The sequence below is a fragment of the Pirellulales bacterium genome (assembly GCA_019636345.1).
GTDB lineage: Bacteria > Planctomycetota > Planctomycetia > Pirellulales > Lacipirellulaceae.
In genome coordinates, this window is record JAHBXQ010000003.1 from 1 (window position 1) to 57,243 (window position 57,243).

A 57,243-nucleotide genomic window follows, 5' to 3' on the forward strand; every position below is an offset into this window, starting at 1 on the left:
CATGTTGAGCGTCGTCGCTTCGCTCAAGTTGACGGCGCCGTTGAACTGCATCGTCCCCGCCCCTGCAAACTGACCCGTGCTGGCGATTCCGACCGGCTCGAAGTTGACGGTGTTGTTAAAGTCGAGAATCGCCCCGGCCGCCACGTTCACCGCCGCGTCGGAGCGGAACCGCACGATGGAACCGAATCGCGACACGCCCGTGCCCGTGACGGTGAGCTGCGCGCTTCCGATCAGGTCGTTGCCGATGTCGATCGGCTGGCCGCTCCAGACGGTGACGTGACCGGGGATGTCGGACAACATGTTCAGCACGCCGTTCATGACGAAGCGCGCGTCGCCGGTCTGAACCGTGGCGTCGCCGTTGTTGAGGTTGATCACGCCGTCGAAGCCGTTGGCGCCTGCGTCCAGGTCGTAGTCGTTGGAATTGACCACCAGTTGCCCGAAGGCTTCGACGTTGACGGTCGTGATGCCGCCGTTGGGACCGTCGAAATCGAAGTTGGTCTGGTTGATCGCGAGCGAGGCGTTCGGGCCGACGGTGAACCCGGCGGCCGGCGAGGTGAGACTGAAGTTGGCGCCGGCGGCGATCGTCGCCGCGCCGTTGAACACGACCCGGCCATGGTTGATCAGCGACCCGCCGTTCATCGTGAAATTCGAGTCCATGTTCAGCACGCCATCCGTATCGACGACCGTGATCGTCCCGCCTGTCTGAGTCAGGGTTCCCCCGGCGATCGTCGACGGCCCGGCGGCGATTCCGGGAAATCCGCCCACCATCCCGTTGTCGACGACGATCTGCCCTCCTGCTCCCAATGTCCACGCTGCCGACATGTTGAGCGCCGTATTCTGGGCCATATTCATCGTGCCGTTGAACGCGTCGGAAAGCGTCGCATTGATGGCCAGAGTCTGGTTGCGGTTGACGTTCACGACCCCCGATTCCCCAGAGCCGTCCAGGTCGATCCGTACGTTGGCGTTGCCGGCGTTGATCGTCAGCGTGCCGACCGGCGGCGGCAGCAGGATGTTCGAGGACCGCGACAGGGCGGTGATCGTGCCGTTGTTGTTGAGCAGCGTGCTCACGACCAAGGACGAGTCCAAATTGACGACGCCGTTGCCCGAAAGCAGGCCTCCCGAATTGATCGTCGCTGATCCGTTCACGACGAACGACGGATCCGCCACGTTGAGCGTGCCGCCGGAGAGCTCGACCGCGGCGCCGCTTCCGATCGTGAGGTTGTACGTATTCAAGTCCGACCCGACGCCGCCGATAAACAGGTTGGTGCTGGCGCCGGTCAACTGCGTAAAACCGTCGACCGTCAGGTCGAAGCCGTTGGTCGACAGGTCGATGCCCCCCGACATCGTCAGACCGTTGACGTGATTGTTCGACCCCAGATTGACCCCGTGGGAGGTGTTGAAGATCGCCTCGTCGTCGGGATCGGGTTCGTCGGCCGGGGTCCAAAACGCCGTGCTGCCGCCGTCGACCCAGTCGTTGTTGAGACCAATCCAGGTGCGCGGCGCCGCCCAGACGGTCGCCGCCATCAGGCACCATGTCGCCGTCAAAGACGCCCCCGGCAACGATCCGCGAATCAAAGTCCGAACGTTCATAGCCGTCTATTCCTGGTGAAGTTGTCCGGCGACCCGAGCGGCCGAAACGTTCCGGGCGATCCCATGTTACGGCACTCAGGGGAACGGCGCCGCGCTGCGCGCCGGCGACGACCGTCGATCCGGCAAGCGCAACACCTAGCGATTTGTAACACGCCCGCGGCGACGGCTCGCGGCGAACGGGCCAGCAGCGCCGCCTGTTCGTATGACTCTGTCCGCCGCAACGCAAACGCCGCAGCCTCGGCTCACAGCCAATCCGCGCCGACCCAACTTCCGGTGCAGAAACGGGGCGCACTTACGCAACCCTGGGAAGAGCTCATGTCCCCCCGACCCAGCAGGCAAACAGCCCGCAATATAAGCACGGGTTGCAGCCAGAGCAATGAATTCTCACCTGGCTGCTGGCAATCGACCGGCGGGGGGGAATCGCCCCAAGTCCGCCTCGGAACACGGCGCCGCATGGCGAGGTCACAGGAGCCAGTCGTCGTCCGCCTCGGCTGGCGGCTCGATCCGAACCGACTCGCGCGGGCTGGGGGGGGCCAGCGGCCGCAAATCCTCGGCCGAAAACCAGTTGGGAATCGCGCGGTCGTTGTCGCGAACCTGGTATCGCAGGCCCCGGGCGCGGTCGTCCCAGTGGATCTCGCAGACCACCCCGGTGCGCGGATCGTTGGCCCGCATGCGCGAAAGCACTTCGACCCAATCCCCCATCTCGAGCCCCTCGCTGGCGACCTCCTGCCACAGCGTCGGCTTAACCCGCAAGCACACGTCGCCGTAACGGAGCCGAGCGTAGGGCCCCGACTCTCCCTCGCGACGAAACACGCGCGGACTGGGAATGAGTCGCCGGGCCAGGGCGACGTCCTCGGGATGAACCCAATCGTCCCCGTTTTGCGGCCACCAGGGGTAATATCCGTAGCGCGGTTCGATCTTCATGGCGAGAGGCTCGGCATGGGACGAAAGAAGGCGGAGGTCGTTTCGCAGCAAGCCGCCCCCTTCACGCGATCATACTCGAAAAGTGAAACGCGTCCCGCCCCCCGGCATGCAGTCGCGTGTCAGGCGAGCAACGGGAAGAACGGCCCGGCGAGCGGTTCGCCGGGCGAAACGGCGGGGACGCCCGCAAGCAGCGGCTCGGGCGATGCGCTGCACGTGCCGTCAACAAAAAAGTTGACCACCGCCACCCGTCGCGGGCGATCGCTGCGATTGGCCGGCGAACCGTGCACCGTGAGCGGATGGTGAAAACACGCCTCCCCGCGACGCGCAATCACGGCGACCGGGTTTTCGAGCGCCTGGCATTGCTCGTCGGACAGCAACTGGCGAATCCCTTCCATGTCCCCCGCCAACTCGGTCCGCGGCAGCAAATCCCAGCGATGGCTGCCGACGACGTACTGGATCGAACCGTTCTCGGCGTCGCAGTCGTCCAGCGGCAACCAGCAGGTAAGGTGCCGCATCGGTTGGGTGCGGGTCCAATAGGAATAGTCCTGGTGCCAAGCGACCACGCCGCCGTGCCGGGCCGGCTTGCAGAAGAGCTGGTCGTGCCAGAACCGCGGCGGACCGCCCAAGAGCTGCCGCGCCGCCTCGACCAACGGCCGATGCCACACCAAGTCGTGAAACCCAGGTCGCAACCGCCACGCCCCCAAGGCATGAAACAGCGTCGTCTCCGGGGTCGTCGATTCGTTCGTGTGGTACTCGTACCACAACTCACGACCTTCGTGGTCGGGGAGAAAGAACTCGGCGAGCTCGGCGCACAGCGCATCGCACTGTTCAGGCGAAAGGAGCGGCACGTTCGTCACGAAGCCGTCGCGCTCGAACTGGGCAAGCTGCTCGGTCGACAACACAGGACCGGCGGTCTCGAACGAGTTCGCAAACAACGTACCGACCGGCCCATGAACCGTGGAGAGATCGCGCATGACGAGGTTCCCGAAGGTCCGACAGGGCGAGGAGCCGCTGCAAGGAAGCAGAGCGAGGAAACGCCGCGAGGAAACACAGTCGAGCGATCGCCGCGACGTCTGAGCATTGTAGCGAACTCCCAGGCCGTCGAACGCGCGCCCTCGTGGCGGCCAACTCCGGGAAGGGGTCCCCGAGCCGGTCCGACGCGAGGGGGGCGATTTTGCGGATTCAACCGGCAAAGCAGGGGGGGCCCAGGAGCCGCCCCCGAGCATCCTCCTCAAAAAGGGAGACTGGCTCGCGAGCCAAGACCAAACCCTCCTTGAAAGCGGCGCTCCGTGAGCGCGCCTGTCCCCTTTTTTCAACCGGCTGCGAGGGCGACCTATAATTGCAAGCTTCGCGCCCCGCCTTCCCCTCGCGCCTCGCGCCTCAAGATTTTCGACTCCCCCCATGAAACTTCACGACTTGCTCGCCCACCACGGCGTCGCGGCGAATCCGTTCGCCGACGAGGACGCCCAGACCGATCCGGTCTTCCAAAGCCGGTGCGGCGCGAGCACGTTCCATCCCAATTGGGACAAGGTCTACGGCGACCCCGCGACTCCCGCCACTTCGATCGTGTTCGGCGAGAAGGGAGCCGGCAAGACAGCGATTCGCCTGCAGATCGCTGCGCAGATTAAAGTACACAACGCCGCGCACCCCAACGAGCGGCTGTTCGTCATCGAGTACGACGACTTCAACCCCTTCCTCGATCGATTCGCCGATCGGCTTAGCGGCCGCAAACGCCGCCAAGCGGCGCGAATCCTCGACGAGTGGAAGTTGTGGGATCACATGGACGCGATCCTGTCGCTGGGAGTCACCAGCATCGTGGACCGCTTCCTCGGCGCCTCGCAACCGAGCGGCCCCGCGGCGAACGCGCTTCCCAGCGACGCCCGGCAACGGCTCGATCGGTTCCAACGGCGCGATCTGCTGCTGCTGGCCGCGTGCTACGACAACTCGCTCACCGAGACCTTTCAATCGCGCTGGTATCGCCTGCGGCGCAAGTTGCGTTATCACCCCTGGCAAAACTGGCTGCTGCGCGGCATCGGCCTGACGACCAAGGCGGCGGTCTTGGGATTCGTCGGATACACCCGCAACTACCACTGGCTGTGGACCGTGTGGCCGTGGCTGGCCATCGCTCTGGGCTGGGCCCCGTGGCTCGCCCAGGCCTGGAAGTGGTGGTTCCAAGCCCACGGAGTCGCCAAGAACCTGCGGGTCGTCACCCGCGACGTCCGGCCCTTGCGGCAAGTTCTCATGCAGTTCGCAGGCCGCGACATCAACGGCCAGCCGCTCCCCAACAAACGCCGCACCGACGACCGCTACGAACTGTTCAACAAGTTTCAGGGGGCGCTTCGGGCGCTGGGATTCACGGGGGTCGTCGTCCTGGTGGATCGCGTCGACGAGCCCCACCTGATGAACGGCAAAATGGAGAACATGAAGGCGCTGGTCTGGTCGATGCTCGACAACAAGTTCCTCAAGCAGCCGGGGCTGGGACTCAAACTGCTGCTCCCCATCGAGCTGGGACAGTACGTCGAACGCGAGGACCGCGACTTCTACCAACGGGCCCGGCTCGACAAGCAGAACATGGTCCCCTCGCTCGAGTGGACCGGCGAGTCGCTCTACGATCTGGCCGACGCCCGGGTCTCGGCCTGCGCCGCCGAGGGACGGTTTCCGAAGCTCCGCGACCTGTTCGCCGACGAGGTGACCGACGCGCGGCTCGTCGACGCCTTTGCCCAATTGCGCGTCCCGCGGCACCTGTTCAAATTCCTGTACCGGCTGCTCGTGACGCACTGCCAGCAGTACGTCGACAACGCACCCGTGTGGCAAATCGCCCTCGGGACGTTCGACACGCAACTGGCCATCTACCGCCGCGAGCAACAGGCGATCGACCACGGGCTGGCTAGCTAGCGTTCGCCGGGTCTCAGTTCTTGGGCGCGATCGACCCGTGCGACAAAGCACGGGGCTTCGCCGAAATCTCAAAATCTGGGCCGATCGCATTCGCCTTGACCCGATTCGGGACGTTTGACACACTCCCGCGCCGCTGCCTTCGGCCGAACCGGAGGCAGACGTCGTCGACTTTCCAGTCCGCTTGCGGGAGTTCGTTGTCATGCGTGTTCGTGCTATCGCCGTCCTGTGCGCCGTCTGCTCGCCGATGTTCGTCGCGGGGTGCAGCAAGAGCGGAGACAACGGGCCCGTCGCCAGCGGCGGATCTGCCAGTACAACCGCGACTGCCTCGAGCGACGCGACCGCAGCCCCGGTCGCCGTCGTGCAACAGTTCCTCGACGCGGTCAAGCGCGGCGACACGACCCGCGCCGCCGGCATGCTGACGCCGTTGGCCTTGAAGATGACCACCGAGAACGACCTCAGCTTCTCGCCCCCGGGGAGCGAGACCGCCCAGTTCGAGATCCTCGGCGCCGAAATGGTCGACGCCGACAAGGCGGTCGTCGAAACCGTCTGGAGCGACCTCGACGCCGACGGCCAACGGGCGGAGGAGATGATCGCCTGGGCCCTGCGGCTCGAGGGGGGCCAGTGGCGCGTCTCGGGGATGGCGGCCGACCTTGAAGAGAACGAAGCTCCGCTGGTGATCGACTTCGAGAATCCCCTGGAGCTCGTCGAGCGACCCGCTCAACAAGCGGCTCCCCAAACGCCCGGTGGAACGGCGCCGACGCCGACCAATCCGGGCGATCAGGTCGCTCGCGACCCCTTCCAGCAGCCCCAGACTCGCTGACCGCGAGCAAAAAAGGGGCGATTTCCATGCGGCCTGGCGACTCGCAGGAGACCGCCTGCGGCGACGCACCGGGACCAGGTCGACTGCGCACGGCGCAGAGGCGGCAGAGGGGACCCGGAGTTCTAGGCGCTGTCGCAACTCGCTTTGAGATCTGGGCTTAGAGCGTAATACCGGACTCCTCGAAGGCCTGTCCGCAGGCGTTTCTGGGCCGGTCGGACGGCCGAGCCGGCCGCTCGTGTCGCCCCGCATCGTGGGTGCTTTCTCCCCGGCGTCAGGTCGGGCCCCTTGACACTCTTAGGCAGCGCGTTACCCTGCCTGCATAGATTCGCTGATCGGCAAAATTGACCCAGACCACAGATCCCCGCGCAGCGGGTCCCGCCCTGCCGCTTCGACCTCTGCGGCGACCAAAGTTTCTGTGGTTCTGCGTCCCGCCCCCGTGGCGGGACATATGCTTGTCAGTGCGTCTTCGACCCCGATCGTAAGCCCCATCCGCTGTCTCCGCCGCGGCGGGCCGGGAAATTCCAGTCCGGCGGCTGGCACTGCCAGTTTCCTGTATTCCGCTTTCATAGTGGGAGGAAAAGAGATGAATCGTTCTGTGTTGTTGACCGTTGCGGCGTTGGCCGTGGCTGTCGGGTTCGCCCTCTGCGGCGAGGACCAAGAAGTGCAAGCTGGCTTGTTCAAGAACAAGTGCTGCAAGCCCGCTTGCTGCGAGCCGGCCCCGCCGACTTGCTGCGAAGAGAAGTGCGGCGGCCGTCAGGGCCTGTTCGCCCGCCTGAAGGCCCGCAAGTGCCACAAGGCCGACTGCTGTGCTCCTGAGCCGACCTGCTGCGCCCCGGCGCCGGTCTGCTGCCCCGAGCCCCAGCCTTGCTGTGCTCCGGCGCCGTCGTGCGGTTGCGAAGCCGCTCCGGCGTGCGGTTGCGCCGAGGCCGCTCCGGCCTGCGGTTGCGAAGCCGCGACTTGCGGTTGCGCCGCCCCGGTTGAAGGTTGCAGCGCTTGCGAAGCCGCTGCCGCCGCCCCGACCGAGGAAGCCGCTCCCGCTGCTCCCACCGCCCCCGAGGGCGACTCGACCACCTAAGTGGGTCGTGTCGGAGTATTGGATACGAAACCGGACCCCGTCTGTGCGGGGTCCGGTTTTTTCGTGCGCTCGCTTCGTCGCGGCGGCATGTTCGTCGCGGGCGGTTGATGACGCCCCCAACGCGGCCTACTCTGAAGCGATCTCGGCCGCTTCCACTCGACTGACTGACCCGCATGTCCGCTCGCGCCGCCAAGCAACCACTCCTGCCGTCTCCTCCGGCATGGCGCACCGCGGCGACCGTGGCCATCGTTCTCCACCTGTTTTGCCTTGCCCTGACGATCGTCTCGAACGCGGGGGGCGGCGTCTCGCGGGTCGGGTACGCCCTGCGAAAGATCCCCCTGGCGCCCCGATACCTCAAACTGTTGGGGATGGACGTCGGCTACGATTTCGATCTCGCGGGGACCGAACCGCAGCACGCGGCCCATCGGCTTGAGTTGCGCGAGCCCGGCGCCGCCGAACCGCTGGCGGTCCTCCCCCCGGCCGACATGGGCCCGGGGCCGCGCCGACAACGCTATCAGCGGCTTGCTTATCACGTCGCGGAGTTCGACAAGGCGTTCGCCGAGAACTCCGACTTGCGGACGATGATCCCGCTGGCGATCACGGAACAGTGGACCCGGGAGCTTGACCTGCCGCAGGAGTCGCTCGTGCTGTCGTGCCCGCGTCAGGGCGCCCCGCGGTGGGGCGCGGCGCCGGAGGCTCAGCGGGCCGGCGCCGCCAAGGCGACCGAAGGGAGCGGCGCTGCGGGCCAGGCGACTGCAGCCGAAGACGAGGCGATCGACGTCGATCTCGTCTGGAACCCGTGGTCGGGACATTACGAAGCGAGCCGTCGCCAACCGCGACTCCTGACGGCCAAGGCGATCGCCCCGGCCCGCACCGCCCCGGCGCCCAATCCGCCCCGCGCCGGCGACGACGACGCCCAGCAGGACACGCCTCCCCACTCTGCCGACGAAGCGACCGGCGACGAACCCAGCGACGAGGTCGCGCCATGAATCAAGCCGTTACGGGATACTTCGAGCGGCTGAACTCGGCGGCGGGCGAGGCGTGGAACCGCTTCTGGTTCGAACCGACGACCGCCGCGACCTTGGGTCGCGTGCGGGCCGCCGTCGGGCTGCTCGCCCTCGTCGGGATCGCCTCCTACGGCCCGGACCTCGCGCGCTGGTTCGGCCCCGAGGGAATGCTCCCCCTGCCGGTCGTCCGCGAGTTCTACCCCGAACAGTGGTCGTTGCTCGACTACGTCTCCGGCGGCGGGCTGTGGGTCGTGTACGGTCTGGGGATCGCCGCTGCCGCCGCGCTGGCCGCGGGGATCGGCGGCCGCTGGGCTGCCGGCGCCACGCTCGTGCTGACCTTGTCCTTCTCGCATCGGGCGCCGATGACCACCGGCGAGTTCGAGGCGGTGCTCGCGTTTCTGCTGGCCTACGTCTGCGTCGGCCGAGCGGGCGACGATTTCTCGTTGGCGGCGCGGCTCGGGGCGCAACCGGCGCCCGTCCCCGCGGCGGCCAACACCGTCGCGGTGCGGCTGATTCAGGTTCACGTCGCCGCGGTCCACGCGCTGATGGCCATGGCGATGTTCGCGGCCAAGGACGGCGTCTGGTTCAGCGGCGAGGGGCTGTGGCTGGCCGCCGCGCGGCCCGGGGGAGCGCTGGTCGACTTGGCGTGGCTGAACGATCACCCCAAGCCGGTCGCCTTGGCGAGTCACTTGGTCACGGCGTACTTCGTCGCGCTGCCGCTGCTGGTCTGGCGACCGCTGACGCGCCCGCTGGTCTTGGCCGCGGCGACGATCGTCTGGCCGCTGTTGGCCGTGACGACCGGATCGGTCCTGTTCTGTCTGGCGATGGCCGCGGGAACGCTGGCGTTCGTCGACCCGGCGGCATGGACCCGGTCTCGGACGTAGGCAAAGTTCTCTTAAACTCGCCTGCGCCCCTCAGCCGATTCGCAACAGCACAGCCGCGGCCAAGGCGAGCCCCGCGGCGCACAGCACGGCGACGATCACGTGTCGGCGGCGGCGCAGGGCTTGTCGTTCGCTGCGCGTCAGCGACGGCGGCGGGGCAGGGGAGGGCGCCGCGGACGACGGCGCGGCCCCGCCGGGCGATTCGCCGGGCGCCGGCGTCGACGACGAAATGGGCGATGAAACGGGCGCCGACGCGGGCGCCGCGGCCGGGGTCGCCTCGCCGCACCGCGGGCAGCGCACCATCTGTCCCAGATGAGCCTCGTCGACCTGCGAGGCCCCCCCGCATCGGGCGCACGTGATGACGATCATGCTCATGGCAAGCGCGGCGATGGCGGTGCAGGGGGGAGCGGGGCCGAACCCTCAACATACGCGACCGCCCCGGAAGTTTGAATTCGACCCGGCTCATCGCTCGTGATCCCATCTGCGCCCATGGCAGGGGCGCCTGGGGTCGCAGCGCAGCGGAGCCCCCAGAGAATCCGCTGGGGGCTCGCTTCGTTCGACCCCAGCCGCCCGTCAATTTGCAAATGGGATCGCAACCCAGCTCCCCGCTCGTCCCGTTGCACTGGCCCGGCAATCCGTTCGGTGCGAAAGCGACTCGCACCGGGGCGCACATGGGTCGCGACCGACCGGCGGCGACGCTGGACGAGCGAGGGCGGGGCGACTACCGTGGGCGGACGCGGCTGCGTGTGTCGGTCGTTTCTCGCCGTCCCCGGTTCTCTTGATCCCCCATGTCGAATCGCCCCCCGCGCAAACCCAACTCCGGCGGCCGTCGTCGCGGCGGCGGAGCGCGCAGCGGGGGAGCGCGCGGCGGGGTGACGCTCAAGCGGTCGGCCGACGGCCGCGGCTGGCTGCTGTCCCACCCGGCGGGGGTCCGCGAACGGGCCGACGACCTCGAGGAGGTCCGCGCGATGCTCGACGCCGGCGAGATCGACGTCGCCGTCGACGAACTGCGGTGGCTGCTGTCGGGGTGCGGCGAGATGATCGAGGCCCATTTTCTGCTCGGCAAGCTGGCGGTCGAGACCGACGGCGACGTGGAACTGGGCCGCGGTCACTTCGGGTTCGGGTTTCAACTGGGCGAACGGGCATGGCGCCGGGCCGGCGAGCCGCACCCCATGCCGGCGCTCCATCCCGCAAACCGGGCGTTCTTCGATTGCGGTCGCGGACTGGCGTGGTGCCTGCGCGAATTGGGAAAGCGGGAGCTGGCGCTCGAGGTGCTCGCCAAGCTGCGCGCCGCCGACCCGAGCGACCCGTTGGGGCTGGCCGGGTGGGTCGACGAGCTCGCCACGGCCGACACGCCGCTGGTGCCGCTCGCCACGCTGTTCACGCCGCGGGACGCGTAGGCGCCTCGCCCGCGCGCGGACGGCTCGGCATTTTTGCTCGCGAGCAATATTCACGCACTGCTTTGTGCAAAACTCCGGGCGGCGGCGCGGGGGCCGCGCGCCAACCCGTTTGCCGGCAACGACTTCCGCGCGACTCGCCCCGAACCGGGCCGGAATTTTGCCAGCAAAACTCGCGGGGGAGTTGCAAAACCCCCGGGCCTGTCGCCGTCGTCGCGGCTGTGATCGCCACATTCATCGCCACATTCATCGCCCCGGTCGTCGCCGCGGGCCGCGCTGCCGCCGGGGGGCGTCGATTCGCGGCGTCAACGCTTCGTTCTACGCGACGCGCTGGCCCATTTTCTAGAAGAAAGCGGGGACTTTGCCGAACTCGCCGGGCGGGTAGACGGGGCGACGACGCTTCGCGGTATTAGCGGTATTACCCCATGATTTGCAGCAGTGAGACAGGCGTTAGGGGCAATCAGGGGCGCTGCCGCCTTCCCCGATCTCGGCACGCTCTACGTTGCAGCGCCGACTTCGCTAAAAAGATTGCGGGGGCGTCTGGTCGGCGATAGGATGTTGCCCTAACAGGAGTCACGCCGTGGAGCGAAGCTGAGCGGCGGCAGGCATGTGATAGACGTCTGCGTACCACACCCCACCTTCCTGTTCGGCACTCTACGGCGCTGCGCCGTAGAATTCCTGTTAGGCTTCACTAGGAACACTCATGGCCTCCGGGAAGTCAATCTCCTTCTTTCTCATCGACGGCACTGTCGATGGCGTTATCGCTTGCGAACTCTTTAACTGGACGGGCAAGGGATACAAGATTCCGCGCACTCTTCTCAAGACCGTTGCCGCGCGGGACGACTTGAAGAAAGCAGGCGTCTACTTCTTGGTTGGACACGATCCGAACTCGGATCAACCAACCCTTTACATAGGTGAGGCAGAAGAGGTCTATAAACGTATCACCCAACACCAAGAGAAGGAGTTCTGGTCCGAAGCTCTGGCATTCGTATCGAAGGACGAAAACCTTAACAAGGCTCACATCAAGTACCTTGAGTACACCCTGCACAAGGACGCGACCGAAGCAGGACGATATGCCTTGTTTAATAGCAACACTCCAAACCGTCCCGCGATCTCTGAAGCCGAACAGGCCGTAATGCTGGAGTTCGCAGATAACCTACGCGTCATGGTGGGTACTCTCGGATTTAAGTTCTTCGAGCCACTAATCACCAAGAAGAAGACCGAGCGAAGTGAGACATACCATATCCAAGCACCGCGAGGCGCTAGTGCCAAGGGTCTTCCAACCAGCGAAGGCTTCGTTGTCCTAAAGGGCTCAACAATCGCCACTTCCGATGTGCCCTCCACTCCATTCGCAATCAAACGCAAGCGCGAGAGCATCGTCGCCGACGGATCGGTCGTCGAGAATACACTCACCAAGGACATCCTCTTTAGCAGTCCTTCTCTAGCCGCTGCAGTCGTCCTGGGACGCAGCGCTAACGGGAGAGTTGAGTGGAAGCTAAAGAACGGTGCAACGCTCAAAGACAATGAGGTTTCTCCGAATGAGGCGGTGGAATCCTAATCCCTCGCTCAAGCTTAGCGCCAACGACAGGCCAGTAGGCTCGATCTCGCGGTACGCGGTTCATATCTGCCAGACTGTGCTTGGCGCCATGCCACTTGGGCAGGCTTAGCTCTTTCGTCCGGCGGCAGGAGGTCGGTATGCGGGATCGACGGTTTGTTGCGTTGCATCGGGGCGGTCCTTTGGACGTGAACAAGCACCGGCTTCTGGCTGCGTGGGCGGCCGACTGTGCAGAGCATGTGCTGCCCCTGTTCGAGTCGTGCCGCTCCAACGACCGGCCGCGGCTCGCGGTCGAGACCGGTCGGGCGTGGGGCCGAGGCGAGGCGGCGGTCGGCGTCGCGATGAAGGCCGCCGTCGCGGCGCACGCGGCGGCCCGCGCGGCGACAAACACGGCGGCGACCGAGGCGGCGCGGGCCGCCGGGCATGCCGTAGCAACGGCCCACGCGGCCGATCATAGCTTGGGGGCGGCCATCTACGGGGTGAAGGCGGTCCGCAAGGCCGGCGGCGACGGCGAAGCGGAACGCGCTTGGCAAATAGGCCGACTCCCGGACGAACTCCGCGAGCTTGTCGTCTCCGCGCTCGCTCTGCGTCGAACCACACGCTGCCCCTGACCAGGGCGGCATGTCGGCTTTTCGCGACGCTTAACCCGCTGATGCCGCCCCGGCAGGTAATCTTGGACGTTAGCCATCATGAATGTTCAACAAGCCAAGCTGTCATTCGAACAATTACTTGCCAGCGGCGGTCACTCCGTCGAATCGCTGGGCGTTGAGCGGGGCGTTCGTCTGATGCTGGATTTCTACCGGAACCAACGCTGCGAAGGTTGTTCCATCGACAACGACGGCGACATGCTGCTGTATCAATGGGGAGTGACCGGTTCGGAGGGACTTTTTGAGATCGACTTAACTCGCCAGTTCATTGTGGGCGAGGATAGTGACGATGAAAATATCTGGCAGCTTTCCTTGACGTGTCAGTTTTCGCCAACGTCCGAGCTGCAAGCCATCTCATCGGGAAACAAATGGTGTTCCAAGCCAAAGCCACAAGCAGTCGACTATTTCGAGAAATTCATACGCGACAGCGCAACTTACCGGTCGGTAGTCGATCTTCAGCCGACTGCAGTGTTGTTGAATTTCGACAATGCCGGGTAACACGTCGCTGCCGCCGACGCGCCCAGAAAACGAGCGATTTGGCGATTCTCTTCCGCACCGGCTATACTGCCGGCATACCGCTCGCATGAGGGCGGGCCACTGAGATTTTTCGTCAGGCGGCAGCGGCAGGGGATCGCACGATGAACGAGCCGGAATTGACGCCGGGCGAAAGGCGTTTCCTGGAAGATCTGCGTAGACTGCCGACTTCGGTGCGTTCCCGGCTCGTGGGTTGGGGGTGCGAACTTGTCCCCAGCATCGCTTTATTCGTTTACGGCTTGATCGCTGATCGTCGCTTGTTTGTCGTCCTTGGCTTTCTCAGCTTGCTGTACTTTACTGTGTGGCGCATGTACGGGCAGCTTCGCGGGTTTCGGATGCTGCACAGCATCTACGAAAAGCAATTGTCTACGATCGAGATCAGGGACGCCTGACAAGGCGCGGCCGTAGACCCGCCGGCCCAACGGCCGGTTTGGGCGTTGCCCCTGCACCGCGGTTATGTTCGGACCATCTGCTGACGTGGAATTGCACCCACATGGCAAACGTCATTCTTCGCCCGCGCATCGAGGCGACATGCCGGGCGATCGGATGCGAGCCTCCCTTGATCTGTACGCCGCCCGAGTTGCCAGTTCCGGAGGAATCGCCGTGATCGAAGACGAAATCGTGCGCGAGGTTCGAGCGGCCCGCGAAACCTTCGCGGCGTCTCACGGCTATGACATTCGCGCCATGGTCGCCGCCCTGCACGAGTTGGGCGTCGCCAGCGGCAGAGAGTTGGTCCGGTTCGCGCCGCGTCCAGCAATCACAATGCCGAATAAGCCGCTGCAGCCGACCGGGGCCGCCATTCCGGCTCCTCCGGGTTCAACGTCGCCTGAGGCGGCCCCGGGGGCTGAGCTATAGCGTGCGGCGACAGAAGTCAGCGGGGTCGCAATGTGGAACGAACGATATTCTCAGCCTGGTTTTGCCTACGGAACCGAGCCGAACCAGTTCTTGGTTTCAACTGCGAATCGGATTCCGGCCGGTTCCGTGTTGACCCTCGGCGAGGGGGAGGGCCGCAACGCGGCGTACCTCGCCGGACTCGGGCGCCGAGTGGTCGCGGTCGATCAGTCGGAGGTCGGGCTTGCCAAGGCGCGGCGGCTGGCTGCTGAGCGCGGGCTGGCGATCGAGACGGTCTGCGCGGACCTTGCCGGATATCTCATTGAGCCGGGGGCCTGGGCCGGCATCGTGTCGATCTTTTGCCACCTTCCCCGGCGAATCCGGCTTCCCCTCTACGCAGCGATCGTTCGGGGTCTGAGGCCGGGAGGCATCCTCATTCTCGAGGCGTACACCCCGAATCAGATCGAACGCGGCACCGGCGGCCCTCAGGATCGGGACATGCTGCTGACGCTGGCCGGATTGCGCGAGGAGTTGGCCGGGCTGGAGTTCGTTCACGCCCGCGAACTGGACCGAGAGGTTCGCGAGGGGACGTACCACACTGGCGTCGCCTCCGTCGTGCAGGTGGTCGGGCTGCGGCAGCACGCCGAACCTGGCGCTGCAGCCGACGGCGGGGCATGATTGGTTTCCGCGACCGACATCGCCCGTGCTCAAGGTGGTCGCCAGCCCGGGGGAGGGAAAAGGGGACAGGTCCAGATTAACACAGCGGACAGGCGACGGCGGCTTTTCGAACATTCCCCCGCCCCGCACGGGTTGAGGAAGTGGAAGATGGAGTGGAGGAAATGGACCTGTCCCCTTTTCCACCCCCATCGATCCGGTTTCCCCAAGCATCGTCTCGTTTTCGGAGCACGACCATGGCACTGCCGCCCGGCATCATCGGCGACGCATTTCCGCGGGGTGACACGGTACATCGTCACTGGCTCTCTCGGACCTGGAATCCAACGGGCCGCGTTGCGCTGGTGATTGGTATCAATCCCAACACGGCGACCGAGGAAAATGACGACGGCATGACAGGGTTTCTCACTCGCCATCTGCGCAAGCTGAAGGGCGAGTTCGCCTGCGGCAGCTACATCCTGGTCAACTGCTGCGATCTGCGCGGGGGAGACCCCAAGAAGCTGAGGGACGCCAAGGAACCGTGTACCGCTGCAAATACCGAGCATGTTCAAGCCAAGTTGTGCGAATGCGACTTCGTCGTGGCCTCGTGGGGGACGACCGACTACGGCGACCTAGTTCAGCAAAAGCGAGTGGAGATCGCCAACCTCGTTCGAGAGAGTGGTCGGCAAGTGATCTGTTTCAGTCCCCGCGGCTTGCCGATCTACTGCAGCCAAACCAGTGCAAACAGTGTCGATGGTAGATGGAGCGATACGCCGGTTCCGTGGCAGGGCTAAGAACGAATTCACCTGGCCTGCGCTGCGGCCTTGGGGAGGGACAAGGGGGGAGGGACAAGGGCGATTTATCACGTGTGGTTCAAGGTTTTGAGTTTGCTGATTGCGGCGGCGTTATTGGCCAAGGCGGCCATCGCGTTGGCGGCGCCGCGGCGGTTTTACGCCGTGCGGCAGCGGCAGTATGCCACGGAGTCTCTGCCGCCTAGGCTGTTGGTCGCACCGGCCCTTGTCCTCGCGCTGACTGCCGTCGCCGTCTATGCCGCCGTCTTTCACTATCGTCCTTGGGGATGGATCGTCCTTGGATTCCTGATTCTTCTGTCGGCCGTGGCGCTTGATCATGCGTTCCGGTGGAAGACGCACCGGCTCGCCATGCTCAAGGTGGTCGCCAGCCCGAAGGTGCGGCAGGCGGACTGCGAGTTATTGGCGCTGGGCTCGGCGTTCGCAGCGCTGGCCCTGCTCGTCTATTGACTGCAACCGCCTGACCAGGCGCGGCCGCCGACGCGCCCAGAGAACGGGCGATTTGGCGATTCTCTTCCGCACCGGCTATATTGTCGGCATACCGCTCGCTTGCGGGCGGGCAACTGTGATTTTTCGTCAGGCGACTCGTTTTACTCCTTACTCCCATCGAAAACCAAAGCCGCGACAAGCTGCAATATGAACACGCCGCCCCTCAATTATCCGCCCATGAGTCCTTACCTCACTGTGAAGGACGCAAGCAAAGCCATCCAGTTTTACCAGGATGCGTTTGGCGCGACTGAGCTCTACCGGCTCACCGATGCGAGCACCGGAGGCGTCGGCCACGCCGAAATCATGATCAACGGCAGCCACCTCATGCTCGCCGACGAGAATCCAGCCTGGGGCAACAAATCGCCGCTGACCCTTGGCGGCTCCGCCGTGGACCTCTGCCTCATGGTGCAGAACGCCGACGACGCCGTGGAACGTGCAAGTGCCGCTGGCGCGACTGTCGAGAGGCCGCCAGCCGATATGTTCTACGGCTTCCGCTGCGCTGTGATCAGCGACCCCTTTGGCCACAAATGGTTGCTTCAGCATGAGATTGAAAAAGTCTCGCCCGCAGAAATGCAGAAACGCTGGGATGCGATGGTCGGTTCGGGAGCGACGGACGGCAACTGCACCGACAAATAACGGCGGCAATCCCGGCACCCGTCGCCTCGCCAGGCGCTGCAGCGAACCCGGCATGAGCGGCGCGGTTGCCATCGTTGCGTCCCGTGCGCCGGGTCGCTGAGCTTGGGTCATTCTGTCGCTTCGCGTTGAGTGCGGGTCGTGCCATGATTACCGACATCGAGGATTATTTTTCGAAAGGTTGCGGCCGTTGCGAACGATTTGCCACGCCCGATTGTTCAACACGGCAATGGAGCGGCGGTCTCGCTGAGCTCCGCAAAATTTGCCTTGATTCGGGGCTCGTCGAGACCGTCAAGTGGGGCCATCCGTGCTACATGCACGAGGATCGCAATCTGGTCATTTTTGGCGCCTTTCGGCACGACTTTCGTCTCAGTTTCTTCAACGCCGCGCTGATGAAGGACCCCGACGGCATCCTGGAAAAGCAGGGGCCGAATACCCGGCATCCCGACATGATCCGCTTTACGACGAACGCCCAAGTCGTGACGATGAAGCCCGTGATTGCGTCCTACTTGATGGAGGCAAAGGGCTATGCCGAGGCGGGCGTCAAGCCGCCCAAGCAGCAGGGCGAACTTGAACTGCCTGATGAGTTGTCGGAGGCGTTGGAATCCGATCCGGAACTTGCTGAAGCATTTCACGGTCTTACGCCCGGCCGCAAGAAGAGCTATGTGATAAACATCAATTCGGCAAAAAAGACCGACACCCGGATTTCTCGCATTGCCAAATTTCGCGACAAGATTCTCGCGGGGAAGGGCGCCACGGAGCGATGAACTGCGAGCCAACGCAACGCAGCGGCACGATGCACGCAACGCCGTCGACAGCGCGTGGTTTGAATGGAACGATCGCTGCGACGGCCCGGTGAACGCGGTCGTTCGGCCTCCTCGAGGGACAGGACTGCAATGGCGATACCCCAAGTCTGGGACGCGAGGACGTATGATTCCGCCCGGCGTCGGCTGGTGCCGGACTTCGACGCGTTCTACGACACCGCCGCGCTTGTCGTCGCCTCGACCGCGCCGGTGTCGCCGCGCATCCTCGATTTGGGCGCCGGAACCGGCCTGTTAAGCGAGGCGGTTGCCCGTCGGGCGACGACGCCGCGGTTGACTCTGCACGACGCGTCGGCGTCGATGTTGGACATGGCCCGCCTCCGGCTGGCTGCACATCAGCCGCACATCTTCGTCGGGCCGCTGCAGGATGTTCTTCCGCCGGGGCCGTTCGACGCGGTGATCTCGGCGCTAAGCATCCACCACCTTGAGGATGCCCAGAAGCGAGATCTCTTCGGCAAAGCTTTTTCCGTGCTGGCGCCGGGCGGCGTGTTCGTCAACGCCGATCAGGTTGCGGGACCGAGCCTGTGGCACGACCGAGTTTACCGGGAGATGCATAAGGCTCTGGCCCAGTTTCTGGGTTCGGACGACGCCGAATGGTCCGGCGCGGAGGAGCGGATGCGGATTGACGTCTACGCGACGGTTGAAGAGCAGTTGCGCTGGCTGGCGGAGGCGGGGTACGAACGAGGCGACTGTTTTTTCAAGCGGTTCGGATTCGCCGTGTTTGCGGCTTGGCGGCCGGACGGGGCCTAACAAGTCGTTGCACCCGACCGACACGACGTCCTGGCAGTTGGTGCGCGACGCGGGCGGCGGGTGAACTCAATTCGTTCGGCGGCCAGGGGTCGCGTGACAAACTCGTGGCGTTTCGGCCCCTAGCGATGAGGGATCCTTTTTTTTCGCCTCCTCTGAGACTGGGGTTAGCTCATGATTCGCATCGCAACGTGCAGCGTCGTCCTGTTTGTCGCCGCGGGCGTTTGCCGTTCGGCCCCCTTTGATCTGATCGTGCCGAGCGAAGTTCAGATCCGCACGCAGCCCGGCGTTGGCGGGGCGGGATCGCCCTGGGGCTGGATCGTGTCGACCAGCGCGCCGTTGACGTTTGACCAACTCGACAGCAACGCGTTCAGTCTTGCCACGGATCATCCGGCGGTCGTCGTCACGACGACTTTCAATCCGGGCGCCTGGACGCCGATGCAGCCCGGCGACGTCGCCGGGCTGGACGTTTCTCCCTTCACGGATCCCTTGCGCGTCTTTCTGGACCCCGCAGAAAGCGTGAATCCGTTGAGCGAGAATTTCTGGCGATGGCAAATCGATTTTCCTGCGGAGTTTGTCGGCACGGTCAATCTGCATACGATCGCGGACATTGGCGGGTGGCGTGCCGCATATGACACGGTCCTGCATTTCGGCCCGTCGTTCGGCTCCGACGCCGACCCGCTCGTGATTGTCGAGGCCCAACGCGTGTCGGCCGTTCCGGAATCAAGCAGTTGTCGCCTGATACTGGCGTCCGTCGTTTCGACCTTGATCATTCACAGAGGCGGCCGCCTGACAAGTCGCTGCCGTTGACGCGCCCAGAAAACGGCCGGTTTGGCACTTCTCTTCCGCACCGGCTATATTGCGGCATACCCTCGCTTGCGGGCGGGCAACTGAGATTTTTCGTCAGGCGGCAGCGGCAGGGGATCGCACAATGAACGAGCCGGAATTGACAACGGGAGAAAGGCGTTTCCTGGATGATCTGCGTAAACTGCCGACTTCGGTGCGTTCCCGGCTCGTGGGTTGGGGGTGCGAACTTGTCCTCCCCAGCATCGCTTTATTCGTTTACGGCTTGATCGCTGATCGTCGCTTGTTTGTCGTCCTTGGCTTTCTCAGCTTGCTGTACTTTACTGTGTGGCGCATGTACGGGCAGCTTCGCGGGTTTCGGATGCTGCACAGCATCTACCAGAAGCAGCTTTCTCGTGCTGAGCAGATAAACGCCTAACAAGGCGCTGCGGTTGACCCGCCGGCCCAACGGCCGGTTTGGCGTGACTCCGCCGCAGCGGTTATACTGCGCATCATCCGCCCACTTGAAGGCGGGCAATGAGCTTGGGCGTTAGGCGGCGGAGGGCCTGCGTGTGGGCGAGGCGGTGCGACTGGAGCTGACAGCCGACGAGGCGCTCGTACTGTTCGAGTTCGCATTCCGGTACTCCGACACCGACACGCTCAGCGTCGTGGACCAAGCGGAGCAACGGGCGCTCTGGAACTTGCAGTGCCTTTTCGAGCGGCAACTGATCGAGCCGTTCCGCCCCGACTACGCGGCGTTGCTGGCCGCGGCTCGCGACCGGCTGCGAGACTCGCAGCAGTAAAGGCACGCCGAACCAGGCGCTGCAGCAGACGGCGGGGGCATGACGACTTTCCCGGATTCGTAGCGCACTCGGCCCCCGCCGGCTGCTGGGTTGGGTCGTTCGGCGGTGAGGTATTCATGATCAAGACGAAAACGCTGGTTTGGCTCGTACTTGGCGTACTGCTCTTCGTGGGTTGCTCACAAACGACGACGATTTCCACCGGAATGAAAATGCACGATGCCGTTGTGTTGATGTCCAACCGCGGCCTTTCACCTTCGGAGATGGCTTACTCCAAGCCAAACAAAGCCTACAACCTTCCGGATGGACGATGCATTATTTTCTTTGGCGACACCGAGGTGGATGGCATCGTAGTGATTCTGAATCCTGATCGCCCGAAATCTGAGCGAAAGTCCCAACGGGTTGATCGGATTCAATTCTGAAGCGACTTGGTTTCCTGCAATGCTGACGCGCGATAGTATACTGGTACAACGTCGGCTGGAATGGCGAGCGTGTTGGCGCCGCTAGCCGACGAACAAATCGATGAACTGAAGTGCTCGATCAGCCGTTTCCTAATGGCAGAGTTTTCCCCTCGCACTCGGTCATCATAAGCGTCAGGCGGCGGTCCACCGTATGGAAGCAGCGCGCGTCATTGCCGAGACGGACCGGCTTACGATTCGGTTGCTGACCGAACCGGACGTCTCCGTGCTCGCTTCGATCTGGGCCGATGACCAAGCGACACGGTTCCTGGGAGGGCCGCGAGTTTTTGAAGAGGTTTGCGCCTCGTTCCGGCGCGACTTGGATGCGCCGCCAGACCGCTGGGGCCTCTGGCCCGTCGTGGAGAGAAGCTCGGGAGCGGTCGCGGGGCAGTGCGGCTTGTTGCCCAAGACCGTGGACGGTCGTGACGAAACGGAGTTGGTCTATGTCCTTGCCGCCGCTTATTGGGGACGCGGCTACGCGACCGAGGCTGCGGCGGCGATTCGAGATTACGGCTTTGGCGCCTTGCGACTTGCGCGGCTCGTGTCGCTGATCGACCCGGCGCACGCGGCTTCGGCGCAGGTTGCGTTGAAGGTCGGCATGAAGCGTGAGCGAGACACGGTCAGGCCGAGCGGAAAAGCGATGTGCGTCTACGCCGTCGTCGCCTCGCCCGGCGCTGTAGCGGACCTAGCCTGAACGGCGGGCGTTGCCGTCGGTCTCGCCTACGCACTCTACGAAGTCTGGTCGCAGTCGCGCGCCACGGGCGACGATCCGAGTCGGGATTCCAGGTTGGTCACCTCATCAACGGCCCGTTCGCCTGGCCGCTGATGTTCATGGAAGTCGTCGAGTACGTCTACGCCGAGTTGAAGGGCCCGCGGTCCGGGCCGACAGGCGGCGCCACATAGCCAGCCGCTGGAGCGGAGCGCCGTCTCGAGGCTATGGCGGGAACACCCCCCATCCGGCTTGTCGCAACCCGTGGCGCGGGGTGTCTTGGGCAGTTCAGGCGACTCGCCGGGCGGGAAATGGTTGTCGCCCCATGCGCCGAGCGATACACTCGGGCCATGCTTGGCCCTCCGGCGGGCGGCTCCTGTCTGGTCGTTTGAGGCCGGCATGCTGAAGAAGTTCCTGTCCAATAGCACGTTCAACCACTTACACGTTCCAGGTCACAACCGCCATGAAGAAACAACTGATACACATCTCTCCTCTTCGAACCGGAATCGTTCTGGGCGCTCTTTATGGACTCCTCGCTTTGACTTTCTTGCCATTTCTTCTGATTGCAATTGTATTCAGCGATAATCCTGACAGGGCGCCTAATGTTTTTGTCGTAATCTTTCCAGTATTGTATGCCCTGGGCGGCTTTGTAGGCGGCGTCATCGCGGCGGCTCTATACAATCTGGTTGCCAAGTGGACGGACGGTTTGGAATTTGAGGTTCGAGATGTTTACCAATAGCCAAACCATGCGCTGCAGCGAACCAAGCGGAAGCGTCGCGATGGCAATCGGTGCGTCCCGTGCGCCGGGTCGCTGAGTTTTGTCGTTCGGCGGCAGATGGCGCCTCGATGAACTGGCTCGTCTACCACATTGCGAGCGGCCACGCTTTCTTCAGCGGCGCCGCGTTCATCGTCGTCGGCGCGCTCGCGTCGACTCGATCGACGCACGTCACGAAGCGACTCGCGGTCTTGGCCGTCTTGGTCGGCGCCATCGCGATCGCAATCTCATCCACCGCAATTCCGTACTGGCACTACGGAATCGCCGTTGTCGTCACGCTTGCCTGGCTCAGCGGCGCACGCCCGGAGAACTGGCGCCGTTGGATGCGAGCATCCGTCATCGTCGTTTGGGGCATTGCCGCCGCAATCGAACTTCCGTACCACATCGCCCCTGCGTTACTTCCCGCTTCTTCGCGATCGATGACCGTCATCGGCGATTCCGTCACCGCGGGCATGGGGGCGAGCGACAAATCAGTTCGCTGGCCGACCCTGCTTGCCAAACAGCGCAACCTGAACGTCCAGGACATCTCGCACCCGGGGGAAACTGTCGCTTCGGCGCTCAAACGGGCCAAGTCGCAGCACATCGCATCCCCGGTGGTGATCCTCGAAATCGGCGGAAACGACTTGCTGGGCGACGCCTCGTCAGCCCAATTCTCACGCGATCTGGATGCGCTTCTCGCGTACGTCTCGGCGCCGGGCCGTCAGGTAATCCTGTTTGAATTGCCGCTTCCGCCGTTCCGGAACGAATACGGGCGAATTCAGCGCTCGCTCGCTCGGAAACACGCCGTCGCCCTGGCGCCCAAGCGGATATTTCTGTCCGTCCTTGCCGCCCATGACTCGACAGTTGATACAATTCACTTGACGCAAACGGGTCATTGCCGGATGGCCGCCGCCGTGTGGAATCTCGTGCAATCAGCATTCCCCGCAACCGCAGAACCACGCGATGCCGGGGAGCGGCCGGCAACGCGGGAATCGAATTGACGTCGCTCACGGCTGCCCGGCGCCGATCCTCGGCCTGCGAGCCGCCGGCGACCGGGTCGATCGAGCGCGGTGCTGGGAGTTGGTCCGCTCGGTGCGGCCGGACGTCGAGATCGCGGTCCTGCCGGGACCGCATTTGGTGCTCCAAGCGTCGGCGCCACATAGCCAGCCGCTGGAGCGGACCGCCGCCTCGCGGCTATGGCGGGAACACCCCCCATCCGGCTTGTCGCAACCCGTGGCGCGGGGTGTTTTGGGAAGGCCAAGCGACGCCGGGCGGAAATTGGTTGTCGCCCCATGCGCCGAGCGATACACTCGGGTCATGCTTGGCCCTCCGGCGGGCGGCTCTTCCGTACGGTACGGCTGGGCGACCACGGTCCGGTCGTTTGCGTGCCGGCATGCTGACAAAGTTCCTGTCTCACAGCAAGTAGGCTCACTTTCGAGGAACGATTGAAACCGAGAGTCTTCATCTCCTACAGTTGGTCGTCTCCGGGACACCAAGCTCGTATCCGGCAGTGGGCTGAGCAGTTGGTAAACGACGGCGTCGATGTTGTTCTCGATATCTGGGACCTCAAGGAGGGCGATGACAAGTACGCCTTCATGGAGAAGATGGCCACGGATGAATCTGTCACTCACGTGCTTGTCTTCTCTGATTCGGAATACGCCGCGAAGGCCGACGCACGCAAAGCGGGCGTCGGTACTGAGTCACAGATCATATCGCGTGAGGTGTACTCGAAGGTCCAGCAATCCAAGTTCCTCCCGGTTGTCTGTGAATTCGACGACTCAGACGAGCCATTCCTCCCGACCTTTCTCAAGTCCCGCATCTGGATCGACTTTTCCAGCCCTGAAGCTGCGAACGACAACTGGGAGCAGTTGATCCGAGTCCTCTATGGCAAGCCTGCTTACGAGAAGCCGACTCTGGGGAAAGCGCCCATCTACGTCATAACGGATGTTGCCCTGCCAGCCAGCCCCACCGGTGCGAAGTTCGCGGCGCTCAAACAGGCCGTCATTCAGGAGAAGCGAGGGCTGAAGATCTATCGGCAGGACTTTCTCGACGCGTGTCGCGATTATGCGGATGCGCTACGCATTCGAGAGCGACCTGATGTCACAAACTTGGGACAACGCGTTCTGGAGGACTGCGGCAAACTCAAACTCGTGCGCGACCAGATCGTGGATTGGGTCTTGCTGGAAACCAGGGCCAACCCTTCGGAGGAGTTCGGCGAAGCGCTAGTCTCTCTGCTGGAGCAGATGCTCGAACTCAAGTCGCGGCCGCCGGATTTCAACACTTGGAATGACGTGTGGTTCGAGGCGCACCGTGTTTTCGTCTACGAGACGTTTCTGTACATCGTAGCAGCTCTCCTGAAGACTGACTCGTTTGGCAGCCTCCACCTTATTCTCACCAATCACTACCTTCTACCTGAGACAGAGGCGTCTGGGGTGAACCGGTTCGAAACCTTCGATGCGTTCTACGCTTACTCCGAAACGCTCCAGATTCTGGCCTCTGAAGGAAAAAAACTCCACGCTCCTGCGGCGGAACTCATCAAACGGCAGGCGGATCGAACCGACCTGCCATTCGCTGCGGTAATGCAGGCAGAATTGCTCGTGTTGATGATGGCGTTCATCACCGAAGGCTGTCGGTGGTATCCACAGACACTCCACTGTTCTTCTTCGCGTGCTGGCGCATTCCCGTTCTTTCTGAGAGCGACACGGCGCCGCGACTTTCAGAAGCTCGCGAAGATCACGGGGATCGGCACCGCAGACGAACTGCGTGTGGCCGTGAAAGCAGGGCATGAGAGAATTGGAGTGGGCACGTGGCACAACTTCTGGGTAAGTGACTCATCGTTCTGGGGTAGCATGAATATGGATGCCCTGGATACGCTGACGTGATCTAACTAAAGCATGCAGCGGACGGCGCTACGCGCCGCCGCTGCATGCTGGTCGTTTCGGCGGCGAGGAGGGGTTTCGCAGTGCGGTTGCTGCTTCTGCCTGGGATGGACGGCACTGGGCGGTTGTTCGAGCCGTTGTGCGCCGCGCTGCCTCCGTCCGTGAGCGCCGAGGCGCTCGCCTATCCGCCGGACGAGGCGTTGGGCTACGAGGAGCTGCTACCGTTGGCGTTGGCGGCGGCCGATGGCGGGCCGTTCGTGGTGCTGGGAGAGTCGTTCTCGGGGCCGCTCGCGCTCATGCTGGCGGCTCGACGTCCGCCCGGCCTGCGGGGCGTGGTGTTGTGCGCCTCGTTCGTCCGGTCCCCGTTTCCCGTGCCTGTGCGATGGCGGGGCGCGGCGCGGCCGTGGATGTTTCGCGCGGCGCCGCTGCGGCTGCTGTCGTGGGCGCTGCTCGGCCGGCACGGGTTCGGGCGGCTGGGCCGGCTGCTGCGGTCGGCGGCGGGCTCGGCGTCGCCGGTCGCCTTGGCGGCGCGAGCGCGAGCGATTGCCGGCGTGGACGTGACGGCCGAGTTGCGAGCCTGCCCGGCGCCGATCCTCTACCTGCGAGCCGCCGGCGACCTGGTCGTGCGGGCGCGGTGCTGGGAGTTGATCCGCTCGGTACGGCCGGACGTCGAGATCGCGGTCCTGCCGGGACCGCATTTGGTGCTCCAAGCGTCGGCGCGAGAGGCGGCGGATGCGCTGGCGAGGTTCTGCGAGCGGGCGGCCGGGCCGGGCGAGTCGTTGCGAAGCTCAAGATGAGCGGCGGGCGCTGAGGGGCGAGGGCAAGGGGGACGGGTCGAGATTAACACAGCGGACAGGCGACGGCGGCTTTTCGAACATTCCCCCGCCTCGCACGGGCTGAGGAAGTGGAAGATGGAGTGGATGTAATGGACCTGTCCCCTTTTCCATCCCTAGCAGTTGCACGGCAATGATTGCACAATCCTTCCCCCAAGCCAAGGTCACATGGGCGGTGGACTATACCAAAGAGACTGTTTCTAAAGCACATGCCCAGTTGCAAGCATTGTTGGACACTTTCTTCTAGCATAGGGTCAGAAGAATATGACTCAGGAGATCTTAGCTGCAATAAACGTGTCCTTCGGTGATACAGGTTCGCTACGTCGATTTGATGTAGCAGAGATACCCGAAGGCTTGCTATCTATCGAGGATCTCGCATTTCTAAGAGATGCTGGATTGCCAAGTGAAGGCAGAGACGACATTCAATATAATGGCCAAGAATCTGACTTTGCCAGGATTTCGAGTCTGGTCAATTATCGCAGAGACAGAATGAGTGACGGTAATGAACTTACCGTCATCGCTCGTGGACTTGACGCTGTCTTTGGTGTTTCAGCTGAGTCCCGAAAAGTGTACCTCGTCTATCTCGAGCGAGATTACGCTGACGAAGTTGTGAATTCGTCATTGCCGCAGTTTATTGCCAGCAGGTCCCTTTTTTTGGAATACAGCTACGACATCGAGCAGCTGCAACATGACTATGATGCGGTTGATGCAAGAGCGGTATCGTTTTTGAGGTCGCTTCGGGCTCTTGATCCAGAAGCCTTCTCAACTTCCGACAACTACTGGGAGTCAAAGTTGGTCGCGGCCGGATTCGGTGAAAAGATTGACTGGCGATAATTGGATGGACGCCCTGCGCGTGCGTGCCTAGCGCCACCGAGGATGAGATAAGTGCTACGATTTCTACAATGCGTACTTCTATTCGCTGGGATTGTTCATTCCGCACATGCGACTCCTCTGGTTCTGGTTGAGAGCCAGGCCAGCGGGAGCGTCAATGGCAGCAACAAGACTTCGTTCGTTCCCGTGACGTCGTTCCACGTCGACCAATGGAATCAGTACCGCAACCTGCGCAGCGAGGTCGATTGGAACCTGGGCCTACAAACCTCGGCGCGAGGTCGGATGACCTGGGAGGTCGACGCCTACAGCGCGTATCGCCCGAGGGCAAAGGGGGAGGGCAAAGGGGACAGGTCCAGATTAACACAGCGGACAGGCGTCGGCGGCTTTTCGAACATTTCCCCGCCCCGCACGGGCTGAGGAAGTGGAAGATGGAGTGGAGGAAATGGACCTGTCCCCTTTTCCATCCCCGGCGCGAGAGGCGGCGGATGCGGTGGCGAGGTTCTGCGAGCGGGCGGCCGGGCCGGGCGAGTCGTTGCGAAGCTCAAGATGAGCGGCGGGCGCTGGTTCCCGATAAAGTTGGGCGAGGCTTGGGCGGCAATTCACCGGCGGCAATTCACCGGCGGCTGTTCACCGGCGGCTAGCGCCGTCCGCTCATGGCTTCGTGCCGATGGCAACGACGGATCGGCCGCTCACTGCCCCTCGGGCGTGATCGCGAACAGGTGGCTGCGATTGGAGATCAGCAGGATGTTGTCGGCGACAATGGGGGTGCTGTAGACGCTGTTGCCCATGTTGCGGGTGCCGTAGTACGGTTCGAGCATGCCGCCGTCCTGCTGCATGGCGACGTTCGGGTCGGCCGAGTGGCGGAAGACGGCCACCTCGCCGTCTTCGTCGCCGATGTAGACCTTGTCCTCGACGATCAGGGGCGAGCCCCACGAGGCGGACAGCATGTCGTAGACCCAATTCCGCTCGCCCGTCTTGGCGTTGAGGCAGTGGAACAGGCCGCTGTAGTCGGCGATGTAGAGGATGTCGTCGCGAATGGCGACCGTGCCGATCGTGCGGTGCATGACCTCCTCGAACGCGATCTCGCCGTCGCCGTCGTAGTCCGCGGCGTCGTATTTCCAGACGACGGCCGAGTTGGGGTTGGGGCGGACGATGTCGCCGTCCTGGGGCACCGCGGCTTGGACCCGCTTGTAGGGGATCGGGGTCTGCGGGTCGGCGGCGTTGAAGACCAGTTCGGGGCTGACGTCGCCCCGTTTGTGCGGGTCGATGCACCACAGGCCGCCGATTCCTTCGCCGTGCTCGGGGTCCTGTCCCGTGGCGACGTAGACCAGCCCGTCGTACACCACGGGCGTGGCGATGATGTCGTTGCGGGTCCCCTTGCCCATGAGTTCCAGCTTGGCGAGCTTGGGATTCGTGTCGAACTTCCAGAGGAGCTTGCTGCCGCCCTGGCCGTCGCCCGCGGGGTCGAACGCGTAGAGCCAGCCGTCGCCGCCGCCGAACAGGACTTGGGCCTGGCCGTCGAACTCGCCGTAAGCGGGGCTCGACCATTGGCCGTGGTGGATGTTGTCGCGGGGCGAGTTGTCGGTCCACAGGACTTCGCCCGTGTGCTTGTTCATGGCGAAGAAGCTGGGAGCGTCCGGGGCCGGGATGTAGTTGTGCTCGACGTCGACCCCGTTGGAGGTCATCACGAACAGGACGTCGCCGACGCAGGTGATCGAGCAACTGCACATGTTGTGCTGCGAGATCCCCATCTCGGTCATCATGTTGTAGACCCACACGACGTCGGCCTCTTGGAGCATGTCGTAGGGCTGCTTGACGCCGTCGGCCTGGGCCTTGACCTCCTGCTGCTCGTCGACGAAGGGGCCGTCGTTTTCGCCGTCGTGAAAGCCCTCGACGTCGAGACACCGCACCTCGCCCCGGCTGGTGACGAACCACAGGCGGTCCCCCTCGCAGTACGGAGCGCAGCAGATTCCCTGCAGGGGCCAGTCGTGCACGCGGCCGGTGGGGAGCTTCTCGCTGCTGTGCTGCCAGAGGAACTTGCCGGTTTTCAAATCGAAGCAGATCAGGCAGCCCAGGTCGACGTTGCCCGGATATCGCTTGAGCCACCCCCCCGAGTTGTTCGTGCCGATGAACACTTTGCCGCCGTGGACGGTGGCGTTGCCGTAGGTTTGCGAACCGAGCTTGGCGACCCATTTGACGTTCTTGGCGTCGGTCGGATCCCAGTCGCCCGTTTCGTAGTCGAAGTCGCCGACCTCCCACTCGACCGGCACGTCGCGGCCCGTGGGGGTGTTGTTGCGACCGGGCGAACCGCCCCACTGCGACCAGTCGACGTTGGGGGCCTCGTCGGCGGCGGTCGCCGCGGCGGTTTCGCCGACCACGCGCGCAAGTTGCACGCTGCACGCCCACCCGGCGAGCATCGCGGCCAGCAGCAGGGCGAGTCGGGACGAGCGACGCGTAGTGAGCAAAGCGAACATCTGTCGTTACCTGGGGATCCCGGGGGGGAATTCGGCGGGCGGACCAGCCGCGGCGAGCCAGCGGAGCGCGGGAACCGCAGGACCGCCAGCCCGCATGTGCGAGCTCGGTCGAGCAGTCAGTCGTTCGGGGTCACGTGGACGTTGTCGATCGCAAATTCGGCGTCCTGGGTGTTGCCGAACAGGCCGGGGCTCCCCGACTTCTGCGGCGACTTGTCATTCATCTCGACGTTCCACGCCTCGGGCTCGGCCTCGTTGCGGGGCCACATCTTGCCGAGCACACGGGCTTCGTCCTCGTGCTGTTCGACGCGCAGCTTCAGGCGATACCAGACGTCGGCCGCGGCCTTGAACTCGGTCGTGGCGCAGAGCCGATGGTCGTGGGAGCTCCAACTGTAAATCCGCAAGTCGCGGCTTTCGGAGCGGATCGTCATCGTGTAGCCGCTGTTGATCACCCCCGCGTCGGGGAGCTTGCCCTTGCCCTCGGTCAGCAGCAGGTCGGCTTCGATCGTGTAGTCGTGCAAGTGGGCCGGACCCATGAACAATTGGCTGCGCGTGCCGAGCTTGTTGTTGGGATCGCGCGGGGTGGGAAGCAGATTGCGTTTGACGATCGCCTGTTCGCCGCCGATCTCGCGGGGGACGAACCGCACGCGACCGCCGACCCAGGAGATCGGGGGGCCGGTCTCGTCGTTGAAGTCGAACTTCCACGGCAACGCGGGAACGATCCGCACGCGGGCCGTTCCGGCGAGCTCGCCCGCCTTGCAGGTCACCAGGGCCGCGTCGTGAATCACCTCGTTGGGGGCGGTGTAGACGCCGTCGGCCGAGACGCTGCCCGGGCCCTTGACCGTGAATTCCGGCGCACCGCCGGCCGGGCCCTCGACAAGCTGCCCGTCGGAGTTGTACAGCCGGGGGACCAGCTTCACCGACTCGCCCGGCGCCACGAGCGAATCGAACGGCGCCAGCTGCAGGTGAGCCGGTTCGGGATTGTCGTCGACGGGCTTCTCCTCGGGCGGCGGGGGGAGCGGGTCCGCCGCGGGCTGCTGACCGGTCCCCAGGCAGTAGATCGCGTCGGAGGTCGGCAGATAGATCCTCCCGCGGGCGACGATCGGCGAACCGTCGTTCGACTCGCCGTTGAGGTTCAGCCGGTGGACGAAATCCGCGTTGTTGCCGTTGGGGCGCAGGATGTACCACCGTCCGCTTCCGGTGCAAGCGTAGACTTTGCCGTCAGCGTAGAGCGGGGTGCTCCGCATGCCGGTTCCCAACGCCTTCTTATTGAGCGTCTTCCCCGTGGCGGGGTCGAGCAGGTGGAGCTTCGCCCGATCGTCGACGATCCACAGCTTGCCGTCGATCAGCAGCGGCGAGCTCCTGCCCGCCATGATCTCGTAGGAGATCCACTTCTGTTTCTTGGCGAGGTCGCCCCGCTGGGTGGCGTCGATCGCCACGACGGCGCCCATGGTCGTGCCGATCGTGTTTTCCTCGCTGTGCGAGGCGTAAACGACGTCGCCCGCCACGAGCGGCGACACGTTGAGCCCGGCCCGCGAGAAGGGGAAGTGCCAGAGCGGCACGCCCGTGCGGGGCTGGAAGCCCCACAGCTCGCCGTCCCCCGAGCCGAACACCAACTGCCGCACCCCCCCGACGACCGCAATCGCCGGGGTCGAGTAGGTCGTGTCGTACGGCGAAATCCCGGTGCCGTTGAGCCAGCGGATCTCGCCGGTCGCTTTGTCCATGGCGATGAATCGGTGGGCGGGGCGAGCCAAGCCGCCGAACTCCGGGGTGTCCCCCCAACCGACCACCACGGCGCTGATCAGGACCATGTCCTCGAAGATCACCGGCACGTTCGTCCGGCCGCCGTAGGTCGAGATCGTCCCGATCTCCTCGTGCAGACTGCGCGACCAGACGACCTGCCCGCTCTCGCCGTCGAGACAGCAGAAGTACCCGCACACCCCTTGGGCGTAGACTCGGCCCGTTTCGGGGTCGACGACGCAACTCGACCAGGCGACCCGGGTGTCGGGAACCTCGGACAAGTAGACGTTGAAGATATGCTCCCACAGCGTCTCGCCGGTCGAGGCGTTGAGGCAGACCACCTTCTCTTGCTCGTAGGGCGTGCCGGGATGATGCCTCACCAGGACGTAAAGCCGTTCGCCGAACGCGACGGGAGTGGAACGGGTCCCCAGGTCGCCGCGCTTCCAGAGCAGATTGCTCCCCTCGCCGCCGGCGGGCTTCCAGGAGTCGGGGAGGTTCTTTTCGGTCGAGACGCTGTTTTGCTGCGGGCCTCTCCAGTGGGGCCAGTCGGCGTCGGGGACGTCGGCGGCACACGCCGCGGCGGCCCAGCCGAGCCATGCGACCGCAGCGCCGCCGCGGAGAACTCCCCAGGCGCAACCGACGGCGCTCACGAAACGCGACGCAGCGGCGGGCAAAGCAATCAGCATGAAATCACTCGCGGGAAGCGCCCGGCTGATCGCAGCAGGCGATCGCGGGACTCGTGGCAGACGCCGGCGAAAGGGGGGCCGAGGCGACGAATACTGCTAGAGTGCGGGAAGTTTGCCGATTTCGCAATGGGCGCCGGCGACGAAAGAACTCCTCGCCGCAACGCACGGTGAAAGGCCATACGCGCCGCCGTGCGCGCATCGGGCTGTAAACTGGGGAATTCCTGCGTCCAGTAACGGTTGCAGGGCCGCTAAAGAGCCGCGCGGGCAGCTTACAACCGGCGCCCCAGGAGGAGGTTTCCTGGCCGGCAAAGTTTGCCTAACAGTCGACGTAACCCAGTTGCTGAAAATTACTTCGGGGCTCTCAAGGCGTCTTCTCGGCGGGACCGATACCACGGATGTCGCCAACAGAACTGCGATGAGCAACTCTGCGGCGACGCCCCGATTAGCGCATCAACATGCCGGCTTCCCCTTCGAGCTATGGATTGGCTCGACCGGAGTTGACGCCTAACTTTTGGGGACCCCGCCTCGCGACACCCCGCCTTGACTCGGCCGGAACCCCTCCGGCTCCCGCGCTCCCGCCCCGTACACCCCGCCTTGGCACGCGCCACCTCCACGTCCTAACGACGAACCACCCAGGGAGGGTGCGGAGACGACGACTGGCCCCCGGCCGTCGGCATGAGTTCTCGCGAGGTTGTCCCCAACCTATAGGAGATGTTCTGTGATGAAATGGAACCTGTTAGGAGCGCTCTTGGTGAGCATCTGCCTGGCGGGACAGTCCTCTGCGGCTGGACTGCTCGACAAGATGCTTGACGGCGGCGTCGGCTGCGACGACGTCAACCTGTGTAGCTGCTGCGAGAAGTCGTGCGGATGCAGCGACAACTGCTGCGAAGCCTCGTGCGGATGTGCGGACAACTGCTGCGAAGCGAGCTGCGGTTGTGCCTCGAACTGCTGCTGCAAGAAGAAGCGCGGCTGCCTGCTGTCGAAGCTGTTCGGCCGCAAGAAGAGCTGCTGCTGCGAAGCCAGCTGCGGTTGCGCCGACCCCTGCTGCCATGACGGCTGCTGCGGCGACGACTGCTGCGGCAAGGGCTGCTGCGAAGCCTCGTGCGGATGCCCCGACGACTGCTGCGGCAACGGCTGCTGCGACGATTCGTGCTGCGAAGCCTCGTGCGGTTGCGCCTCCAGCTGCTGCAAGAAGAAGCGTTCGTGCTTCTTGAGCAAGCTGTTCAGCCGCAAGAAGAGCAACTGCTGCTGCGAAGCCAGCTGCGGCTGCTCGGATGACTGCTGCGGCAACGGCTGCTGCGACGATTCTTGCTGCGGCAAGGGTTGCTGCGAAGCCAGCTGCGGTTGCCCCGACGATTGCTGCGGCAAGGGCTGCTGCGAAGCCAGCTGCGGTTGCTCGGACAACTGCTGCGAAGCCTCGTGCGGTTGTGCCTCGAACTGCTGCTGCAAGAAGAAGCGTTCGTGCTTCCTGAGCAAGCTGTTCAGCCGGAAGAAGAGCAACTGCTGCTGCGAAGCCAGCTGCGGTTGTGCCGATGACTGCTGCGGCAACGGCTGCTGCTGCGAAGCCAGCTGCGGTTGTGCCGATCCTTGCTGCGAAGCCTCGTGCGGCTGCACCGCCAGCTGCTCGGCTCCCGCGGCCAAGATGCCGACCGAAGCCGCTCCGATTCCCCCGGCGCCCGCCGCCGACCCCGAGGCTCGGCTCGCCCAGCCCCGCAAGGTCGTCAGCGCCAGCTTCGTCCGCTAAGCAAGCGACACGACTCGCGTAAGCGAGAAACCAAACCCCCTCTGAGGACCTGTCTCGGGCTTTCGGGCCCGGGGCAGGTTCTTTTTGTTTTCCCTCTCGCCGGGTCGCGAAGGGAACCGGCGAGAGGGGGAATGCGTATCCATCTCGTCGCGCCGCGTGGCGCGGACCTCTCGCCTCGAGCGACCTGAATACGCCGCCGCGTCATGCTTGCATCGCTCCTGTCGCCGCGCCGGAAGGGACCGCGCCTCGCGTTGGCCGTGATCGCCGGCTGCTTGACGCCGACGGCCCGCGGCGACGACGTCCCCGGCCGCGAATTTCCCAGTTCGTCGGCGCCCGCGCCGGCAACCCCGGCCGACGAGCAATTTGCCCGGACGATCGCCGAGAGCGTCGCCGCCGCGATCCCCGAGCTGTACGACCGACGGCAGGACTGGGGCGCCACGAAGGAGATCGCCGTCGGACTTAAGTTCGAGGGCCGCGGTCTTCGTCAGGATCTCAAGCGCCGCAAGAAGGCCGTCGAACACGGCGTGTGGAAGCACTATCAGGTGCGACTCGTCGACCCGCAAAACACGCTCCGCGTGACCGTCGACGACCTCCGCCCCGCCGGGCCCGGGAAGATGGCGTTCGCCCTGCATCTGGACGCCCAGGTCGACGCCTGGGGCCGAGCCAAAGTCTACCAATACGGCGTCCACTTGATTGCGCTCGAGGTCGACGCCGACGCTCGACTCCGCGTCGACGTGGCGGGCGAAGTCGCCGTGCGGCTGGTCGCCGGGGACCGCGGCCCGGCGCTGGCCGTCGAGCCGACGATCGCCGCCGCGCGGCTTCGGTTCGACGAGTTCCGCATCCGCCGGGTCAGCAACGCCCGCGGTCCGCTGGTGCGCGAGCTCGGGGACGAAGTCCGCCGGATGCTCGAACGCAAACTCGATGAACCGACGCTCGTCGCGAAGCTCAATCGAGCGATCGAGAAGAAGCAAGATCGCCTGCGACTCGACTTGGCCGCCGCGGGCGGTCTCGCGGCGTTCGGGCCGCCGGCGCCGTGACGGGCTCCGCCGAATCGTCACCCGGCGCGGCGCGGCTTGAGCGTCATCGTCACGAATCGCTCTTGCGGCAAGAGGATCGAGGTGACGCGAAACCCGAACTTCTCGCCGATCTTCACCGCCTCGCCCTCGGCAATCGCCTGGTTGCCCGCGAACAGTTGCAGCAACTCGTCGCACGGCTTGTCGAACTTGACGATCGTCCCGGGAGCGATTGCGACGATATCCTGAATCGACTCCTTCTTGGTCGCCAGGCGAACGCTCACCGCCACTTGCACCCGCAGGCGGCTGCGCGACTGGGGCGACAAGCGCGACGGATCGAACTCCTGCGGGGCGCTTGCCGCCGCGACCGGAGCAGGCGTCGCGGCAGCCGCCGGCTTGGCGGGCTCGGGCGCAGGAGCCGGCGCCGGCGGAAACAGTTCCGCCCCCCGGGCCAACGGCCACACCAGCAGCAGCGGTCCCGATTTCTCCCCCGCCGTGAGCGTCAGCGACACCGTCGCCGAGTCGTCTTGCGCCCCGGCCCGGGCCAACCCCGCGGCCAAGTCGTCGACCCGATGCGCCTCGAACACGTCGGCCATCAGGGTCTCGGGCACCAGCAGCATGCTCAACTCTTGAGCGAGCGTGCTGAGTTTGCTCTCCCCGGTCGGATCCGGCGCGGCGTACCACCCGGGCAGCAGGCCCGACGACTCGGGAATGACGGCCACGGCGGCCGCGTCGCCGAACGTCATCAGCACCGCCAGCCCCGGGCCCGCGAGATCGACCCCGCCGCGCGCCGCGGCGTAGGCGCCTGCCTCGCCGACGGCGAGGGCAAACGGTCCGTCGAGCGCCCGGCTGAACGCGCCGGCCGCCTCCTCGGCGCCGGCCGTGCAGGCGGCGAGGACCTCGGGGGCGAGTTGGGGCGTCAGTTCGCTCATACGCGCGAAGGGCAAGTCGAGTCGGCAACGGGAGCGGTCACGACGAACCGCTGGCGCATAGGCGCTCCCACGACCTACAGTATCGGCAACCGCCCCCCGCAAACTTTTCCCAGACCGACCCGCCGCCGCTAGCAAGTTGGCGCTTGAAAGCGCCCATCTTGGAGCGGGTCGCCGGCCGGCAAGGGGATCGATCCTGGAGGGCAAGCTTGGAAAGCGCGCGGGGCCTTCTCGACGCCGGCAGGTCCAATCGGCGGGGCGATTTGCGTATAATGGGGCGCTCCCCCGCGGTTCCTCCCTCCTTCTTGCCGCTTGCTAGCACGCCATGCCCGTCGCCGCCGACCCTTCGCCCCGATTCGACCTGCAGCCGTACAAGTCGCTCGCCAACGACGAACTGCAGCGACGGATTCAGGCGGTGCGCGACGAGTTCGGCCCGCGGCTGTTGATCCTGGGACACCACTACCAGCAGGACGAGGTGGTCGCCCTGGCCGACCTGAGCGGCGACAGCTACCAGTTGAGCCAGACGGCCGCCGAGAGCGCCGACTGCCGGATGATCGCGTTTTGCGGCGTTCACTTTATGGCCGAGACGGCCGACATCCTTGCCAACCGGCCCGCGAAGCTCGCCGAGCGCGACGGCGAGCGGGTCCGCGTGATTCTCCCCGACATGGCCGCCGGCTGCTCGATGGCCGACATGGCGGCGATCCATCAGATCGAAGACGCCTGGGAGCAGCTCGCCGAAGCGATCGACGTCGAGGACCTGACGCCGGTCACGTACATCAACTCGGCGGCCAGTTTGAAGGCGTTCGTCGGCCGGCACGGGGGAATCGTCTGCACGAGCAGCAACGCCCGGGCGGCGCTCGAGTGGGCGTTCGCGCGCACCAGCCGCGTGATGTTCTTCCCCGACCAGCACCTGGGACGCAACACGGCGCTGGGAATGGGGATCGGGCTCGACGCGATGCCGGTGTGGGACCCGTACGCCGAGGAGTTCGGCGGCTCGAGCGAGGCCGATTTGGTGCGCAGCCGCGTCATCCTGTGGAAGGGGCACTGCAGCGTTCATCAGATGTTCCGCCCCGAGCACGTCGCGACGTACCGCCGGCAACACCCGGGGATCAAGATCCTGGTCCACCCCGAGTGCCCGCGCGAGGTGTTCGAGCTGGCCGACGAGTCGGGCTCGACCGGCAAGATCATTCGCACCGTCGAGGGGGCCCCCCCGGGGACCAAGTGGGCGATCGGCACCGAGCTGCACCTCGTGAACCGGCTCAAGGCCCAGCACCCGGAGCAGGAGATTCATTTCCTCTCGCCGGTCGTCTGCATGTGCGCGACGATGTATCGGATCAACCTGGCCCACTTGGCGTGGAGCCTGGAGAACCTTGCGGCGGGGACGCCGGTCAACACGATCGAGGTCGACGAAGAGACGGCGAAATGGTCGCTCGCGGCGCTCGAGCGGATGCTTGAGGTGAAGTAGCGGACGCGCCTTGGCCGTCGTTCGCCGGCGACCTGGGAGGTCGCGGCTGTGAGCGGCGGCGGGCGCTTGAGACAGTAGCCGCGAGGCCCCGCCTCGCCGGCGGAGGGGAGAGAAGGATCCTCCACTACAGGGACAATCCGCGTTCCTCGTCCCATTTCCATCCGCCGTGTTGCGGCAGGTAGCTTTGCGTCAGACGATCGAAGTGCGTCCGATCGCGAACCGGTTTCCTGCTTGCGCCTTTGGAAAACCACGGGCGGAGCAAACCGAGTTCACGCAGACGACGCGTGAGATTGCCCTTCACTGCGGCGCCGACTTGTCGAGCAGGCCGCTCGTCGCGCCAGCTTGTCAAAACGTGGAGATGCGTTGATTGGCAAGCGATGGCATGGATTCTCGCCGCTAGCAGCGGCGCGGCGACGAGAACGGCGTCGATGAGCGTCCGTTGCAACTCTCGATCGAATACGGCGGCTTCCTGCTTCATGTTGCGACGATAAGCCGTCGCTAGACGTTTGTTCTGCGGCTGGAATCCCTCGCGCCAGTGAACATACCCCTGCAGGCGATCAGGAAGCCATGTGCCGTAGGCGTGAAACGTGAAGAGAACGCAGGGCACGGGCGGCTCTATTCGGCGAGGGAGACACGCGAGACGACCAATAGTGGATTTATGTATACTATTGGTCGGCGCGTGCGTCAAGCCCTTGGTGCGCAATCATGCTTGTGCGGAGCATCGCTCAGCGGTTCGCCGGCGACCTGGGAGGTCGCGGCTGCGCAAGGCGCGGCTGTGAGCGCTTGATAGCCGCGAGGCCCTGCCTCGCCGGCGATTACAGAAGTTGCGCGACTCGCAACGGGCCTGGCGCCGCGACGCTCGCCTGGGGGCCTTTGATCGCCCCGAAGCCGCCGTACTCGCGGATTTCCATCCACAGGCACAGAATCCCGATGAGCAGCGCCAACAGCGACACCAGCAGCATCACCGTGTAGACGTTCCACGGCGATTTCTTGGTGAGCACCGAGGGGGCGCTAGCCGACTCTAAGTTGGGTTGCGACATCGTCCCCCTCCATAATCGTGCCCTGCTGGAACTCGCGCAACACCTGACCGACCGCCTTGTCGGGCTCGGTCTTGATGATTCGGGCTCGGCCGAGATACCGCTCGCCGCGGAAGATCTCCACGGTCTGGCCCTGCTTGATGCCGTCGTCGGCGCCGATCGTGATCTCGATCATCTGCCCGCCGGCGACCCGCTTAGTGTACGAGATCATCCCCCGCACCCGGGCGACCGCCTCGCCGTGGGGATCGATGTCGTTCTCGTTGAGCAGCATCGTTTTCGACGCCAAATCTTGCACCAACTGGTCGTTGCGTTCCTTGACCTGACTCAACTGGCCCGCGGTCGTGTGGAGCTCGGTCGTCGCCTTGAGCGTCGTGGCGAACAGCCCGTCGCGCTCGGTCTGGGCGGTGCGGATGTCCTTGCGCAGCTGGGTCACTTCCTGACTCAGCAGGCGGTTGTTCTCCTCGGTGGCCGTCACGGTCGCCAGCAACCGGGCGCTCTCGGACTTCGACTGGTCGAGGTCCTTCTGCAGGGCCGAGTTCTCGGCCAGCATCTGCACCCGCTCGCTTTCCAGTTTGCGGACGTCCTGCTGGGCGGCCTCGCGCTCGGCCTCGAGCAGGCTCACCTGCTTGAGGTACGTCGACTCGAGCTGCGCATTGGTCGTTCGGGCCGCCTGAAGCTGCGTGTTGATCTTCTGGTAGGCCTGTTGCCAATTCGTGTGGGTCGCGTAGACGAACACCGCTGCGATCATCAGCAGCAGCGACGCGATGGCGATCAACCCCGTGAAAATCTTGCCGAGAAAAGTCATCGAACTCGGGTCCTCAGTGAGCGGCAACGGCGGCCGGCGGGCGTGATTGCGAGCCTGCCGCGGGGCTGCGTCGAGGCGGTTCCACGACCTCGGCGAAGCTAGGGTCTCGGCCGGCGCCACTCCAGCGCCGCTGACGGAGGGGGGCTGGGGCGAATCGGAGCCCCCGCCGGCTTCGGGCCCATCGGCCCCAAACCACTGCTACGGCAGGAGATATATCGCCTGCCCTTGGCAGTATAGTCAAGCTGGGAAAACAGTGTCAAACTTCGCGGCCCGGCGGGGGGCTTTCCGGCTGCGAAAACTGTCCGACCCCGCTCCGGTTGCGCCGTCCAGGCCGATTGCACCGGGGATTTAGCCCCGGGGATGGCAGGCGCACCCCCCGCCGCAGCCCCCGACCGGAGACCCCTGGGGGAGCGACCCTCCGCCGGGGGACCCCGTGCGGGCCGCCGGCACGCTTAACAGCCGCGTCAGCCGCACGCCGCCGCACTGTTCGCAGGTCGGCTGCTCCTCGCCGCGAACCAAGTGTTCCTGCTCGCGTCGGCAGTCGGTGCAGACGAATTCGTAGAGGGGCATGGCTGGGAATCGCACCGGGAGGATACGGGACTGTCAGGATCGATTACGGCAGGCGACCCGAAGACCGGTCGCCGTGATTTTTTTCGGCTCAGCCCCCGCGCCGCCACCGCTCTTCCGGACGCCGCAGGATCTCGCCCGCCACGATCAATTGTCGCACCCCTGCGGGGCGCGACAACATGGTCGCCAAATCCTCGGCCATGGGCGAGCGAACGGCTCGCTGGGTCGAGGTCTCGACGCTCTCGCCAAGCGTCCCGAGCTGATGGCTGAACTTCTCGCGGAGGTGTTCCTCCATCCGCTCGTCGGCCTGTTCGACGTCGGCGGCGAGATGCGACGCGTGCGAGGCGAGCGCGGCGGCGTGCTGTTCCAACTGGCGGACGTCCCCCCCGATGTGGGTGCGGACGTGATCGGCGACCGACTCGCGGGCCTTCCGCGGTTCGCCTTCCGGCGCACGCCGCGGGGGTTGGGCGACCGGGGTCCGCGGGCGCTGCGGCGGCTGACCCGACGAGGCGGCGGGCCGGCGCGGCTGTTGCGTTTGGGCCGGCTTCCGCGGGACCGGCGCCGGCTGCGGACGCGGCGCCTCGCCGCGGGCCTTGCGCAGAAACTCGTCGACCTCGCGGCGCAACTGGTCCTGCTGCGGCGCGGGGGCGACCCCGGCCCGCGGCAGCTCGACCGGCGGCCGTGCAACCGGAGGCTTGGGAGGTTTACGCTTCTGTTGCGCCACTCCCGCCACCAACTGCGCCACGCCGTACAGCACCATGAACACGATCGGGACGATCGTCTCCCAGTCAACGGCCAGCAGATAGGAGAGGGGACGCATCGGCTTAAGGGGGATTGGCTGGCGTCCGTTGCGAACCGCCAAGGACGCCAAACGGGAAATCTGTCAGGAACCGCTCGTTGTGCGCTGCAGCGGTTCCCGCCTTCGGCTGCACGGTGGATTCTACGTCGCGCCGTCGGTGCGACGAGTCGGGACGGCGCCGACGCCGGCGATCGCTTCGCGCATCTCGGTGTCGGCCTGGACGTTTTTCATACGGTAGTAGTCGAGGATTCCCAGCTTGCCGCTGCGAAAGGCGTCGGCGATCGCCTTGGGGACCTCGGCCTCGGCCTCGACGAGCTTCGCCCGGTTCTCCTCGATGCTGGCGATGTTCTCTTGCTCCTGGCTGACGGCCATGGCCCGCTTCCCTTCCGCCCGAGCGCGGGCGACGCGGGTGTCGGCTTCCGCCTGGTCGGCTTGCAGCCGGGCGCCGATGTTGTCGCCGACGTCGATATCGGCGATGTCGATCGACACGATTTCAAAGGCCGTCTGCGAGTCGAGCTTGCGGGCGAGCACCGTACGCGAAATGCGGTCGGGGTTCTCGAGCACGTGAGCGTGGGTCTCGGCCGAGCCGATCGCGCTGACGATCCCCTCGCCGACGCGGGCGACGATCGTGTCCTCGGTGGCTCCGCCGATAAGTTGGTCGAGGTTCGCCCGGACCGTTACGCGGGCCTTCACCTTGAGTTGGATGCCGTTCTTGGCGACCGCGTCGAGCGAGGGGCGCTTGGCGTCTTTGGCCGGGCAGTCGATGACCCGCGGGTAGACGCTCGTTTGGACGGCTTCAAGGATGTTTCGTCCGGCCAGATCGATCGCCGTGGCCCGCTTGAAGGTGAGCGGGATGATCTTGGCCTTCTTGGCGGCGATCATCGCGCGGATGACGAGCGGCAGATTTCCGCCGGCGAGGTAGTGAGCTTCGAGCGCCTTGGTGGTGATCTCCTCGTCCTCGTCGAGCCCCGCCTGGACGACCATGATTTTGCAGCGCGTGATGATCGTGGCGTTGATCTTGCGAAACCACATCCGCACGAGGTCGAGCATGCCGATCCCGGCGCCCGTCGTTTTCGACTGAATCCAGAGCTTCAAGAACCGCGCAAAGATCGCGAAGAAGACGACCCCGATCAAGAGCCCGACGGCGATCGCCACGAGCACGATGTTGTTGACCAGCGCTTCGTCGAGCGCCAGCGTCAGGGGGATCGATTCACGGGCGGACATGGGGAGAACTCTCCACGGCGACAAATAAGTGCAAGCGAGCCCCGGCATCTCGCCCGGGGCGACGCTATGGGCGGTTGTACCCCCCTCGCCGGCGCGGGGCAAGCGCGGATCGCCTCGGGTAGTGATACCATTTGTGCCCCTGGAAGGGTGGCCCCCAGGGAATCCGCTGGGGGCTCACTTCGTTCGACCCCAGCCACCCGTCAATTTGGCAAATGGGATCACTACTTCGACTCGACCTGGACTTCCGTCCCGCCCGGCGGAGGAGATTGCCGCCTCCCTCACGACAACGGCTCGTCGAACTCCTCAATGCCGAACTCCTCGATCGGCTTGGCCAGCACGTCGCCGCTGTCGATCGTGATGCGGCGGGCCTCGTCGGGATCGGCAGGGCGGACCATGACCCGGTTGGCGCGGACCTCGACGACCACAATCGGGGTCCCGGGGTCGATCGGCACCCCTTGGCTCACCGCATCGAGAAGTTTGCCGTCGACGAGCACGCTGCCGCTGGGAAGCATCATGCTGCTGGCCACGCCGACCCGGCCGACCATGCTGCGCCGCGGGTCGTCAGGGTCGACCTCGGCGGGGGTCGGCAACTCGCCGAGGAACGCCTTGCCCATCGGCGTCATCGGCAGCACCTTGAACGCCAACCCAATCGTCAGGGGCACGAACGCCAAGGTGAGCGTGATGAATGCAAACCCGGTCGTCGCGTCGCGTCGGAACGCAAAGTAGACGCTCGCCCCCAGGACCAGCACGGCCAGGAAGCTGAGGACGCCCCCCGAAGGGAGAAACACCTCGAGCACGACGATGCCGCACCCAAGCACCAACAGCAGTATCGCCCAACCAAGCGGATCCAACAGATTCATAGCGGCGCGTCCCGAAAGCCTCGGGAACCGACCGGCCCCCGTCCCTGCATTGTATCCGTGCGGCGGGGCGCCGCTATCGCGGCTGGGACGGGACCAGGGGAGAAGACCTGGAATCGCGCGGGACGTTCCGTCGAGTGCGTCACTCGCCCGGCGTCCTGCGAACCGTGACGTCGCTGAACCGGGCGGCGCCGCTGCGCACCGGCGTGAGCTCGGCGAAGTCGCGGGTGCGGCTGATTCGGCCGTCGCCGTCGGCGACGAGGTACTCCTCGCCGTCCGCCTCCAGGCCGCTGATCCGCCGATCGCACTCGCGGAAGATCGGCTCGGGCGTCCCGCCGGCGACGCGGAACAGCCGGCTCCGCGGCTCGGTCGTGGCGAGGATGACGACCCCCTCGCGGACCGTAAAGGTTCCCCACCAATGGCCGCCGACGTCGGTTTGGCGGATCGTCGCCACCTCGGCTGCGGCGCCTTGCCACAAGTCGCGGCGGTAGATTTTGCCGTCGGCCAGCGGTTCGCCGTCCTGCGGCGTCGGGACGACGCTGAAGTACACGGCGTGATCCTCCCCGCCGCAGGCGAGGTCGCGAACCTGGCCGGGGAACTCGAAGGCGAGCACCTCGTGCCGCTGATCGAGAAGCCCGAGGACGTAGCCGTCCAAGCCGCTGCAGAAGTAAAACGCCCCGTCCGGCGCCGCAGCCACTTGGGCGACCTTCATCACCGCCCGGGGAAACGCCGGGTCGGCGCCGGGCTGCCGCCGCACCAGCAGCCGCTCCGGCCGATCGTCGACCGCGTGCCAGACGACTCCCGGAAAGGCCCGCTGATCGGCGAACCACAGCTCCGCCGCGCTCGCGACGCCGCACTGAACCCACGCCACGCCCGCCAACGCCAAGCCGATGCGAATACGACTCACGGCCGCAGTCTCCGGAGAATCAAGGAGGCAAGAAGAGAAGGGGACGCCGACGCGAGAATGCGCGGTCGTCTACGGCGAAGCCTAGGTCGCCCTGGATCGCACGGGGGGCGAGGCGTCCGCGAAATGCGCGGAACTTCGCCGGCACAACCGCGTCGCTCGGCCCCGGCGGCGCATTCGACCAGGGGAAAAACGTCGAGCGACGCGGGGGACTTGCGCGGAAGCTGCCGTGGCTGCGCCGGCGCACGTTCGTCGCCGCTTGAGGATCGCTCTCTCAGTTCCCGCCCGCGGCCGTCTCGCGGTGCGGCTTGGCGTCCGAGAATCCGGCTTCGACGAGGTCCTCGTACCCCGCTTTGAGCGCTCGGACTTCGTACCCCAGCGGGGTCAAGATCGCGGCGGCTTGCTTCGAGCGCATTCCCACCGCGCAGTACGTGTAGATGATCTTTTTGCCTTTGCCTTGCTTGGGCGGCAGCGTCTTGGCGACTTTCTTGGCATCGAAACTGTGCTTGAAGAGCGATTGCACGGGCAAGAACACCGCCCCCTCGACGTGCCCCGCTTTCCATTCCTCGGGGCTGCGGACGTCGACGAGCACGGCTTTCTTGGCGTCGAGATTCTGCTGGATCGTCTTGAACGAATCCTTCGACCACTCGACCTGAGTGCGCGTCGCGCCCCCCGGGGCCAGGAAAATGACGGCGGCAAGAGCGACGAGGTGCGACACAATCCCCTCGCAAGATCAAGTCACGGCGGCAACAACGCGCCTCAGTATAGCACGGCGGGGCCCTTGCCGGCGGCAACGGGACGAACGGCTGCGGAATCAACGACAAAGCGTCGCGGGAACCTGGGTCCCCGCGGCGCTTCGGGTATCGGCCGCCGATTTCGGCGGCACGGACGGGGTTTGACTGCGTTGTCGGCGGTGACGGCGGGCGTCAGATCTCCAGCGTGATCTTCTCCGCCTCGGCCGCGGCCCGCAGTTTGCTCAGGGCGCGGGCCTCGATCTGACGGATCCGTTCCTTGGTGACCCCCAGCTCGGCGCCGACTTCCTTCAGGGTCAGCGGCTCGCGCCGATGATCGAGGCCGAACCGGCCGATGATGATCGCCTGCTCGCGTTCGTCGAGCCGGTCCAAAATTCGGCGGACTTTCTGCTCGCGATCGGCCTGGGCCGATTCCTCGACCGCCGGGTTGGCCCGCTGCTCCTGCGTCGCTTCGAACAGTTCGTCGTAGCTCGTGCGGAACCGGTCGCGGGTGCGATACTCGGTCGGAATCGTGCGGGCGAAGTTCTTCATGATCGCCCACGAGGCGTACGTGCTGAACTTGTTCCCGCGGGCGTAGTCGAACTTTTCGATCGCACGCAGCAACGACACGTTGCCGTCGCTCACCAGCTCGAAGAAGTTCTGATCCGGAGTGACGTGCCGCTTGGCGATCGAGACCACAAGCCGCAGGTTGGCGCGGACGATGTGGTTCTTGGTCGCCACGATCTCTTCATACAACGCCTCGATTTCGTCCATGATCGCCGCCTTGGGATGCTCGCGATCGAGCTCGTCCCGCAGCCGGGCGGCCTTGAACTTCAGGTAGTTGTACTTGCGGAACAGGTGCTGTTCCTGCTCGCGGGTCAACAGCGGCATCTCGTACAGGCTCGCCAAGTACGGCGGCAGCCCGGCCGGACGCTTCGGACGCCGGGCGGTCGTCTCGGCCTCGGGCATCGGCCCCAGGCAGGCGGTCTCGGCGCCCTTGCGGCGGAACCGCGGGTTCGGGATGAAATCGAGCGGCAGTTCAAAAATCCGCTCCGCCCGCATCTCGTTGACGACGCGGTAGATCGTCGTCTTCGTACGGTTGTAATCGTGGCACAGCCGATCGATCGACGCGCCGCGACGAAAGGCGTTGAACAGGTTCGTCTTTTGCACCTCGGTCAGCGGACCGGCCGGAGTGGGGAAGATCGCCTCGGCGGGCGAGTCGGCGTCGTGCTGACGCAGGGCCGTGCGGACCGTCTCGACGCTGCGGTCGAACCGATCGGCCAAGCGGCGGACGATCTCCGCAGGACCCGTGCCGGCGGCGGCCAGTTCGCGGGCCGCGTCGACCAGTTCCGCCCGTTCAGCGTCGGTGAGCTGGCTGAACTTGGCGCCCCGTTCAACCCGCTCGGCATTGTTGCGGACGAACCGATCGACGCTCGAGCGCAGGAAGCCGACCCGCTTGCGACCGTCGAACACCAGCCGCCGGCTGACGAGCCCGAGGGTCCGCCAGCGAGCGATCGTCTTGGTCGAAACGTTGAACTGCTTCGCAAGCTCCTCGACCGTGAACACCTGCTCGCCCATCGAGTCGGCGTGCAGGTCGGCCGCATCCGAGAGATCCTCGACGAGCAGGCGCAGGTCGTGCACCAGTTCGCTGCCGGGGATTTGCCGAGGAACGCTTTCCGCGGGCGCTTCGGGGGAGTGCAACTGCTCGAGCACCTGCCGGGGACGATACGCTTCGTCGGGATCGACGCTGGCGATCAACCGCTCGGCGGCGTCGATGCGCAGCAGGAGCTCCTCGCGCGATCCGGCACGGCGATGCCGGTCGCACAGCTCCTGGACCAGAGGGTTTTTGTAGTTCAAGTGCATGGTACGCCTCGTTCGTCTGCGTCCTTTGTCGCGGCGTGCGTGGTGTTCCTTGCGACTCGTTCGCCCACAGCAGTCTGCGATTGGTGCTTCGTCTGGGTTCCGGGGTGGTTTGTGACTAGCGACAGGAGAGACCCGGCGCCGGCCGCGTTGAGCCCGACTCCCTCTCTTGGAGCGGGGCCGTCACGCTGGCGCCCGCGACGTGCGTCGCGAGTTGCGGAGGGCCTTGCCCCGGGACGCTGCGGGTGCTAGCGACCAAAGGGCTAATGGTTGTACGCAGTTTGATGGAATTGGGTCGAGAGAAAGTTCGCGCCCGCTACGAATTTTTTGCCCCGGAATTTAGGCAACTTGGCTGCAAGCGGTTTCCTCGTCGTGATTTACGCCCCGTGAGCCGGGCCCTGGAGATCACGTCGCACACAGCGAGCCGATTCCCGAACGTGAACTGTCCCACGCTCGACAGGCCCGAATTCCGCTGAATTGTCGCGCTCGGCGATGCCGATGAGGCGGATATTGCCGATTCTTCCGCCCGCCAACCGCCGAAGGCCCGGACGCGGACCCCCGCAGCCAGTCTGAAAATCGATGTAACATCATGCAAATAAATATCTTGCGAATTTTCTGCGGGCTTCTGCAAGCGAGCCTGGTCGGGTCCGTCCTCGCGGCTGAAGCAGCCCCGCCATCCTCTCAACCGCAAACGGTCGACCTCACGCCACGGCTCTCCTCGGGGGACGTCGCCCAGGTGACGGCCAAACTGGAGGTCGGGGGCGAGGTGCTTGTGACTGACGACGCCGGGGAGGAAAAGCCGCTCCCGATGAGCGTCGTCGCCGAGCTCGCCTACACCGAGCAGTTCGTTCTGTGGTCGGCCGACGTCGACGCCCGGCTCGCCTCGCTGCGGCGCTACGATCGGGCCGACGCGACGCTCAAGGTCGGCGATCAGGGGGAGGATCGTTCGCTCCCCGCGGAGCGTCGCGACCTTGTGGCCGTGGCCGTCGGAGAGCTGCAGCTCGTGAATCGCCCCGGCGCCGTCGTGCCGCTCACCCGCGCACAACTCGATCTCGTCGACCTGCCGGCCAACACGCTGGTCCTCGACCGGCTGATGCCGGGGGGGACGATGACCATTGGCGACAATTGGGCGCACGACGCGCTGACGATGGCCGCCCTGCTCGGGTTGGACCGCGTCGGCGCTTGCGAGGTTCACAGCGCCGCGGTCGGCGTCGAACGCGATCAAGTGCAGATCCGTATGGCCGGCACGGTCAACGGCACAGCCGACGGCGCGGCGACGGAACTCGAAGTGCGGGGCGCGTACCTGTTCCATCTCAAACAAGGGCGGATCACCAAGTTCAATCTGGCCGTTCAGGAGAAGCGCAAAGCGGGCGAGATCAGCCCAGGGCTCGATGTGACGGCCAAACTGACGTTGGTCGTCAAACCGGTCGACGCCAATCAGGCCCCGTTTGACGCCGAGGCGGTCGCCGAGGCGGCGGACGCCGAGCCGACGGCGCTGGCCCGCTTGGCGGTCGACGACCCCCGACGAGGCTTCCGCTTTCAGCACGGCAGCGAATGGTTCGTCACCGGCGAACAACCGCAACTGCTGTCGCTGCGGCTGTGGCGGGGAGGCGAGCTGCTGGCCCATTGCAACGTGACGACGCTCCCCGGGCGGTCCGAAAAGCACCCGACGACGATCGCCGAACTCGAAGCCGACGTGAAGACGGCGCTCGGGAAGAAGATCGAGTCGATCTCCGCGGCCGAGGAGTGGATCGCCCCCAACGGCAACCGCTGCCTAGCCGTGTTCGCCAACGGCAAGGTCGACGAGGCGCCGATCCAGTGGCGCTATTACCTGATCACGGCGCCGGGTCGGCCGCAAGCGTCGGTCGCGGTGACGGTCGAGCAAGATCGGCTCGAGGCGTTCGACAATGCCGATCGGGAGTTGATCGACACGCTCGAGTTCGTCGGAGACGAGCCGGCGACGGCGGCCAAGACGCAAGCGATTCGCTGAACGACGCTCGCTTGGTCGACTCAGCGGCGACGCCAGATGCGGTGGGAAGCGGGCGAACGCACCGCCGAGCGGTTCTGCCGCTCCCATTGCATCGAACCGTAGTTGACTCCGCTGATGTTGAAGCTGCGGTAGGGGTTGTTGCGGCTGATCGGGCCGGCTTGAGCCGGGGCGGATCGCCCGCACCACGCCGCGGCGGCGACCAGGACCAGCAACACGAGTCCGCGCACAGAACAAAACATCTCGGGAATCTCCGGCGAGTCGACGAGCAGGCGGCGTCCTCATTCTACGCCGCGGGATCGCTCGGGGCGAATCGCACCCGACGCCGCGTCGGGAGCCTGCCGGCGGCGCGGAACGGGGGCGGCCTGAAATCACCCGCCGCTTTCGATCGCCGGCGGCTAGCGCCGTCCGCTCAGGGAACGTTCAGGCGGCGCGGGCTTGCTCGGCGCCGACTGGCAGCGAGCGGCGGCGCTGCAGCAGCGTGAGCCCGTGCCGCAGCCGGCGCGTGCTGTGGAGATGGATCACCGAGAACTCGGGGAACTCGTCCAGGATCCAGTTGACGAATTCCCGTTCCCCCGGCTGGTGGGCGAACCGCTCGGCGTCGAGCCACGCCTCGGGCCGGGTCGCGGCGAACTCGCGGTGGACCGGCAGAAAATGCTCGCGGGCCCACAGTCCCGTGTCGTGAATCGCGACGATCGCCTCGGGCGCCAGCGCCGGCAACAGCCGCCGCCAGGTGGCCTGGTTGAGGTCCAGTTCATGGGCCGCGTCGAGGAACACAAGCTCCACCGGCCGGCCGTCGACGTCGGCGGGGGCGAAGTCGGTCTGCGACTTCTGCACGAAGCGAAAGTTCGCCCGCTGGGAAAACGCCCTGCGGGCATGGCGGGCCGAAACGTCCGAGACGTCGAAGCTCACCAACAGCGCGTCCTCGTCGAGCCCCTGCAGAAAATTGAATGCGCTATGTCCCTGGAAGAAGCCGAACTCGACCACGGTCCGCGGGGCGAGCGTCTTGGCCAGGGCGAGCATGAGCAGCGCTTCGTCGCGCTGCAACGGGCCCATCGACGCATCATTGGCGTACGTCGCCAAGTGCAACGCGCCGGTGCGGCGCTCCGGCAGCAAGCTGCACAGCCACCCATAAACGGTGCGCACCACCGGGTTGCGGTAGTACACGCGTCGAGCGGTCGATTTCAGCCCGCGAGTCGAGAACATGGCCGACGCCTCCGTGTCGCAAGGGCGTCCTCGCCCTGGGCGAAGACGGTCAGCGCGACTTGTAGGTCATCGACCGCGACGCGGCAACCCCGGCGGCGCTGTCGCTAGCACCGCCGCCAGCGACCGGCGCGGACTCCCCAGGCGGTCAGGCCCAACGCCAGCAGTCCTGCGGCGGCCGGTTCGGGGACGACGGCGAAGTGATTCGCCATGACGTGTCCGGCGACCTCGCGGCCCAGGGCGATTCCGTCGGTGGCGTCGAAGATCCAGTGGATCCCCATGTAGATCCGGCTGTAGGCGTTCTCCCACTCCGCCTCGCTGAAGCTGGCGAAGTCGCGCGTACCGTCGACCCCGATCTGAGCCATCTCGTCAGGGATCGAGCCGGGAGCCAACTCGTCCGAGTTGAGCGTGAAGTTCACCACGTCGACGCCATAAAACCGTCGCAGGGTCTCAAAAGTCGCGGCGCCCATCGTGGCGTGGCCCGAGACGTACGCCGGGAACGGCGGGGTAAAATCGTCGCTCGTGTGGTTCGGCGCGTCTCCGGGGGCGCCGAGCGGGATCCAATTCGGGTCGGCGATCGTGTCGGGGTTGCCGTCCGTGTCGGCCTCGCGGATCCCGGCGATCGGCCGCCAGAAGTCGTCGGTGAATTTCACGTCCCAGGCGGCGATCGCGGCGTCGGCCATCGCGACCGACGCCATGGCGAACAGCAGCGCATCCTGCTCAGGCGTGTTGCCGAACTGGATCGAGACGTCGTGGAGGTTGCGATTGTAGAGAACCGGCGGGGGCCCCATGCCCGCGCGATCGTAAGCCCAGAACAGCGCAATCTCGGTCCCTCCGACCGCCTCCCGCTCGGGGCTCACCAGAGCTCCCATGGTCTTCACTTCGTTGTACGCGTCGGTATAGGCCTGCGAGTGCATATCGGGAACGCCGGGAACGTAGAAGTCGGTCGTCGCGGCGCCGGAGAACATGGGGACGGTTCCCCAGCCGGGTCCCCACGCCTCTTGCCCGGGATGCATCGGATCGGGGCGCCAGCGGCCCGGATCGTTGCTAGTCGTGTAAGAGATCGAATCGGCCGCGTTGTCGTTGGAGCGGGCATCGATGTATGTCTGCGCGACCGAGGCGCCGAAGTTGAGGCCGGCCGTTTTCTCGGCCCCGTCGGGAATCGCAGCCAGGGCCGCCGCAAGCGCCGCGTCGAGCTGGGATTGTTCGGCGCTGTAGACGCTGGAGAGCACCGTGTAGGCCGCCTGGGCGACCGCGGCGTCGCGGCTGGCGCCCGCGGGAGCGAGCCCCTGGTGGAGGAACTGCGCGTGCGTCGGCTGGAACGCCTGGTAAACGTCGTAGATGGCGCCGTTGGTCATCGCCATCGAGCGGGTCGCCCAACCGGGGTTGGCCGTCGCCATGTCGGCCTGAGCGACGGCGCGGAGCGTCGCGTTCCATTGACGTACATCGGACCCGCTCGCACGATCGCACAGGGATGCGCCGAGCGTCCCCGCCAAGATCGCCAACGTCAAAGTAGTGCGCATCATCAGTTGAAAACCTCTTGGTGAACGACCACGCCCCCAGGCGAGTCGCAAACATCGATGCTCGACAGGGACCGTCGTTCGCGTCGCGCTGCACGTTTCCGCGAAGGGCGGCGATGAAAATCGCTTCCGCCCGGCGCCGGCAGTTCTCGATGACGAGAACAAACGCCGTGGGCGCCACGCTTCATCCGTGAAAGCGAAGAAACCGCTATGAGAGGGCCGCCCGGGGCGACACCCCGCGGACGACGGAAAGCGTGCGGCTAAGACAAACGAACGAGGTCGTTAGCAATCTCGGGTAAGTGATCAGCGACTGACGTCCCCCCCTGCGAGGTTGATATTCGCTGCGTGGGTCGACAATGTCAAGCAAATTGCCGCATTTTCTTAGTCCCCCCAAGCCGACAGGGCCGTTCCCTGGGAACAGCCTGGCGCAACTCGCCCGAGCGACCCCTGACACCACGCTATTCCTCGCCCGGATCGCCGATCAGCCGCAGGTACTCGGCTAATTGCGACTGGACGTCCAGCAGTTCCTGCCACTGGGACAGGGGAATGCTGACGCTCGATTGCTGGTCGTCGATCGCGGCCCCCTGCACGAGCTGCCGGGTGCGGAGGTGGAGGTATTCGAGCAACTCCGACAGCTGGGCCGCTTGGCCCGCCGACAGCCGCTCGGGAAGCTCCGGAGGGCTAGGAATGTGGAGCGTGCTTTGCAGGTCTTCGGAGGCCCCCAGCTTCAGCTCCAGGCTCAGCGATTGGGGGTCGCTCGTGCTGCGGACGTCGTCGGCCAGCAACTCGCCCGTTTCGCCGATGCCGTCGTTCCGCAATTCCTCGAGCCGATGCGCAATCTGGTCGCGGGTGCCGAACAACAGCACGCTGCGCCCCAGCGAGATGACGTCGCCGTAGCGGAGGATCCGCAGGTGGGCGTCCTCGCCGTTGACGCGGGTGCCGTTGGTGCTCTCCAGGTCGGTCAGGACGAGCTTGCCCGAGTCTTCCTGGATTTTGAGGTGGAACCGGCTGATCCGCTCGTCGTTGAGCTGGACCGAGTTCCCCTCCTCGCGGCCGATGGTGATGGGGGGCGGCAATTCCGCGAAGACGCGGCCCCGATCGGCTCCGTCGAGCACTCGCAACGTAATGTGAGTCATGATGCCCGCGCCGCCAGCGTGCCTCTGCCCTGCGCCCAATGCGAGGTCAACGACCTGGCCGGTCGCCCTCACGCGCTCAATGCCCCCCCATCATGCGCTTATAACACGCCAACCGCCCCCCAGCAAGCAAAACCGCTGCTGCGACTAGGTTTACCGCAACGGGACGCTCACGGCGCCCCGGGGGGCGAGTCCTCGGCCGGAGCCGGCGGCGTAGCGCCCGGAGGGGGCGTCCCCCCGCCGGCGCGGACGTAACGGCTCCGGTCTCGGGCGTACTCGTCCGCGGCGGGAAGTTCCGCCGCGTCGCTGGCCTGAGCCGCATCGAACAACCGCTGCAAAAACGGTCGGCACCATCCGCACCCCGTTCCCGCGCCAAAGCAATCCGCCAGCTGCCCGACGCGGCGCGGTCGCTCGACGCGCAAGTAACTCTCCACCTTGCGGCGAGTCACGTGAAAGCAGAGGCACAGTTCGTCGTCAGGTTGCATCGAGACGAATCTCCCCTGGGCCCACGGCCTGCCGCGGCTACCTGCCGGGCGACGCTAGCGCCGGCGGCGGAGCAGCAAGCCCGCCATCGCTGCCGCCGCCAGGGCGACGGCCCCCGGCTCGGGGACGGCGGCGAAGTAATTGGCCGCAATATACTGGCCGAGCGCCGTCCCGCTCAATCGTCCCCCCTCGTTGCCGAAATTGAAATGGATGCCGCCGTAGATGCGGCTCAACCCTGACTCGAGCGAGGCCGCAGTGAAGCTGTCGTATGATCGTGTCACCATCGCGATGTCGTCGCTGCCGACGGTGAACGGGACGTCGTCCGTGCCGAAGAACGCCGCGAGCACCGCCGCCGCGGCGGCGCTGAACGTGCTATGCCCGCTCGTGTACTCGGGGAAGGGGGGCGTCGTCAGCAGAGGAGCCCAGGCGTCGTCGTCGAGCGCGGCCGTCGCGGCGACCGTATCCGCTTCGCGGATCGCCGTGATGGGGCGCCAAAGGTCGTACTGGTACTTCGCGTCCCAGCAGACGATCGCCGCGTCGGCCAAGGCCACGTTGAGCATAGCGAGCATCCGCGCGTTCTCGGCCAGCGACAACCCTTGCGACTCGCCGACGACGAGCGCGATGCGATTCCAATGCCCCGGAGGGGTCTCGGTGCCGGCGCCGTTCGCCCAGAACTGCGCGATCTCGGTTTGATCGGTCGTGCGGGTCGAGCCGACCGCGGCGCCCAGCGACTTCACCTCGGCGACCGCTGCGACGTACTCGGCCGAATTGAGGGCCGGCGGGGGCGGGGGCAAATATCCGAGCGTCGAGGCGATTCCGAACGGCGTCACGTCCCCCCAATGCGGCAACAGCGGGGCGGCGAATCCCGGAGCCGTCGGAACCCATCCCCCGGGTCCGCCGGTCGGGACGTAGCTCGAACTCCCCGTCGAACCGTCCGCCGCGCGACTGGCGAGCATCCCCGCGGCCACGGTCGAGCCAAGCGTGGTTCCGGCGATCTTCGCGGGGCCGTCGGCGATGCCGCTGAGTTGAGTCGCGAGTTGGGCGTCGTAAATCGCCGCGCGGGTCGGGAACAGCGCGACCATCATGTCGCGCGCCGCCTGGGCCGCGGCCGCTTCAGCCGAGGCGCCGATCGTCACGGGGGCGTACAGATACGGGGCGTACTGCCGGTCGGCCGAGTTCGCCGCGTCGAAAATCGCCGCATGGACCATCGCCATGGCGCGGCTGGCGCGGGGAGGCGGGGTCGAGCTGGCGCGGATCGTATCGCGAAGCTCGTTGTTCCAATCGATGACAATGTCGGCCTCGGCGGAACGCCACAATCCCGCGCTCAAGGCGACTCCCAAACCCAATCGGCTGACGACGGCAAACACTCGCATGATGAACGCTCTCGGGAGAATGGACGCCGATGTGGCAGGCCGGGGACGGAGTCTCCACGGCGCAGCACTCCTCCATTCAAGTTGGGACCTGCGGGGAGAACAAGAAAAAAGTCGCCCGGCGATCGTCGGCGCTCGGCCGAACGAACCCGCCATGCCCGCACAATCCACACGGATTTCGCCCCGGCGCGTCGCTCAACAAGGACCTGTCGCAATGCGCAGGGCCACTTGCAGCGCCCGCTGATACTCGTCCAAATCGAGCCACTCCTCGGCGGTGTGGATCGCGTTCTGGCCGCAGCCGAGCGTCACGGTCGGGATGCCGCGGGCGGTGAGCCAATTGGCGTCGAGACCGCCGTTGGCGACGATGAGTTCCGGCTTCTCCCCTTCGGCCGAGATCGCCGCGGACGCTCGAAGCACGGCGGGATGGTCCGGCGCCAAGCGAAACGCCTCGTAATCCAACTGCCCGCGGATGGTCGCAGCGCCGGTCCGCCCCGCGGCGTTCTTCACTTGCCGCGCGGCGCGATGAAAGGCCTGTTCGATCTCGTGCACGATCCGCGCGCGGAACTGGGGATCGTGACTCCGCGCCTCGGCTCGCAGGTCGACGCGATCGGTCACCACGTTCGTAGCCGCGCCGCCGGCGATGACTCCCACATTGCTCGTGCCGCGACGGGCGCCCTTTTCAATCAACCCGTGCCAGCCGTTCTGGACCAATTCGGCGATCGCCAGCGAAGCGATCGCGATGGCGCTCACGCCATCCTCGGGATGCCCGCCGGCGTGGCTGGCGATTCCCGTGAGCGTGATCGCCAGTCGATATCCCCCGGTGGCGCCGACTGTGACGCGGTTGGCCGCGCCGCCGTCCCAGTTGAAGCCCGCCTGCGGACGCCCCAGCAGGGCCAGCTTCGCCGTGCGGGCGCCGTGCAGGCCGACCTCCTCTTGCACGGTCCACAGAAAGGTGAGCGGCGGGTGCGGAGCCTTGGTCCGCAGCAGCTCGAGCGCCGTGGCCAGCAACACTGCACACCCCGCGCGGTCGTCGCCGCCAAGTCCGGTGCGGCGATCGGCGGCGACGATCCGCCGGCCGCGCCGCACGGGGCAGGCCCCCGCGCAGATCGGCACCGTATCCATGTGAGCCGAGAACAACTGCCGCGGCCCGCGGCGCGTGCCGGGGAGCTTGACGACCACGTTGCCGACCGACGACGACACGGGAGAGCCCTTGGGGGGCGCATCACGGACGATCGTCGACCGCGGCGCCCCCGCTGCGATCAACCGTCGGCAGAGGAAATCGGCAACCGGTTCCTCGCCCCCGCTGGGCCCGGGGAGTGCTAGCAACTCCATGAGCAAATCGACGCCGAGAGCAGCTGGCTTTCGCTTCACGATGCACCGAGGGGGGGAATGCTGGCGTCGTCGCGCGGGGGGTCTCGCAGGGGAAGACGCCGAATAGTCCGCCCAAATTGCCGCGGCCAGGGACGTATACCCGCAATACGCCCGTTCAGCATGAGCTTCCGGCACACTCGACGCAAGCCGCCGAGCCCGCACGCCCGATCATATCCTCAAGGGTGCGCCGCGTTTGCGCGACGACCGCGCCGTCGTTGCCGACGAGCGCGACGCGGCGACGACGATTCAGGCCGCGAAAATCGCGACCGACGAGGGGGAAGATCGATGGAGTGGATTCGCAGACGAGCGCGCTGGCCTCGCGTCGCCGCGCTGTTGTTGTTGTTCGGGCTGACCGTCGCGGCGCCCCGTTGCTGGCACTGGCTGCGCGAGCAGCGCAGTCCGTCTGCGGCAACGGCGCTCGACGATCGTCCGACGCCGATCAAGGTCGTGCGGATCGAGCCGTTGCCGGCCGAGACGGTCGACGCCGCAACGACTTTGCCGGCGATTCATGACGCGGGACCGGAACTTCCTCCGGTCGTCGTTCCCTCGCCGGCGTCGCGCCCGGCGCCCCGGCCCGCTTCCGCGCCGCTGTTGGAAGACGATTACGCCTTGGTCGACGACCCGCTGCCGCCGCGCCACGGGGCGGGCGCGTTCACGCTGTCGAACCAAGTCGAAGCCATGCCGAGCATGGCCCCGCTGGCGACCAGCAGCGGTCCACGGCTGCCGCCGCCCGAGCGGACCGCGCCGACCGCGCCTCCGACGCCCCCGGCGATCCCGGCTCCCGCCCAGCCGGCGCCGGACGTGACGCAGTTGTTGGCCATGCGGGACGCGGTCGCACAGCTCGTCGCGGGCGTGCGGCAGATCGAGCTGCCGCGAATCGAACCGCCGGCGCCCCGCATCGAATCCCCCGTCCCGGTGCGCGTTCAAGTGACCAGCGAGTACGACCGGCTCGCAATGGCGCCGCCGCGCGAGGAAGGGGAGGGGGACGACGTGACCCCCACCGAGCGGTCGCCGCATGATTCGCCGATCGAGCCCGAGGCCGAGGCGCACGTCGCCGCCCGCCAGGCGCCGCGACCGCTGCTCGTGATCGCGCCGACGGTGCTGGCCGAACAGCTCGAACAAGCGGCCGATCTCGGCCGGGGCATGTCGTGGGCGGCCGAGGCGCTCGCGCTGCTGCCGACGATGACGGCCCCCGAGATATCGATCGCCGACGCGGAAGCCGCTCTGGCGCAATTCGATCGGTTGGCGGCGATCGGGCTCGACGAGGCGCTGGCCGTCCGCGATCCCGCGGAGCAGCGGACCGCGATCCGCGCCGCGAAGTCGCTCGCCCGACGCCTGCCGTTGTGGCACGCCCTGGTCGCCGAACGGCAAGCCGGGGTTCCGCTGCTGCAACCGCACGAAGCCGTCGAGGCCGACGCCGCGCGGGTGATGCAATTGCTCCACGAATTCGCCGCGCTGACGGCCGGTTCCGACGCCGGGACGGCGTGGCGCGACTACTTGCTGCTCGATCAACTTGCGGCGCTGGCAAGCGTCGGGGGCGCCGATCGCGCAGCCCCGCGGCGGCAGATCGCGCGGCGATTCTTCGCCCGGATCGAGTCCGACCGCCTGACCGACGCGCAGCGCGCGTTTCTCGCCGCGAGCCCCGCGCCGCGATTGGCCGAGGCGCTCGCTCCCTGGGCGACAGGCCCGGTGAAAATCTCGACCCTCGCGGCGCTCGTCGAACGATACGAGCTGCGCGGGGCTCAGCGCGACGCCGATCTGATCGCCGAGCTGCAAGCCCGGTTGGCTCACGGCGGCGATCCCCGTCTCGCGGAGTTGGCTGACCAACTCGACCGCGCCTACCGCAACGGCAACATGCGCCTGGCGGTGACCGAAGACCTGCTCAACCGGCTTACGCCGCAGCCCGCACCGCAGACGACCCCGGTCCATGAACGGATCGCCGGGATCGACGTCCGCGGCCGGGCGCGGACCACGACCAAGTTGGCCGTGCGTTTGACCCCCGACCCGCATCAGTGGAATCTCGGCATCGAAGCGGCCGGCGCCGTGCAGAGCCAGACCTACTCGAAGACTTGGCCGGCCAAGGTCCGCAACAACGGCCGCGTCGAGTACGAGGCCCGCAAGGACGTCAAGATCGGCGCCGAGGGGGTGCAACTCGCTCCTGCCGAGGCGCGGACCGGAACCAACCGCAGCACGCTGGCCGGGGTCGACAGCACGTTCGAGCCGCTGCCGATCGTCGGCGCGCTGGTCGAGAACTACGCCATCGAGAAGAACCAGGAGCGCCGCCCGCGGGCCTTGTCGCAAGTGCGAATCAAGGTGCAGCGCACCGCCAAGTCGCGGCTCGATCGCGAGGCCGACGCCAAGCTCTCCGAGTTCGAGGAGCAGTTCCGCACCACGGTGCTGGAGCCGCTGGAGAAGATCTCGTTGGCGGTCGAACCGCTGGAGATGTACACCACCGACCAGCGCGCCGTGATGCGCCTGCGGATGGCCGACGCCGGCCAATTGGGCGCCCATACGCCCCGTCCCTCGGCGCCAGGCGACAGCTTGGCGAGCGTGCAACTCCACGAGTCGGCGCTCAACAACGCCGCCCGCGGACTAGGGCTCGAGGGATGCAAATTCACCTCGGCCGAACTTTACGAAACGCTCGCCCAGCGCTTGGGCCGGCCGATGGCGCCCCCTCAGCGCGATCTCTCCGCACGGGCCACGGTGACGTTCGCCAACACCGACGCCGCCCGGTTGCGCTGCCACGGCGATCGCATCGAGCTGACCCTGTCAATTGCCGAGTTGGCGCAGGGGCGCGACCGCATCCGCAACGTCGAAGTCCACGCGTTCTTCCGGCCGGTCGTCGAGGGGCTGGAGCTGAAACTCGTCCGCGACGGCTCGCTGCAGTTCAACGGTCCGCGGTTGCTGACCGGGCCGCGGATCGTGCTCCACAGCGTATTCGGCAAGCTGCTTCCCAAAGACCAGGAGGTCGTGCTCTTGGCGCCGCACGTG

General features: G+C 65.8%; 56 protein-coding genes (1 of these 56 only partly in view). 31 read left to right on the top strand and 25 right to left on the bottom strand.

Annotation, left to right across the window (positions count from 1 at the left end; all coding sequences use genetic code 11):
* From KF688_07765 to KF688_07775, 3 genes are all read right to left on the bottom strand, one after another.
* The coding region (locus KF688_07765) for a hypothetical protein (GenBank protein ID MBX3425558.1) at positions 1-1,590 on the bottom strand (1,590 nt) is incomplete at its 3' end.
* A gap of 462 nt (positions 1,591-2,052) precedes the next feature.
* A complete protein-coding gene (locus KF688_07770) occupies positions 2,053-2,514 on the bottom strand; it encodes a hypothetical protein (protein ID MBX3425559.1) in 462 nt (153 codons plus the stop codon).
* Positions 2,515-2,633: 119 nt separating this feature from the next.
* Positions 2,634-3,488, bottom strand: a complete 855-nt coding sequence (locus KF688_07775) for a phytanoyl-CoA dioxygenase family protein (protein ID MBX3425560.1) — start codon at positions 3,486-3,488, stop codon at positions 2,634-2,636.
* A gap of 427 nt (positions 3,489-3,915) precedes the next feature.
* Between KF688_07775 and KF688_07780 the strand changes: the two genes are divergently transcribed.
* The 5 genes from KF688_07780 to KF688_07800 all read left to right on the top strand — a co-directional run bounded on the left by KF688_07780 (position 3,916) and on the right by KF688_07800 (position 9,195).
* Complete coding sequence (locus KF688_07780) at positions 3,916-5,409, top strand: hypothetical protein (protein ID MBX3425561.1); 1,494 nt, start codon at positions 3,916-3,918, stop codon at positions 5,407-5,409.
* 199 nt (positions 5,410-5,608) lie between these two features.
* Positions 5,609-6,229, top strand: a complete 621-nt coding sequence (locus tag KF688_07785) for a hypothetical protein (protein MBX3425562.1) — start codon at positions 5,609-5,611, stop codon at positions 6,227-6,229.
* A gap of 583 nt (positions 6,230-6,812) precedes the next feature.
* Positions 6,813-7,304: a hypothetical protein gene (locus tag KF688_07790; protein MBX3425563.1), complete on the top strand. Its 492-nt coding sequence runs from the start codon at positions 6,813-6,815 to the stop codon at positions 7,302-7,304.
* A 173-nt stretch (positions 7,305-7,477) separates the two neighbouring features.
* Positions 7,478-8,293 carry a hypothetical protein gene (locus KF688_07795; protein MBX3425564.1) on the top strand — a complete coding sequence of 272 codons (816 nt, stop codon included), beginning with the start codon at positions 7,478-7,480 and terminating at the stop codon, positions 8,291-8,293.
* Positions 8,290-9,195, top strand: coding sequence for a hypothetical protein (locus tag KF688_07800; protein MBX3425565.1), 906 nt, complete (start codon positions 8,290-8,292; stop codon positions 9,193-9,195). The genes KF688_07795 and KF688_07800 overlap by 4 nt, the downstream gene beginning before the upstream one ends.
* Positions 9,196-9,225: 30 nt before the next feature.
* Here the strand turns inward: KF688_07800 and KF688_07805 are convergent, their stop codons facing one another.
* Positions 9,226-9,567: a hypothetical protein gene (locus tag KF688_07805; protein MBX3425566.1), complete on the bottom strand. Its 342-nt coding sequence runs from the start codon at positions 9,565-9,567 to the stop codon at positions 9,226-9,228.
* 413 nt (positions 9,568-9,980) lie between these two features.
* Between KF688_07805 and KF688_07810 the strand changes: the two genes are divergently transcribed.
* From KF688_07810 to KF688_07915, 22 genes are all read left to right on the top strand, one after another.
* The gene (locus tag KF688_07810; GenBank protein MBX3425567.1) at positions 9,981-10,592 is read left to right on the top strand and encodes a hypothetical protein; all 612 of its coding nucleotides are present in this window, start codon (positions 9,981-9,983) and stop codon (positions 10,590-10,592) included.
* Between the two features lie 700 nt (positions 10,593-11,292).
* A complete protein-coding gene (locus tag KF688_07815; protein MBX3425568.1) occupies positions 11,293-12,147 on the top strand; it encodes a GIY-YIG nuclease family protein in 855 nt (284 codons plus the stop codon).
* 185 nt (positions 12,148-12,332) lie between these two features.
* Complete coding sequence (locus tag KF688_07820; protein ID MBX3425569.1) at positions 12,333-12,755, top strand: hypothetical protein; 423 nt, start codon at positions 12,333-12,335, stop codon at positions 12,753-12,755.
* Positions 12,756-12,833: 78 nt separating this feature from the next.
* Positions 12,834-13,289, top strand: coding sequence for a hypothetical protein (locus KF688_07825; protein MBX3425570.1), 456 nt, complete (start codon positions 12,834-12,836; stop codon positions 13,287-13,289).
* 140 nt (positions 13,290-13,429) lie between these two features.
* On the top strand, positions 13,430-13,717 hold the full coding sequence (locus KF688_07830; GenBank protein MBX3425571.1) for a hypothetical protein: 288 nt from the start codon (positions 13,430-13,432) through the stop codon (positions 13,715-13,717).
* Between the two features lie 211 nt (positions 13,718-13,928).
* Entirely contained in the window at positions 13,929-14,180 is a 252-nt protein-coding gene (locus KF688_07835; protein ID MBX3425572.1) for a hypothetical protein, read from the top strand.
* Positions 14,181-14,210: 30 nt separating this feature from the next.
* Complete coding sequence (locus KF688_07840; GenBank protein MBX3425573.1) at positions 14,211-14,834, top strand: class I SAM-dependent methyltransferase; 624 nt, start codon at positions 14,211-14,213, stop codon at positions 14,832-14,834.
* A gap of 233 nt (positions 14,835-15,067) precedes the next feature.
* Complete coding sequence (locus KF688_07845) at positions 15,068-15,601, top strand: DUF1643 domain-containing protein (GenBank protein ID MBX3425574.1); 534 nt, start codon at positions 15,068-15,070, stop codon at positions 15,599-15,601.
* A 72-nt stretch (positions 15,602-15,673) separates the two neighbouring features.
* Positions 15,674-16,066, top strand: a complete 393-nt coding sequence (locus tag KF688_07850) for a hypothetical protein (GenBank protein MBX3425575.1) — start codon at positions 15,674-15,676, stop codon at positions 16,064-16,066.
* Between the two features lie 186 nt (positions 16,067-16,252).
* Positions 16,253-16,741: a VOC family protein gene (locus KF688_07855; GenBank protein MBX3425576.1), complete on the top strand. Its 489-nt coding sequence runs from the start codon at positions 16,253-16,255 to the stop codon at positions 16,739-16,741.
* A 143-nt stretch (positions 16,742-16,884) separates the two neighbouring features.
* A complete protein-coding gene (locus KF688_07860; GenBank protein MBX3425577.1) occupies positions 16,885-17,505 on the top strand; it encodes a YdeI/OmpD-associated family protein in 621 nt (206 codons plus the stop codon).
* Between the two features lie 129 nt (positions 17,506-17,634).
* Positions 17,635-18,309: a class I SAM-dependent methyltransferase gene (locus tag KF688_07865; protein ID MBX3425578.1), complete on the top strand. Its 675-nt coding sequence runs from the start codon at positions 17,635-17,637 to the stop codon at positions 18,307-18,309.
* A 171-nt stretch (positions 18,310-18,480) separates the two neighbouring features.
* On the top strand, positions 18,481-19,116 hold the full coding sequence (locus KF688_07870; GenBank protein ID MBX3425579.1) for a hypothetical protein: 636 nt from the start codon (positions 18,481-18,483) through the stop codon (positions 19,114-19,116).
* 121 nt (positions 19,117-19,237) lie between these two features.
* A complete protein-coding gene (locus KF688_07875) occupies positions 19,238-19,528 on the top strand; it encodes a hypothetical protein (protein MBX3425580.1) in 291 nt (96 codons plus the stop codon).
* A 133-nt stretch (positions 19,529-19,661) separates the two neighbouring features.
* The gene (locus KF688_07880) at positions 19,662-19,892 is read left to right on the top strand and encodes a hypothetical protein (protein ID MBX3425581.1); all 231 of its coding nucleotides are present in this window, start codon (positions 19,662-19,664) and stop codon (positions 19,890-19,892) included.
* 116 nt (positions 19,893-20,008) lie between these two features.
* Positions 20,009-20,311 carry a hypothetical protein gene (locus tag KF688_07885; protein MBX3425582.1) on the top strand — a complete coding sequence of 101 codons (303 nt, stop codon included), beginning with the start codon at positions 20,009-20,011 and terminating at the stop codon, positions 20,309-20,311.
* Between the two features lie 190 nt (positions 20,312-20,501).
* Positions 20,502-21,041: a GNAT family N-acetyltransferase gene (locus KF688_07890; GenBank protein MBX3425583.1), complete on the top strand. Its 540-nt coding sequence runs from the start codon at positions 20,502-20,504 to the stop codon at positions 21,039-21,041.
* Between the two features lie 478 nt (positions 21,042-21,519).
* Complete coding sequence (locus tag KF688_07895; GenBank protein ID MBX3425584.1) at positions 21,520-21,795, top strand: hypothetical protein; 276 nt, start codon at positions 21,520-21,522, stop codon at positions 21,793-21,795.
* A 107-nt stretch (positions 21,796-21,902) separates the two neighbouring features.
* Complete coding sequence (locus KF688_07900; GenBank protein MBX3425585.1) at positions 21,903-22,811, top strand: hypothetical protein; 909 nt, start codon at positions 21,903-21,905, stop codon at positions 22,809-22,811.
* 444 nt (positions 22,812-23,255) lie between these two features.
* Positions 23,256-24,692 (top strand): TIR domain-containing protein, encoded by a 1,437-nt coding sequence (locus tag KF688_07905; protein MBX3425586.1) that lies wholly within the window; start codon positions 23,256-23,258, stop codon positions 24,690-24,692.
* A gap of 80 nt (positions 24,693-24,772) precedes the next feature.
* Positions 24,773-25,486 (top strand): hypothetical protein, encoded by a 714-nt coding sequence (locus KF688_07910; GenBank protein MBX3425587.1) that lies wholly within the window; start codon positions 24,773-24,775, stop codon positions 25,484-25,486.
* Positions 25,487-25,786: 300 nt separating this feature from the next.
* Positions 25,787-26,356, top strand: coding sequence for an SUKH-4 family immunity protein (locus KF688_07915; protein MBX3425588.1), 570 nt, complete (start codon positions 25,787-25,789; stop codon positions 26,354-26,356).
* A gap of 686 nt (positions 26,357-27,042) precedes the next feature.
* On the opposite strand, the gene KF688_07920 is transcribed toward KF688_07915, so the two are convergent.
* From KF688_07920 to KF688_07930, 3 genes are all read right to left on the bottom strand, one after another.
* Positions 27,043-28,827 carry a PQQ-binding-like beta-propeller repeat protein gene (locus KF688_07920; GenBank protein ID MBX3425589.1) on the bottom strand — a complete coding sequence of 595 codons (1,785 nt, stop codon included), beginning with the start codon at positions 28,825-28,827 and terminating at the stop codon, positions 27,043-27,045.
* A gap of 116 nt (positions 28,828-28,943) precedes the next feature.
* The gene (locus KF688_07925; GenBank protein ID MBX3425590.1) at positions 28,944-31,250 is read right to left on the bottom strand and encodes a PQQ-binding-like beta-propeller repeat protein; all 2,307 of its coding nucleotides are present in this window, start codon (positions 31,248-31,250) and stop codon (positions 28,944-28,946) included.
* Between the two features lie 702 nt (positions 31,251-31,952).
* Complete coding sequence (locus KF688_07930; GenBank protein ID MBX3425591.1) at positions 31,953-32,891, bottom strand: hypothetical protein; 939 nt, start codon at positions 32,889-32,891, stop codon at positions 31,953-31,955.
* Positions 32,892-33,197: 306 nt separating this feature from the next.
* On the opposite strand from KF688_07930, the gene KF688_07935 reads away from it, so the two are divergent.
* Positions 33,198-34,031, top strand: a complete 834-nt coding sequence (locus KF688_07935) for a hypothetical protein (GenBank protein ID MBX3425592.1) — start codon at positions 33,198-33,200, stop codon at positions 34,029-34,031.
* A gap of 17 nt (positions 34,032-34,048) precedes the next feature.
* On the opposite strand, the gene KF688_07940 is transcribed toward KF688_07935, so the two are convergent.
* Complete coding sequence (locus KF688_07940; GenBank protein ID MBX3425593.1) at positions 34,049-34,939, bottom strand: FliM/FliN family flagellar motor switch protein; 891 nt, start codon at positions 34,937-34,939, stop codon at positions 34,049-34,051.
* A 322-nt stretch (positions 34,940-35,261) separates the two neighbouring features.
* Between KF688_07940 and nadA the strand changes: the two genes are divergently transcribed.
* Positions 35,262-36,401, top strand: coding sequence for a quinolinate synthase NadA (gene nadA / locus KF688_07945; protein MBX3425594.1), 1,140 nt, complete (start codon positions 35,262-35,264; stop codon positions 36,399-36,401).
* 124 nt (positions 36,402-36,525) lie between these two features.
* Here the strand turns inward: nadA and KF688_07950 are convergent, their stop codons facing one another.
* The 10 genes from KF688_07950 to KF688_07995 all read right to left on the bottom strand — a co-directional run bounded on the left by KF688_07950 (position 36,526) and on the right by KF688_07995 (position 45,188).
* A complete protein-coding gene (locus KF688_07950; protein MBX3425595.1) occupies positions 36,526-37,008 on the bottom strand; it encodes a hypothetical protein in 483 nt (160 codons plus the stop codon).
* A 208-nt stretch (positions 37,009-37,216) separates the two neighbouring features.
* Positions 37,217-37,441: a hypothetical protein gene (locus tag KF688_07955; GenBank protein ID MBX3425596.1), complete on the bottom strand. Its 225-nt coding sequence runs from the start codon at positions 37,439-37,441 to the stop codon at positions 37,217-37,219.
* On the bottom strand, positions 37,413-38,243 hold the full coding sequence (locus tag KF688_07960; protein MBX3425597.1) for a hypothetical protein: 831 nt from the start codon (positions 38,241-38,243) through the stop codon (positions 37,413-37,415). The genes KF688_07955 and KF688_07960 overlap by 29 nt, the downstream gene beginning before the upstream one ends.
* A 348-nt stretch (positions 38,244-38,591) precedes the next feature.
* Positions 38,592-38,813 carry a zinc ribbon domain-containing protein gene (locus tag KF688_07965; protein ID MBX3425598.1) on the bottom strand — a complete coding sequence of 74 codons (222 nt, stop codon included), beginning with the start codon at positions 38,811-38,813 and terminating at the stop codon, positions 38,592-38,594.
* Positions 38,814-38,901: 88 nt separating this feature from the next.
* On the bottom strand, positions 38,902-39,630 hold the full coding sequence (locus tag KF688_07970) for a hypothetical protein (protein MBX3425599.1): 729 nt from the start codon (positions 39,628-39,630) through the stop codon (positions 38,902-38,904).
* Between the two features lie 120 nt (positions 39,631-39,750).
* A complete protein-coding gene (gene floA, locus KF688_07975; GenBank protein ID MBX3425600.1) occupies positions 39,751-40,833 on the bottom strand; it encodes a flotillin-like protein FloA in 1,083 nt (360 codons plus the stop codon).
* Positions 40,834-41,111: 278 nt separating this feature from the next.
* A complete protein-coding gene (locus KF688_07980; GenBank protein MBX3425601.1) occupies positions 41,112-41,693 on the bottom strand; it encodes a hypothetical protein in 582 nt (193 codons plus the stop codon).
* A gap of 139 nt (positions 41,694-41,832) precedes the next feature.
* Positions 41,833-42,597: a hypothetical protein gene (locus tag KF688_07985; GenBank protein ID MBX3425602.1), complete on the bottom strand. Its 765-nt coding sequence runs from the start codon at positions 42,595-42,597 to the stop codon at positions 41,833-41,835.
* A 271-nt stretch (positions 42,598-42,868) separates the two neighbouring features.
* Positions 42,869-43,312, bottom strand: coding sequence for a rhodanese-like domain-containing protein (locus tag KF688_07990; GenBank protein ID MBX3425603.1), 444 nt, complete (start codon positions 43,310-43,312; stop codon positions 42,869-42,871).
* 208 nt (positions 43,313-43,520) lie between these two features.
* Positions 43,521-45,188 (bottom strand): sigma-70 family RNA polymerase sigma factor, encoded by a 1,668-nt coding sequence (locus tag KF688_07995; GenBank protein MBX3425604.1) that lies wholly within the window; start codon positions 45,186-45,188, stop codon positions 43,521-43,523.
* Between the two features lie 586 nt (positions 45,189-45,774).
* On the opposite strand from KF688_07995, the gene KF688_08000 reads away from it, so the two are divergent.
* Complete coding sequence (locus KF688_08000; protein MBX3425605.1) at positions 45,775-47,175, top strand: hypothetical protein; 1,401 nt, start codon at positions 45,775-45,777, stop codon at positions 47,173-47,175.
* Between the two features lie 20 nt (positions 47,176-47,195).
* On the opposite strand, the gene KF688_08005 is transcribed toward KF688_08000, so the two are convergent.
* The 7 genes from KF688_08005 to KF688_08035 all read right to left on the bottom strand — a co-directional run bounded on the left by KF688_08005 (position 47,196) and on the right by KF688_08035 (position 54,213).
* A complete protein-coding gene (locus tag KF688_08005; GenBank protein MBX3425606.1) occupies positions 47,196-47,414 on the bottom strand; it encodes a hypothetical protein in 219 nt (72 codons plus the stop codon).
* A gap of 181 nt (positions 47,415-47,595) precedes the next feature.
* The gene (locus tag KF688_08010; GenBank protein MBX3425607.1) at positions 47,596-48,378 is read right to left on the bottom strand and encodes a class I SAM-dependent methyltransferase; all 783 of its coding nucleotides are present in this window, start codon (positions 48,376-48,378) and stop codon (positions 47,596-47,598) included.
* Between the two features lie 104 nt (positions 48,379-48,482).
* Positions 48,483-49,901, bottom strand: coding sequence for a phosphatase PAP2 family protein (locus tag KF688_08015; GenBank protein ID MBX3425608.1), 1,419 nt, complete (start codon positions 49,899-49,901; stop codon positions 48,483-48,485).
* A 452-nt stretch (positions 49,902-50,353) separates the two neighbouring features.
* The gene (locus KF688_08020; GenBank protein ID MBX3425609.1) at positions 50,354-51,031 is read right to left on the bottom strand and encodes an FHA domain-containing protein; all 678 of its coding nucleotides are present in this window, start codon (positions 51,029-51,031) and stop codon (positions 50,354-50,356) included.
* Between the two features lie 167 nt (positions 51,032-51,198).
* Entirely contained in the window at positions 51,199-51,513 is a 315-nt protein-coding gene (locus KF688_08025) for a (2Fe-2S)-binding protein (protein ID MBX3425610.1), read from the bottom strand.
* 54 nt (positions 51,514-51,567) lie between these two features.
* Positions 51,568-52,884 carry a vanadium-dependent haloperoxidase gene (locus tag KF688_08030; GenBank protein ID MBX3425611.1) on the bottom strand — a complete coding sequence of 439 codons (1,317 nt, stop codon included), beginning with the start codon at positions 52,882-52,884 and terminating at the stop codon, positions 51,568-51,570.
* A gap of 192 nt (positions 52,885-53,076) precedes the next feature.
* Positions 53,077-54,213 carry a M20/M25/M40 family metallo-hydrolase gene (locus tag KF688_08035; GenBank protein MBX3425612.1) on the bottom strand — a complete coding sequence of 379 codons (1,137 nt, stop codon included), beginning with the start codon at positions 54,211-54,213 and terminating at the stop codon, positions 53,077-53,079.
* Between the two features lie 324 nt (positions 54,214-54,537).
* Between KF688_08035 and KF688_08040 the strand changes: the two genes are divergently transcribed.
* Positions 54,538-57,243 carry the 5' portion of a hypothetical protein gene (locus tag KF688_08040; GenBank protein ID MBX3425613.1) on the top strand. 138 nt of this gene lie beyond the right edge of the window, so the window shows 2,706 of its 2,844 coding nt (coding positions 1-2,706); the start codon lies at positions 54,538-54,540; the stop codon falls past the right edge of the window.

Bases quoted from the DNA above. Each gene is read 5' to 3' on its own strand.
- KF688_07885 (MBX3425582.1), top strand. From the start codon at position 20,009: ATGATCAAGACGAAAACGCTGGTTTGGCTCGTACTTGGCGTACTGCTC.
- KF688_07925 (MBX3425590.1), bottom strand. From the start codon at position 31,250: ATGCTGATTGCTTTGCCCGCCGCTGCGTCGCGTTTCGTGAGCGCCGTC.
- KF688_07940 (MBX3425593.1), bottom strand. From the start codon at position 34,939: ATGAGCGAACTGACGCCCCAACTCGCCCCCGAGGTCCTCGCCGCCTGC.
- KF688_07785 (MBX3425562.1), top strand. From the start codon at position 5,609: ATGCGTGTTCGTGCTATCGCCGTCCTGTGCGCCGTCTGCTCGCCGATG.
- KF688_08020 (MBX3425609.1), bottom strand. From the start codon at position 51,031: ATGACTCACATTACGTTGCGAGTGCTCGACGGAGCCGATCGGGGCCGC.
- KF688_07865 (MBX3425578.1), top strand. From the start codon at position 17,635: ATGGCGATACCCCAAGTCTGGGACGCGAGGACGTATGATTCCGCCCGG.
- KF688_07855 (MBX3425576.1), top strand. From the start codon at position 16,253: ATGAACACGCCGCCCCTCAATTATCCGCCCATGAGTCCTTACCTCACT.
- KF688_07795 (MBX3425564.1), top strand. From the start codon at position 7,478: ATGTCCGCTCGCGCCGCCAAGCAACCACTCCTGCCGTCTCCTCCGGCA.
- KF688_07920 (MBX3425589.1), bottom strand. From the start codon at position 28,827: ATGTTCGCTTTGCTCACTACGCGTCGCTCGTCCCGACTCGCCCTGCTG.
- KF688_07860 (MBX3425577.1), top strand. From the start codon at position 16,885: ATGATTACCGACATCGAGGATTATTTTTCGAAAGGTTGCGGCCGTTGC.
- KF688_07815 (MBX3425568.1), top strand. From the start codon at position 11,293: ATGGCCTCCGGGAAGTCAATCTCCTTCTTTCTCATCGACGGCACTGTC.
- KF688_07900 (MBX3425585.1), top strand. From the start codon at position 21,903: ATGAACTGGCTCGTCTACCACATTGCGAGCGGCCACGCTTTCTTCAGC.
- KF688_07800 (MBX3425565.1), top strand. From the start codon at position 8,290: ATGAATCAAGCCGTTACGGGATACTTCGAGCGGCTGAACTCGGCGGCG.
- KF688_07970 (MBX3425599.1), bottom strand. From the start codon at position 39,630: ATGCGTCCCCTCTCCTATCTGCTGGCCGTTGACTGGGAGACGATCGTC.
- floA (MBX3425600.1), bottom strand. From the start codon at position 40,833: ATGTCCGCCCGTGAATCGATCCCCCTGACGCTGGCGCTCGACGAAGCG.
- KF688_07770 (MBX3425559.1), bottom strand. From the start codon at position 2,514: ATGAAGATCGAACCGCGCTACGGATATTACCCCTGGTGGCCGCAAAAC.
- KF688_07810 (MBX3425567.1), top strand. From the start codon at position 9,981: ATGTCGAATCGCCCCCCGCGCAAACCCAACTCCGGCGGCCGTCGTCGC.
- KF688_07980 (MBX3425601.1), bottom strand. From the start codon at position 41,693: ATGAATCTGTTGGATCCGCTTGGTTGGGCGATACTGCTGTTGGTGCTT.
- KF688_07845 (MBX3425574.1), top strand. From the start codon at position 15,068: ATGGCACTGCCGCCCGGCATCATCGGCGACGCATTTCCGCGGGGTGAC.
- KF688_08000 (MBX3425605.1), top strand. From the start codon at position 45,775: ATGCAAATAAATATCTTGCGAATTTTCTGCGGGCTTCTGCAAGCGAGC.
- KF688_07775 (MBX3425560.1), bottom strand. From the start codon at position 3,488: ATGCGCGATCTCTCCACGGTTCATGGGCCGGTCGGTACGTTGTTTGCG.
- KF688_07780 (MBX3425561.1), top strand. From the start codon at position 3,916: ATGAAACTTCACGACTTGCTCGCCCACCACGGCGTCGCGGCGAATCCG.
- KF688_07965 (MBX3425598.1), bottom strand. From the start codon at position 38,813: ATGCCCCTCTACGAATTCGTCTGCACCGACTGCCGACGCGAGCAGGAA.
- nadA (MBX3425594.1), top strand. From the start codon at position 35,262: ATGCCCGTCGCCGCCGACCCTTCGCCCCGATTCGACCTGCAGCCGTAC.
- KF688_07955 (MBX3425596.1), bottom strand. From the start codon at position 37,441: ATGTCGCAACCCAACTTAGAGTCGGCTAGCGCCCCCTCGGTGCTCACC.
- KF688_07870 (MBX3425579.1), top strand. From the start codon at position 18,481: ATGATTCGCATCGCAACGTGCAGCGTCGTCCTGTTTGTCGCCGCGGGC.
- KF688_07895 (MBX3425584.1), top strand. From the start codon at position 21,520: ATGAAGAAACAACTGATACACATCTCTCCTCTTCGAACCGGAATCGTT.
- KF688_08030 (MBX3425611.1), bottom strand. From the start codon at position 52,884: ATGCGAGTGTTTGCCGTCGTCAGCCGATTGGGTTTGGGAGTCGCCTTG.
- KF688_08035 (MBX3425612.1), bottom strand. From the start codon at position 54,213: ATGGAGTTGCTAGCACTCCCCGGGCCCAGCGGGGGCGAGGAACCGGTT.
- KF688_08015 (MBX3425608.1), bottom strand. From the start codon at position 49,901: ATGATGCGCACTACTTTGACGTTGGCGATCTTGGCGGGGACGCTCGGC.
- KF688_07995 (MBX3425604.1), bottom strand. From the start codon at position 45,188: ATGCACTTGAACTACAAAAACCCTCTGGTCCAGGAGCTGTGCGACCGG.
- KF688_07840 (MBX3425573.1), top strand. From the start codon at position 14,211: ATGTGGAACGAACGATATTCTCAGCCTGGTTTTGCCTACGGAACCGAG.
- KF688_07830 (MBX3425571.1), top strand. From the start codon at position 13,430: ATGAACGAGCCGGAATTGACGCCGGGCGAAAGGCGTTTCCTGGAAGAT.
- KF688_07790 (MBX3425563.1), top strand. From the start codon at position 6,813: ATGAATCGTTCTGTGTTGTTGACCGTTGCGGCGTTGGCCGTGGCTGTC.
- KF688_08005 (MBX3425606.1), bottom strand. From the start codon at position 47,414: ATGTTTTGTTCTGTGCGCGGACTCGTGTTGCTGGTCCTGGTCGCCGCC.
- KF688_07960 (MBX3425597.1), bottom strand. From the start codon at position 38,243: ATGACTTTTCTCGGCAAGATTTTCACGGGGTTGATCGCCATCGCGTCG.
- KF688_08025 (MBX3425610.1), bottom strand. From the start codon at position 51,513: ATGCAACCTGACGACGAACTGTGCCTCTGCTTTCACGTGACTCGCCGC.
- KF688_07935 (MBX3425592.1), top strand. From the start codon at position 33,198: ATGCTTGCATCGCTCCTGTCGCCGCGCCGGAAGGGACCGCGCCTCGCG.
- KF688_07915 (MBX3425588.1), top strand. From the start codon at position 25,787: ATGACTCAGGAGATCTTAGCTGCAATAAACGTGTCCTTCGGTGATACA.
- KF688_07825 (MBX3425570.1), top strand. From the start codon at position 12,834: ATGAATGTTCAACAAGCCAAGCTGTCATTCGAACAATTACTTGCCAGC.
- KF688_07890 (MBX3425583.1), top strand. From the start codon at position 20,502: ATGGAAGCAGCGCGCGTCATTGCCGAGACGGACCGGCTTACGATTCGG.
- KF688_08010 (MBX3425607.1), bottom strand. From the start codon at position 48,378: ATGTTCTCGACTCGCGGGCTGAAATCGACCGCTCGACGCGTGTACTAC.
- KF688_07875 (MBX3425580.1), top strand. From the start codon at position 19,238: ATGAACGAGCCGGAATTGACAACGGGAGAAAGGCGTTTCCTGGATGAT.
- KF688_07805 (MBX3425566.1), bottom strand. From the start codon at position 9,567: ATGAGCATGATCGTCATCACGTGCGCCCGATGCGGGGGGGCCTCGCAG.